The sequence below is a fragment of the Aquirufa sp. genome, assembly GCF_044377215.1.
Lineage (GTDB): Bacteria > Bacteroidota > Bacteroidia > Cytophagales > Spirosomataceae > Aquirufa.
This window is the reverse complement of record NZ_JBILJM010000008.1, coordinates 1-57671: the sequence shown is the minus strand read 5'-3', so window position 1 is coordinate 57671 and position 57671 is coordinate 1. Positions and strand designations below refer to the sequence as shown.

Below are 57671 nucleotides of genomic sequence, written 5' to 3'. Positions count from 1 at the left end.
TATATGCTCCTTCTTTTACACCAGTAAATTCGAAAAAACCTTTTTCATTTGCTATTTGTCCTTTGGCTGCACTGGGTTGATTTTTTGACTCAATTTGAACAGATGCAAATGACAAGGGTTCTCTTGTCAACGAGTCTATTAGTTGGCCATTTATTGACTGATTTTTTTGGGAAAAACTTGTAAAACAAACGAATAATAAAAGGTACCGATACATTTTGATGGGGATAGACCGTGCAAAATAAACAGATATTCCTTAATGCCTACATTTAATTGTCATGCATTATAATTCAATTTGATGAGGTGGCTCGGGGTATATTCTCCAAATGATTCTGATTTTTTTAGTCAATTTTTTCAATTTCGACACTAAATGGTAAAATCATTTTACCCTTAATCAAATAATAGGGAATCAATTCTCCATTTAATTCGGGAAGTGTTATATTTTTCATTTCAATTAAATCCGTATTGGTATCATTCTTCATTTGATTAATTATTGAATTTGTTTCCAAATACATTGCCCCTCCTGCACTAATTGGCTTTATGAATTTAAATTTAAAATTATACTTGCCTTTTAAAATAGTGACGTTCCATTTTCCAAATATTAATTCTTGATCCCATAAGCCGCGAGAACCATCCGCATCATTTCGATTCAAAATCAATGGATTTTCCATTTTTGACCCAATAGTGGTGACAGGGTGCTTTATCAGATTTTCGGATAGAATTAATTCGTGGTATATGATGTCTAATTCATTTTTCAGTTTCCAAGCAATCTCCTTATTGGTTTTTACAATGTTATTGAGTTCATGGACATCGTTTTTCAAATTGTACAATTCAAATTCTTCGATTGAAGCGTTATAATTGGTTTGCCCAACCAGCTTGTACCCTGATTTTTGAATGGCCATACTGTTATAAAGTTCAGGATACTTTCTCGTCCAATAACTAAATAATGCCCGATCTGACCAATCGGTATTTTTACCTTTTATAAGTGGTAAAAGGCTTTTTCCATCAATTTTCCGGTCAGTTGGTAAATCCGCATGGCATAATTCAGACAAAGTAGGCAAAACATCAAAGTGGGCCGCCATGGTTTCAATAACTTTACTCTCTTTTGTCAACGCAGGATATTTCAAGAAAAAAGGTACTCGGGTACCCCCATTATAAACTGACCCCTTTTTATCTCGCAGCCCTGCTGTAAAACGTAATTGCTGCGGGCCATTATCCGTCATAAATAGGACGATGGTCTCCTCTTCAATTCCTAAATCAGTAATTTTTTGAAGTAGCTTGCCAATGTTATCATCAATATTGCTAACCATTCCGTATACCTTTCGAGCGTCCTCTTTGTCTTGCTCGCTCATTTTCAGGTGCATTGGATTATTTTTATCAAATTCAACGGAAGGATCTACATTTTTGTACATCTGATAATATTTATCGGGTACTTGTAAAGGCGTATGCGGAGCATTAAATGAGAGATAACAGAAAAATGGATTGCCCTTGTTTTTTTCAATAAATTTGATGGCGTTCGCTGCAAAAATATCTGAACAATAGCCACTGTAGGATTCCTGCTTACCATTTTTCCACAAGACTGGGTTAAAATAGCTACTGTCTTTTTGGAAATAGGTGCTTACATCACCCACCTGGCCCATGCCTCCAGAAAGGTGCATGAGTGTCTCATCAAATCCCTGATCCATCGGCCGACTAGGAAAATTATCACCTAAATGCCATTTCCCAAATAACCCAGTGGCATACCCTGCATGCTTTAATATTTCAGCAATTGTGATCTCTGAAGATGCCATCGTCGCTCCACCATTGTACGTATCTCGAATTCCTGTTCGCAATGAGTAGCGGCCTGTCATTAAACTAGACCGGGTAGGCGCACATACTGGAGAAACATGAAAATTGCTAAACTGAATACTCTGCTTAGCAAATCGGTCAATGACTGGTGTCTTTACAATTGAATTTCCGGTAATTCCCAAGTCACCATATCCTTGGTCATCGGTTATGATCAAAATAACGTTTGGGTGTTTCTTTTTTTGGGCAACGACTCTGGAAGACACCAAACAGGCTAGCACGATCAACAGAAATTTAAAGTTTTTAAGTAGCATCATTTTCGTCTTTAAATTTTGAACTTATTCTTACTGATTGTTTCAACGAAATTAAATTTCTCTCATCACTAATTTGCAAGATTTATCTCTTTGTAAACACTAAGCAGTGTTGCCAGGGAAGGTTGCTTATGTTTTTTTCAAATTTGAACCCGGCAATTTTTAATTCTTTGATGGCCTGGTTTTCACTCATCTTATGAATTGTTTTTATGGGCACTTCATCATCCTCGGATCGAAACTCGACTAAGACTAGTTTTCCGCCGGGTTTCAACGAACTAAGCATCGATAGCGCCATCTCATAGGGGTAGGAGAATTCGTGGTAAACGTCAACTAGCAAAATTAAATCAATCGTATTTTCTGGTAAGGAAACACTTTTTTCAGTGCATAGCACGGGCACAATTTGGGACAATTTTTCACGCTTGATTCTCGCCTGTAAATAGGCAATCATTTCCTGTTCCACATCGACAGCAAAAACTTTACCAGAGCCCACCATTTTAGAAAGCATGGCACTGTGGTAGCCACTTCCCGCCCCAATATCTGCAATAAGCATTCCCGGTTTTACAGCTAAGTTTTTTAGTAGAAGCGAGGTGTTTTCCTCCATTTCCCTTTCTTTTCTCTCAAGCCAATCGATGCCATAATGACTCATCACCTGCGCAATTTGCCTACCCATATACCATTTATTGATGCCATTGGGGTCCCCTGATTTTAGCTTGTAAACTCCTTGTCCCAGCGAATCTAGGGAAAGAGGCAAAAGGGCAAAAAGTAGAAAAATAGATTTAAGTGAATGCATGGGTGGTTTTTGGGTTGAAGTATGCCAAAAAACCAATTTGGCATACTAAAAAAAGCTTGCTTTTGTGCGAGCTAAAATAACAATTAGTTTTTATCTTTTTCAGCAAGCACTTAACTTTCCTTAAGGCTAGTTTTTATATGAATTAGTTATAAATTGGAAATTAAATGAAGTTCACCGCTAAGCCTCTTTAAGTAAAGCAACCTAATGTTATGAAAAATTTTATCCTGTGTGTTTTTTTGATAAACACCATTTTTCAGTCTAATGGCCAAAAATTCGAAAAGCCTAATATCATAATTATCGTAAGCGATGATCAAGGTTGGGGTGATTTAGGCTATAATGGAAACTTAACGGTAGCGACTCCCTCCATCGACAAAATAGCAAAAAACGGAGTAAGTTTTCAGCATTTCTACGTAAGTCCAGTTTGCTCACCCACACGCGCTGAATTATTGACGGGCCGTTATCACGTTCGTGGCGGTATTTCTGGCACGGCTACTGGAAGAGTGAGATTAGATTTAGACGAGACGACAATTGCCCAAATTTTCAAAAAAGCTGGTTACTCAACAGCAGCTTATGGAAAATGGCATAATGGAGGTCAGGCACCTTACCATCCTAACTCCAGGGGATTTGATGATTTTTATGGTTTTTGTTCGGGTCATTGGGGTAATTATTTTAATCCAATTCTTGAACATAACGGAGAAATTACGAAAGGTAAAGGGTTTATAACCGATGATTTAACAAATCATGCGATTGAATTTATGGGCCAACATACGAAATCTCCCTTCTTTCTTTACTTGCCCTTAAATACACCGCATAGTCCCATGCAAGTGCCTGAGGAGAATTGGACTAAGTATAAAAATATTGAACTAAGCCAAAAAGGAACCATCCCCTCTAAAGAAAACATCTTGCATACCAAAGCTGCGCTTGCGATGACTGAAAATATCGATTGGAATGTAGGTAGACTGATGGAGCGATTAGACCAATTGAAGCTAACCAAAAACACCATTGTGCTTTATTTTTCAGATAATGGGCCCAATGGTCATCGCTGGAATGGGGGAATGAAAGGGATTAAGGGGACAACGGATGAAGGTGGCGTCAGATCACCTTTGCTTATGCAGTGGCCGGCAAAATTTAAGGGCGGAACTCAAATTAAATCCATCACGAGTGTCATGGATTTATTGCCTACGTTGGCAGATTTAGCCGAAATACCGTTTACGTCCCAAAAACCATTGGATGGGACTAGCCTTAAACCTATATTGATGGGAAATCAAACCTCCGTGGATTCCGACCGTTTTATTGTAAGTTATTGGAATAAACAAATCAGTGTTCGGTCACAAAATTTCAGGTTATCCGCGGATGGTGCGTTGTATAATTTAGTCGATGATTATGCGCAAACTACCAATGTCGCCACTACTTTTTCTGCTGACTATCAAAAACTTTTGCAAGTAAAAAATACATGGGAATCAGACGTATTAACCGAACTCCCCAAAGAAGATAATAGACCTTTAATCATCGGCCACCTAGGTTTACCTATAACTCAATTGCCTGTCAGCGAGGGTTTTGGCCATGGAAATATAAAACGATCCAATCAGCATCCCAATGATAGCCACATGACAAATTGGTTATCCAAGGAGGATTTTATTAGTTGGGAAGTAGCACTTGAACAAGAAGGGGATTTTGAAATTAGTCTTTATTATGCGTGCTCAAAAGAGAATGTCGGAACAGCGTTATCGATGTCTTTTGGTGATTCAGTCGTGACTGGTAAAATCACAAAAGAAAATAATGTGCCACTTTTCGGGATGGAATATGATCTTGTTCCTCGAGAGGAATCTTACATGAAAGATTTTAGGCCTTTAAATTTAGGTTCTGTGCATTTAAAGGCAGGAAGTGGAACCTTGAAGGTATTCAGTAATTCATTGCTTAAGGCCAACGATCTTGATGTAAAATTGGTAACGCTCCGTCGTTTAAATTCACCTAAAATGAATTAATAATGATTGCCTCTGATTTTAACTTTCACACATGCGATCCAATTTGATGTTGCATTTGGGTCGTAAAAAACTAGTTTTTGTATGGTAAAAATAGCCTTTAATTTAGGCCAAAAGAATGGCTTAAATGGAACGAAGATGATTCGAATTTTATGGGTTTTTGTTTTTTTGTGCTTGGGAAGTTTGATGGCTGACGCATCAGATAATCCAAAAAAGCCTAACATTATTTTCATCCTAGCAGATGATTTGGGATATATGGATTTGGGTTGCTACGGAAACCCGTATAATGAAACACCTAATCTTAATAAATTAGCGAGCGGTGGGGTTCGTTTCACTCAGGCTTATGCTTCCAGTCCTGTTTGTTCTCCTTCCCGTGCGGCAATTATGACGGGCCTTCATCCTGCTCGCCTAAAACTAACAAACTTTTTAATTGGAAATCGGACAGAGGCGGATTCCCCATTATTACCCGCTCCGTGGACTACCTATTTACGGTCAAAAGAAATCACGTTGGCACAGCGACTAAAGTCCTTGGGTTACCAAACGGGGATGATTGGGAAGTGGCATTTGGGTTCTGGCGACAGCTTAGCTCCTTGGAATCGAGGTTTCGATTATGCCCGGATGATTGGTAAAAATGGGCTAGATTATTATAATTATGGGATCTATGAAAATAGCTTTAAAACTATTTTTGAAGATGATGGCAAAACCTATATGACGGATAAATTGAGTGATTATGCGGTCGAGTTTATAGGAAATCAAAATCAGTCAAATCCATTTTTTATGTACATGTGCTATTCGGCGCCCCATGTTTTTATTGTTCCCAAAGCGACCAAACTAAATAAGTATTTCATGAAGTACGAAAAATTCAAGGGCAAATTTAATCCGTATTATGCGACAATGGTGGAGAGTATGGACGATGGCGTTGGTCGAATTATGGAGTCGTTAAAGCAAAAAGGCTTGTTGGCAAATACCTTAGTCATTTTTGCATCAGATAATGGGGGAGTAGGTTTGCCTGAGTTGGGGCCAACTCCCACACAAAATGATAGCCTGAGGAAATGGAAAGGCCATGTCTATGAAGGCGGAGTTAGAATTCCTACCATCATGTTTTGGGAGGGTAAGATTTTGCCCAATCAGGTGAATGATTCTTATTTTATGAATACGGACTATACGGCCACGATATTAGATTTGTTAGATCAAAGACCGCCTGAATTTACGGATGGCAAAAGTATTTGGCCTTTAATTAATCATCCAAATGTAAAAGATGAAAACCGCGCTTTGTTTTGGCATTATCCGCATTTTTCAAATCAATTAGGCCGTCCAGCCGGATCGGTAAGGTTAGGGGATTGGAAGTTGGTGGATAATTTCGAAACTTCCCATATTGAATTATATAATTTAAAAAATGATGTAGGGGAACGCCATGATTTATCAAATGATTTTCCTTTGAAAAGAGACGAATTACATCGCTTATTAAAAGATTGGCGGCAAAATGTTCAGGCCAATATGCCCATTAAGAAATAATATCTTGGGAATAAATCGTCAGAAAAATTAGAATGAAATTAAAACAAGTTGATTGCAGCTAAAATGGAGGTGAAACAATTAATTGATCAGTTTGGCCCCTTGGAATTTTTTTCTGAGTTACATCCGCTGTTCGTTCATTTTCCCGTAGGTCTTTTCTCTATTGTTGTTGTTTTTGCTTTTTTGCCGAAATCAAAAAATAGGGATTATCAACTAGCAATTCAATATTTACTAGGCATAGGAGCTTTCTTTTCCTTGCTCTCTTGTATCAGCGGGTACTTTTTAGCTGAATCGCAAAATAAGCAGTCGGCAATATTCACCTCACATCAATGGCTAGGAATAGCTACGTTTATACTTTTTTCAGCTGCTTTTTTTTACCCAAAATGGCAAAAAATTAGCATAGGATTAGGAGGGATTGTCTTGCTGTTTACCTTGTATTTTGGGACCATGTTAACGCATGGAAGTTTCTTGAAATGGAAAGAAAAAGTAGTCCAACAGATTAACGAGATCATATCAAAACCGGTTGAAAAGAAGGATAAAGATGCCGTGAAAAAGATTGTTTCGTTACCTGATACGCCATTGAAAGTGGAAGAGCAAGCCTCTTATGCGGCAGTAACGGAGCCGATGATCAAGGAATTGAAAAGTCAAGGAATAATTGCCCAAGTGATGGATCCGACTACCCAGCAATTGTTCATTAATTTTGTCAATGTGAAGCAAGTTGAACCTACCATGTTTGAGGTACTTTATCCAATTAAAGATCAAATTGCAGGCTTTCGAATTACTAATTTGGTCCTGAATCAGGAAGCGATGCGTAGTTTGTTTCAGTTTAAAAATGTAGAAATACTCCAACTCTCCAACGCACATTTGACGGATGAATTAGTAGGTTTGATTTTACAATTACCTAAATTACAGCAACTTAATTTATATGGTAATCCTGTTACGGATCAAACGGCTATGGCTTTACACAATGTGTTTTCTTTAAAAAAGGTATATGTTTGGCAGACAAATATTAGCCCATTAGCTTTGTATGAATTACAAAAAGCACATCCTCAGCTTCAGATTGAAGGAGGAAGTCAGTTACTAACAAAACCGGACTCCTTAAAAAAATGATTAAATATCTTTTGTTACTTTTTCCGAGTTTGATATTTGCTCAAAACAAAACTGAATTGGCGGTAAAATTGCCTGCTGGAATTTCGGCAGAATGGCAACTTTTACCCAAAGAGTTAGATTATAATCGCCATGTAAAGCCCATCCTTTCGGATAAATGTTTTGCTTGTCACGGTCCAGATAAAGCGAAACAAAAAGCAGGCTTACGCCTTGATTTCCCCGAAAATTCGTTTGCTGAGTTACCTGAGAGCCCGGGTAAATTTGCTATTAAACCATACAAATTACTACAAAGCGAAGTGTATCATCGAATCATTTCGAATGATCCTAAATACAAAATGCCTACACCCAAGTCGCATGTATCATTAAATAATAAGGAGAAAGCGACTATCCTAAAATGGATTCAAGATGGTGCTGTCTATCAGCCGCATTGGGCGTTTTTGAAACCAAGTAAGCAACGTATTCCTGCTCTTTTGGCGGCTAAACCACGCAAAGTACTTGATTATTATGTTGAAAATAAACGTCAAGAACAAGGACTGAAAGCTGCTCCCAAGGCGTCTAACGAATTACTGCTTCGGAGATTGTATTTGGATTTAACGGGTTTGCCACCGAGTTTGAATGATATCAATCAATTTTTGAAAGACAATGATCTAAATGCCTATGAAAAACAAGTAGATAAATTACTTGCATCACCACATTTAGGTGAAAAAATGGCTGGAGATTGGCTGGATATTGCTCGATTTGCAGACTCGCATGGATATACGGTTGATCGAATTCGCGATATGTCGCCCTATCGCGATTGGGTTATACGCGCATTTAATGCCAATATGCCATATGATCGATTTATAAATTATCAATTAGCTGGAGATTTAATGCCTAATCCAACAAAGGACATGTTAATCGCCACGGCCTTTAATCGAAATCACCAGCAAAATACTGAGGGAGGGATTATTGAAAAAGAATTCCAAACAGAGTATGTCATGGACCGTGCAAATACTTTCGGTGAGGCGTTTATGGCCTTGTCTGTTGGCTGTGCCCGTTGCCATGATCACAAATACGATCCTTTTTCCCAAAAGAATTACTACGAATTATTTAGTTTTTTTAATAATGTTCGAGAAGCTGGACAGATTTCCTTCAATGACGATATGCCTACGCCTACGTTGATGTTGCCAACAAAGCAAAAAGAGGAAATTTTGGCATTTATTGAGCAAAAGATTCAGGTAAAAAAGGATGAATTAGGCCAACGGAAAAAGAATAATTTGGGTCAGTTTTCGGATTGGGTAGCCCAGGGGAATGCAGCTGCTTTATCCAATCAAATGATGCCACAGAAAGGACTTATTGGTCATTATACCTTTCAAAATAACTTAATAAACTTAATTGATTCGAGCCAAAAAGCTGAAATGAAGCACGAAGCTGGTCAAAAAGGGGATTTGCCAAACTTTGAATCAGGGAATCATTTGGTGTTTGATGGGGACACTTATTTGGACTTAAACACCGTTGGACTCTTTCGAAAATCGAATGCATTTACAATTGGAATTTCAGTTAATATCCCTGCTGATTTAAATGAAGGCGTGATTTTTCACAAGTCAATAGCTGAACGCTTATACAATTTTAAGGGTTTTCACGTGTACATACGGGATGGGAAATTTGAAATTACGATGGCACATACAGCTCCTTCGAATGCCATTACGAAGTTGTCGCTTAAAGAGGTTCCCAAAAACAAATGGATTCAATTAACACTGACTTACGATGGTTCCTCATCTGCCCAAGGCTTTAAACTATTTCTTGATGGTGACGAATTGGCCATGGAAACCGTAATTGATCAGTTGTACAAAGACATAAATTTCAATTCCAAATCTGAACCCGCAATACAAGTTGGCGGATGGTGGAGAGGCCTAGGATTTAAAGGGGGGAAAGTTGATGATTTATACGTCTATCAACGCGAGCTGAGTCCATTTGAGGTGAAGGTATTGGCGAAAAAAGCTTCATGGAAGGACATCGTTTTAAAAGATTTTAGTTCGCTCAAGGAAGGAGAGGTGGCGGTATTGCATGCGTATTATACCCAAAATCATGATATTGACTACGTGACTAAATGGTCCGAATTAACGGCGCTTCGAACTGAGCTTGCTGATTCGACGAAAAACGTGCAGGAGCTTATGGTCATGCAAGAAATGTCTAAACCCAAACAATCCTTTTTACTAGCTAGGGGGCAATACGATGCCCCGACTATTCCTGTTTTTCCTTCCACTCCGGAAAGCGTGCTCCCTTTTTCATCTAATTTGCCAAAAAATAGATGGGGTTTGGCTCAATGGTTAACGGATAAAAATCATCCCTTAACCTCCCGCGTGTTAGTCAACCGGATATGGCAAAATTTCTTTGGAATCGGTTTAGTCAAAACCTCCGAAGATTTTGGAAACCAAGGTGAAATGCCAAGTCATCCGGAGTTATTGGATTGGCTTGCTACTGATTTTATGGAAAATGGGTGGGATATAAAGCGGCTGATGCGTGAGATTGTTCTGTCAGAAACGTACCAACAAGACTCTAAAACTAGTCCGAAATTGTTGGAGCTTGATCCTGAAAATCGATACTTAGCTAGAGGGCCATCGAAGCGGTTGACCGCTGAAATGTTGCGAGATAACGCATTGGCAGCTAGTGGATTACTGAATCCTGCCATTGGAGGAAAAAGTGTAAAGCCGTATCAGCCAGCTGGTTTATGGGAGATAAATAGTTCTACGTACCTCCAAGACACCACGGATGCTGTGTACAGACGAAGTTTATATGTCATTGTCAAACGAACGGTTCCAAACCCCACATTAAGCACATTTGATGCATCAGCGCGCACCTCTTGTTTACCTAGGCGACAAAAAACAAACACGCCATTGCAGGCCTTAGTGGTTATGAATGACCCTACATTTGTAGAAGCGGCCAAAGTTTTGGCCATTGAAATGAGCCGTGAAAAAGATCCCAAAATTGCGATTAATTTAGCCTTTCAGAAATTAACGGGAAGGGAGATTCCCCTAGAGCAAATGAAATTATTGTTGGAATTACAGGCCAATCAGTTTAAGAAGTTTCAGCTGTCACCTCAAAAAGCAACAGGTTGGCTTCAATCTGGATTGGCTAAAATTCCCACCGACTTAGATATTTCGACTGTCGCGGCGAATGCTGTTGTGGCAAGTACCATTATGAATTCAGATGCAACGCTAACGAAAAGATAACATGGCACCATTTAATGACTTGTCGGAATTGCATCGGAAGTTGGATCGTCGGGATTTTCTTCAAAAGACCGGCATGGGTTTTGGTGCTTTGGCGTTGAATAGTATTTTCACCCAGCAAGTGAACGCTGCGAGTTTGGAAAAAGAAATAATGCGCATGTTGCCAGCGATTGCTCCCAAAGCCAAGCGCGTTGTTTATTTGTTTATGGCTGGTGGTCCATCACAATTTGAGACCTTTGATTACAAGCCTACTTTAAAATCTTTTTATGGAAAAGATTTGCCGGATTCTGTTCGGCAAGGTCAGCGACTGACGGGCATGAGTGCGAATCAAGCTATTTTACCAGTCGTACCCTCTAAATTTGAATTTAGTCAGCATGGAAAATCGGGCACGTGGGTGAGCGATTTATTGCCTTATACGGCCCAAGTTGTGGATGATTTGTGCATTATTAATTCCATGTTTACGGAGCAAATAAATCATGATCCGGCGATTACTTTTTTACAAACGGGTCATCAATTAGCCGGTCGGCCTTCTATTGGATCTTGGCTCAGCTATGGTTTGGGATCTGAAAATCAGAATTTACCTGCATTTATTGTGTTGGTTTCGAGTGATGCGGCTAAAGATCAACCCTTATATGCGCGTCTTTGGGGCAATGGTTTTTTGCCTTCGGAGCATCAGGGTGTTCAGTTTCGATCGGGTAAAGATCCTGTTTTGTTTTTAAATAATCCGGAGGGTTATGATGGAGAAGACCGGAAAGAGATGTTGGATTATTTGACAAAATTGAACTCAATTCAAAATAATGCATGGGGTGATCCGGAAGTTGACGCACGCATTTCCCAATACGAAATGGCTTTTCGGATGCAAACATCTGTTCCCGAGGTGATGGATACGCAGGGTGAAAGTGATGCGTCTTTTGCCATGTACGGACCTACGAGTAGGGATAAAGGATCTTTCGCTGCCAATTGTTTACTGGCTAGAAAGTTATTGGAAAAAGATGTTCGTTTTGTGCAATTGTATCACCAAGGTTGGGATCATCATGGTGATTTGCCACGGAATATTGCCAAGCAATGTCAGCAAACGGACCAAGCGACAGCCGCGTTGATTTTGGATTTAAAACGAAGAGGAATGCTGGAAGATACCTTGGTTATCTGGGGAGGGGAATTTGGACGTACGGTTTATTCGCAGGGTAAATTATCTGCGAATGCCTATGGCAGGGATCATCATCCGAGGTGCTTTTCCATGTGGATGGCTGGTGCGGGTGTTAAGCCCGGAATTACGTACGGCCAAACAGATGATTTCTCCTATAATATTTTGAAAGATCCTGTGCATGTACACGATTTCCAAGCCACTTTACTACATCTTATGGGGATAGATCATGAAGAATTGGCTTTTAAATATCAAGGAAGGCGATTCCGATTAACTGATGTACATGGAAATGTAGTTAAGGCGATTCTAAGTTAGTATGAGATAAAAAACCAACATGAACAAAAAAATACGTTTTTGGGTATTTCTAGGCGTTTCATTTTTTTTGATACCCGCATGGGCTTTTGCAGAAATTGCGAAGGCAGATTCAAGTAACTTTCAACAAATTTCGAATTTGGTCTATGGCGATGCGCCCGATCACCGGAATGAATTAGATATTTACCTTCCCAGAAAGCATACTAAAAAAACTCCCATGGTTGTATTTATCCATGGCGGATTTTGGTCAAAAGGCGGAAAGCATCAATTGCCTAGGCCTTTGATTGATTTACTGGTAGGCAAAATGGGATATTCCATGGCCTCTATAAATTATCGATTTGTCAAAAAGGGGGCTAATAAATATCCAACGCAAATGGACGATGTAAGCCAAGCCTTGCAATTTCTTTCCAATAAAGCCGATAGTATTGGATATAAAAAGAAGTCATTTGCTCTGATTGGTGCCAGTGCGGGGGCACATTTGGCACTCATGTATGCGTATGCAAATGACCCGAAAAAAATGACAAAGACTGTGGTAGATATCGTTGGCCCCACTGATTTGTCTGATTCAATTACGCGTGGCCGACAAGGAATTGCGGATGCGGCAATCAGTTATTTTTTGGGTAATCCGGATGCGAAAGCAGAGATAGCTAGGACATCAAGTCCTATATTTCAATTGACCCCAAAAACAGGTGTACCCACAATCATTTTTCATGGGGAAGATGATGAGCTTGTGGATGTTCGACAGGCGAAAAATTTACATGCTAAATTAAGCCAATTGGGAATCAAAACAGAATTGGTTTTATATCCAAAAGAGACACATGAAATGAAAAAAAGTTTATCAGACGTTTTTATAAAAACAGCTGATTGGCTTCAAAAAGTATATCCCATTCGCTAGTTTATGACTAAATCGTCAACAAAAAGTGTGCCGATGGCGCTTATTTATTGGCGTTTGATTCCGAGCAGTTAATGGATTTAGTGAAGAAAAGAGTAAGACCGTCTTATTTATAATTATAAATGAAAATAGTCAAATAAATTTGTAATCTTTAGTTGATTTTAAACCTATTTAAATGAAAAATACACGTAGAACCTTTATCAAAAAGGCCTCAACTGGTGCCTTTGCATTAACTTTGGGTGGTATCCTTCCTTCATTTTCTGCGAAAAGTTATCAACAAATTTTAGGAGCTAACGAAAAAATTCGAGTGGCTTGCATGGGTGTTAATAGCCGTGGTTTGGCTGTTGGTAAAAATTTCGCCCTTCAAAAAAATTGTGAGGTTTTGCATGTATGTGATGTGGACTCACGTGCAGCTGAAATTTGCATTGATGCAATCCATAAAATACAATCGATAAAGCCCAAAGCAACACCTGATTTCAGGAATGCTTTAGAAGATAAAGATTTGGATGCGCTTATTGTAACAGCTCCTGATCACTGGCATGCACCCGCTGCTTTGTTGGCTTGTTCAGCAGGAAAACATGTGTATTTAGAAAAACCATGTAGCCACAACCCGAATGAAGGGGAGATGTTGGTTAAATCTGCCGAAAAACACAAACGAATTTTACAAATGGGAAACCAAAGGCGTTCATGGCCTAATGTAGCTGCCGCCATCGCAGAACTACATGGAGGAGTCATTGGTCGGCCCTATTTTGCGAAAACTTGGTACACAAATAACCGGGCATCCATTGGTATTGGGAAAGAGACTGCTGTTCCAGAATGGTTAAATTATGATTTATGGCAAGGTCCCGCGCCTCGAAAAGCCTTCAAGGATAATTTGATTCACTACAATTGGCATTGGTTTTGGCATTGGGGAACGGGAGAAGCATTGAATAATGGAACGCACATGGTCGATTTAGCTAGGTGGGGCTTGAATGTGGAATACCCAACAAAAGTTAGTTCAACGGGTGGCCGCTTTAGGTATCAAGATGATTGGCAAACGCCTGACACCCAAATGATTAATTTGGAGTTTGACAATAATTCCATGATTTCATGGGAGGGTAGAAGTTGCAATGGAAAGTCCATTGAGGCCAATAGCGTAGGGATTATTTTTTACGCTGAGCAGGGAAGTATGGTTATCGAAAGTGGCAACTCGTATAAAATTTATGATTTAAAAAATAATTTGGTCAAGGAGGTTAAAAACAATTTTCTTGTGGATGCCCGTAATCTTTCTGATCCTTCTCAAAATTTAGATGCCTTGCACATTCTCAATTTCTTTGATGGCATTCGTTTAGGTACGCGTCTGAATTCGGATATTGTCAGTGGCCACCAAAGTACTCTTTTGGTTCAATTAGGGAATATTTCCCAACGAGTAGGTCGGACCTTGGCGATTAATCCTAAAAATGGACATATTTTAAATGATCGAGAAGCGATGAAGTATTGGTCACGCGAGTACCAAGCTGGATGGGAGCCTAAAATTTAAGACATGGGCGAGTCCAGGGATTTACTAAGTAAGCAAGAAAGTTTTTTGAATGAACGTTTATATTCGTTGGATGCGCTAAGAGGATTCGATATGTTTTGGATCATGGGTGCTGAGGAGGTGGTGCATGGACTTTCCGAAACAACACATCTTGCTTTTTTTCAATCTTTTTCTGACCAACTTCGTCATCCTGCATGGAATGGCTTCACATGTTACGACCTTATTTTCCCGTTGTTTATTTTTTTGGCTGGAGTTTCAACGCCATATTCCATCGGTAATGCGTTGGAAAAGGGGATTGCCAAACATGTCCTATTGAAAAAAATCCTTTTGCGTGGTTTTACCTTAGTGATATTGGGAATTATATACAATAATGGCTTAATCTTGAAACCCATTGCGGATGTTCGTTTTTCTTCTGTATTAGGTAGAATAGGTATTGCCTATATGTTGGCTAATTTCATTTACCTCTATAGCAAACAAGCTTGGCTACTCATTTGGTTTTGTGGACTTTTGATTGGGTATTATTTGATTCTTAAATTCGCTTCTGCACCTGGTTATGCCGCAGGAGATTTGACTATGCCTGGAAATTTTGCGTCTTATGTTGACCGACTAATTTTGCCCGGTAAATTGAGTAAAGGAATTCACGATACGGTGGGATTTTTCAATAACATTCCCGCAATTTGCAATGCGCTTGCAGGTATAATGGTCGGGGTATATTTGAGAAAAACGACTAGTAATGGAAGGAGAAAAACCTTGTATTTGTTGGCTGCAGGATGTTTTTCTTTACTACTTGCACAGCTTTGGAACTTAGATTTTCCGATCAACAAAAATCTTTGGTCTAGTTCTTTTGTCATGCAAACCGTGGGATTAAGTCTCTTATTTTTTGCCGTATTTTACTATGTGATCGATGTCTTAGGCTATAAAAAATGGGCTTTCCCTTTTCAGGTTATCGGCGTAAATTCGATTTTGATTTATATTTCCGATAAATTTATTGATTGGGAATTTACAGCCAAAAAATTATTTGAATGGGGCTATCTTTGGTCAGGAGAGTCTGGCATGCTTGTTGGAGCCGCCCTTTCAATTTTATTTCTTAAATGGATTTTCTTACGCTTTTTATATAAAAAAAATATTTTTTTACGTGTTTAATAGTCTAAATTATGAAAATACATCTCAGTAATAATGCCGTGGATTTAGGAAATGTAGCTGGTTTGAGGGCAGCTGAATTGATCAAAAAAGCCATTGAATTAAAAGGTTTTGCTTCTGTTATTTTGGCTACCGGTACGAGCCAATTCGAAGTTATTCAGCAGTTGCTTCGTGATCCAGCGATCGCTTGGGATCGCGTTCAAATGTTTCATTTGGATGAGTACATCGGTCTTCCCATCACGCACAAGGCTAGTTTTCGTCGTTATTTGATTGAGCGGTTTATAAATTTAGTGCCGAATTTGAAAAGTAGCCATTTGATTGATGGGGAACTTGACCCAGAGGCTGAGTGCGATCGTTTAGGGGCATTGATACGTCAAAACCCAATTGATCTGGCTTTTGTTGGTATCGGAGAAAATGGTCATTTGGCCTTCAATGATCCTCCTGCTGATTTTGATACGGAATCGCCTTATATCGTTGTGAATTTGGATGAAGGGTGTCGAGCGCAGCAGTTTGGCGAGGGTTGGTTTGATACGATGGAGGATGTTCCCAAAAAGGCCATTAGCATGTCGATTAAACAAATCATGAAATCAAAACACATCGTTTGTACGGTGCCGGATGAACGAAAATCTCAGGCAGTTGCGGATTGTTTAACGCGCGAAGTTTCTAATCTGTTTCCTGCCAGTATACTGCAAAATCATCCCAATGTTGATATTTATTTAGATTTAAATGCGGCTTCTCGTTTACCCGAAAATTTTCTGAAAGATGCTCGATAGAGTCAAAATATTTAATGGTCCGATTATTCATCAACAGCAGATTCAACATGGAGTTTGTCTTTTGATTGAAAATGGAAAGATTTTGGACGTGGTTCGCGAGGATGTCGATTTTCCGGATGCCAAACTAATCGATGCTCGTGGGAATTTTGTGTCACCCGGTTTTATTGATATCCATATTCATGGCGGTGGCGGTGCTGATTTTATGGATGGCACGGTGGAGGCATATTTACAAATTGCTGAAACACATGCCAAACATGGGACATGCTCCCTTTTGCCTACGACGTTGACTTGCGAAAAAGTTGATTTAATTCAAACTCTTGAAGCATATCAGCAAGCCAAAATTTCCAATACCAAGGGGGCTGATTTTATAGGGATGCATTTGGAGGGCCCCTATTTTGCCCTTGCTCAGCGTGGGGCACAAGACCCTAAATTTATCCGAGATCCTGATCCTGCTGAATATCGTGAAATATTGGAATCTTTTGATTTTATCAAGCGCTGGTCTGCTGCACCTGAACTAAAAGGGGCTGTTGAATTTGGGAAATATGTAAGCTCCAAAGGCGTTTTAGCCGCCATTGCGCATACAGATGCTATTTATGAGGAGGTAATTGAGGCTTTTGAACATGGTGGATTTACCTTGGCTACCCATTTTTATTCAGCAATGTCAGGTGTCACACGCAGAAATGCGTTCCGATACGCGGGTGTCATTGAATCCGCTTATTTATTGGACGACATGGATGTGGAAATAATTGCAGATGGCGTTCATTTACCTGCCCCACTATTAAAATTGATTTATAAAATCAAAGGTCCAGACAGAATTGCCCTAATTACGGATGCTATGCGGGCCGCAGATATGCCGGAAGGGAAGTCCGTTTTGGGATCGTATAAAAATGGCTTACATGTGATCGTTGAGGATGGTGTTGCCAAGGTACCGGATCGAACAACATTTGCTGGAAGTGTAGCTACGGCAGATCGTTTACTAAAAACGATGTTGGATTTGGCCGAGGTACCTTTGGTTGAGGCTGTTCAAATGATGACGACTACTCCCGCACGAATTATGGGGATTAGCGCTCAAAAAGGTTCATTTGCTAAAAATTCAGATGCGGATGTCGTGCTCTTTAATCAACAAATTGAGATTCAACATACCATTGTAAAAGGTCATTCAGTTTACCAAAAAACTACTCAAGCTCCTTAATTTTGATGTTTTTGAACGAGACATTGTGCCCGTGGTCTTGCAATAAAATATATCCTTCTTTTCGTTTATCGTAGCCTGCGATGGATTTGAATTTACTGGCTAAATAGCCATTTTTGAATTCCTCGGAGCTACGATTGATTGATAGAATAAGTCGTTTATCTAAATAATGCTCGATTTGATCTTTTTTCACGACGATGCGCGACGTATGCCATTGACCTATTTTGACATTGGGTTTATTGGGGGCACTGATGTTGTATAGCGCTCCTGTTTTATGGTCTTCGGGTAAGTGTTTTTCGTTGTAAATAAAATCTTGATCATCGATTAATTGGTACTCATAACCTACCAATGAGCTGGAATTTTTGGGTTTTTCGGCAAGTTCTTCGACAAAATATTTCACGCCTGAATTCCCTAACTTCCCTAGTTTCCAGTCAAAACTCAGGTCAAAATTTTGGTATTTTTTTAGCGTAATGATGTCCCCGCCATCACCAGATTCTTTTCCGGCAGATAATTCGCCTAAAAGCTGTTGGTTTTTAATGACCCATCCATGGCTAGGAAATTGACTTAGGTAGGCACCTCGCCAGCCATGCGTAGATGTACCGTCGAAAAGCAATTGATAGCCATTTTTTTCTTCCCAATGACTTAATTTATTTGTTTGGCAGGCAGCAAACAAACAAGCTATACAAATGATTGAAGCTAATTTCCTCATGTGATTATGTTCAAATTTGTGCTAATTCAACACGCGCGCCCTTTGCATTTTTGCTAACATCGGCGGCTTCCATAAAGGCCATAATGGCCAAGGTTTCCCGTTCATCTACGGGTGGAATTCCTGATTTAAAGAATTCGATTATTTTAATTAATAAAGGATCGTAGCCATTATAAGGCCCTAAATGCAGGATACCGCTTTTACCATAGGCAATTCCGCCATAATCTTGTTTTCCAGATTTTATCCCCCTAAATGTGCCAATTCTACCATCGTCCCAAATACCTGTGCAAACTTCTTGTTCCTCTGAAATGGTTCGTTGAACAGATACGCAGCCAGGGCCCATAACCGTAAATAACATTTCAACGCCGTGTATTCCATACCAAAATAGATCAGGATGGGTCTTTTCGAATTTCATTGGGCTGTAGGTGTCTGCTCCTGAAACTGCCCCAATTTTACCCTGTTTAATTTCTTGCATACCCGTTGCGTAGCGAAGTGAGGAGGAAGAAAATACAGGGACTTTGTATTTCTTTGCTTCTTTGAAAATGGATTTGGCATCTTTCAACGAAGCGGCAATAGGTTTATCTATGAAGGTCGTTTTTCCTGCTTTGAAGATTTCAATGGCTTGTTCTAAATGTAATCTTCCATCATTCGTTTCAAGCATAACAAAATCTACTTTATGGAGTAAATCTTGAATTGATCCTACAATTTCAACACCTAATTTTTGTACTTGTTCGGTATAGCCAGGAATTCTTTCGGTGCTTGACACAATGTCTTTACTTCCATGGGGATAGGCTGCGACAATTTTAAATCCATCGTAAACGGGATTGGGCGAATCAGCGTTTAATGATTTGGTGAAAGCGACACTATGGGAGGTATCTAGACCTATGATTCCAATTCGTTTTCCTGCATTTGTCACAGAACCAACTCGGGATTTGGCAAATGGCAAACTAAGTCCCGCCATCACGAGTGGTCCCATAAAATTTCTGCGGGTTATTTTTTGATTCATATTCGTTTTCAAAATGTCCAATTTTTAATTTGATGTCCTTTTACGGCATAAAAGATAAGGTAAACATAGCAAGGTAATAAAACGGCATAGGCAGATTTTAAATCATAAAGATCTGCGAAATAGCCATAAACAAGCGGCATAATAGCGTTTCCACATAATCCCATAATGAGAATGGAAGCGCCGATTTTGGTGAATTTCCCTAAGCCATCAAGTGCCAATGGCCATATTCCTGCCCAAATTAACGAATTGGCCAAGCCCAGTGCGACGACAAACCAGATACTGATGTCCGCTTTTAATCCAGCAATTTCGACCATCCCGTGACTCACTAAAATACCAATTGAAAAAAGTAAACCTAAGACCGTACAAATGCGCAATGCATTCACTTGGCTAATAAACCTTGGAATACAGATGATGCCAATGATATAGCCTAAAATCGTAGCTGCAAGGGTAAACGCTGGAAATACCTTGGCCTCCAGGAGTTGAATCTGCATGGATCCTGCATATCCGATAATGGTATCAATCGCGATGATATGCGTTCCTACGTGTAGAAAAATAGCAAAAGCGCCTAAAATCAAATGTGGGAATTGCAAAATATTTTTTTTGGATGCGTTGCTTTGCGTTGATTCCAGACTTTCTTGGTCCGTATCGATCTCAGGTAAAGGGGAAAAACGAATGGCTAGGCCGAGTAAAAAGAGTATGATACCCACGTAAAAGTAGGGTTCGATGACCCTTGAAATCAGTTCGTTTAACGCAATATTTCTATTTTCACCTGACATAAATGCCAAATTTTTGAACAAATCACTGTCGGTAGCTTTTAATATCACTGCTGCAAATACCAATGGGGCTAAAATTCCGGCTCCTTTGTTGCAAATCCCCATGATGCTGATTCGTTGCAACGCATTTTCTTTGGGTCCGAGCAAGGTAATGTACGGGTTAGCGGCCGTTTGAAGAATGGCTAAACCTGTCCCTAAGGTAAATAAACCAACTAAAAAAATGGAGTAGGTGCGGCCCATCGCCGCAGGAATAAAAATAAAAGCCCCTATTGACATGATCCAAAAACCCAGCATCATACCCTTTTTAAATCCAAGGGATTTTAATAGGTAAGAGGCAGGAACTGACATCACAAAATAGGAAATGTAAAACGCAAATGTGACTAAATAGGCTCTGAAATTACTTAATTCGCAGGCAATTTTAAAGTAAGGAATTAAAATGGCATTGGCCCAGGACACAAAACCAAAAATGAAAAACATAAGTCCAATAAGAAAAATTGAAATTTGAGTATCTCGTTTACTTAAGGAACTTATTGCTACAGGCTTATGCATGGTTTATTATAGGTTTATTTAATGTTTAATTTAATTTGATTTATTTAAAGAAGCAATCTATTTATACTTTTCATTGGATTCTTTCTATTTTGTACGCGCATTTGCATATCACATTGTAGACCGAACATATGAAAAATAGTATTCAAAATCTATTCATTTGCTGTGTATTGATCATGTCTATTCCTTCTGTTTGGGCTCAATCTGCATCAACGAATTTCCCCGCAAAAAACATTGTAATTCTCTACAGCGACGATCAATCTTATCGAACTATTCAGGCATTGGGGAATAAAGAAATCAAAACTCCTAATTTAGATCATTTGGTGAAAAGTGGGTTGACTTTCCAACAAGCCCATGTGATGGGTGGTCACCAAGGAGCGGTTTGTATTCCTTCGCGGGTGATGTTGTTGACGGGCAGGTATGTAAATCGATTGCCTGGTGATGGAAATGTGATTCACGATAGTTTGGTTAGTTTGCCTGAGGTTTTACGCCAAAAAGGATATACTACCTTTCACACGGGGAAGTGGCATAGCGATAAAAAATCCTATGCACGGATGTTTTCAAAGGCTGATCATATCTTTTTTGGGGGCATGCATTTTCCTAAAGAAGGAGGTCAGGAACATCCGCGGGTTAACCACTTTGATCCAACAGGGAGTTATCCTCCTGAGAAAAGTTTCCTAAGTGATACCTATAGTTCGCATTTATATGCACAAACAGCCATTGATTTTTTAGGTAGTCAGGAAGCCAAAGAAAAGCCATTTTTTTGTTATGTAGCTTTTACTTCGCCACATGATCCGCGGACACCTACGGCAAGATTTTCTAAAGCGTATGATCCTTCGAAAATCTCATTACCGCCCAATTTTCTGCCGGAACATCCCTTTAATAATGGGGATTTACATGTACGGGATGAAAATTTATTACCTCATCCTCGGACTGAAGTAGCCATTAAACAAGATATTGCTGCGTATTATGGCATGATTTCGGAGCTCGATGAGCAGATTGGGCGAATCATGTCAACATTGGAAAAAGAAGGCTTGTTGAAAAATACGTTGATTGTTTTTGCGGGAGATAATGGGTTGGCGATGGGCCAACATGGTCTTTTGGGGAAGCAAAATTTATATGAGCATAGCATCCGGGTTCCCATGATATTTTCAGGTCCGGGAATACCTAAAAACGTCCTAAATAACTCCTTTGTTTATTTAAGTGATATTGCTCCTACTATTTATGATTATTTAGAAATTAAAGCTCCTAAAACGGTGGAGGCAAAAAGTCTATTACCGATTTTGCATCATCCAGAAAAAGCTGTAAGGGATCAAATTTACAATGTTTATGGGCATTGGAGTAGGAGTTTGAAAACGAAGGATGGGTACAAATTAATTTTGTATAATGTGAATGGCGTGTTGACAAGCCAACTATTCAATCTCAAAACGGATCCATGGGAAAAGTATAATTTGGCCCAAGATAAAACGCAGCAAAGGAGAATAAAACGGATGCGTAACCTATTGAAAAAGGAAATGCTTGAAAAGCATGACAACCTCCAAATTGATCTTCCAGATTGGGGAAGGAGTGCGAATCAAAAGTCGGCAGGGAGCTAATTTTCAAACTTATTTTTAAAAATCCCTGTGTTTGTAATTAATTAAACAGTTAAACTAATCATATGAAAAAGAAATTTGGCCGCGTAATTAAATACTTATTGGTATTTATTCCTCTTTGTGCCTTGGGTCAAAAACCCAATGTCGTTTTTATATATGTGGATGATTTAGGCTACGGTGATTTAGGTTGCTACGGATCTAAGACGATTAAAACACCCAATATAGACCAGCTAGCAAAAAAAGGACTAATATTCACGCAAGCGCATACGACTTCGGCTACATGTACTCCTTCTCGATACTCTTTGTTGAAGGGTGAATACGCATTTCGCAGGAAAGATACAGGCGTGGCGACAGGAGATGCTGTGGCACTGATTCCTGGGGGCCAACAAACTGTTGCGACTATTTTTTCGAAAGCGGGGTATAATACAGCGGTTATAGGCAAGTGGCATTTAGGTTTGGGGCCTTTGGGTGGGCCTAATTGGAATGGAAAAATCGCCGATGGACCCTTAGATATTGGTTTCAAAGAAGCATTTATTATGCCAGCGACGGGTGATCGAGTTCCTTGTGTTTATGTTGAAAATGACCATGTTCGTAATCTAGCTAGTCAGGATCCTATCCAAGTGAGTTACCTTAAGAAAATCGGTAACCAACCGACGGGTAAAGAAAATCCAGAACTTTTAAAAATGAAGCATTCGCATGGACATGACAATACCATTGTAAATGGCGTGGGTAGAATTGGATTTATGGTGGGTGGGAAACAGGCGCTATGGGATGATGAGGATATGGCTCAAACTTTTGCTGACAAAGCAAAGTCTTTTATGGTTCGTAATCAGAAAAATCCTTTCTTTCTATATTTTGCTACGCATGATATTCATGTTCCAAGAATTCCTCATTCACGCTTTTTAGGAAAAAGCGGATTTGGTACTAGGGGAGACGCACTGTTGCAACTGGATGATTCGGTGGGTCAATTAATGAAAACGCTTGATTCATTGCATTTAACTTCAAACACATTGGTTATTTTAACAAGCGATAATGGGCCAGTTGTGGATGATGGATACATCGATGGCTCTAAGGAAAATATAGGATTACATCAACCTGCTGGTAATTTAAGAGGTGGAAAATATAGTTCATTTGAGGCAGGCACACGTGTTCCTTTTATTGTCCGTTGGCCTAAAAAAGTCCCAGTGGGTAAGTCAAATGCACTAATCTCTCAAATTGATTTTCTAGCTACAATGAGCCAATTGCTAGGGACTTCTTTTAATGAGAACTCTGCAAAAGATTCTAGGGCCAACTTAAGTACATGGGTAGGAAAAAATAAGCTAGGGCGAGAATATATTGTTGAACAAGCGGGTAGCTTAGCCATTAAAAAAGGGGATTGGAAATTTATCAGAAGTGGGAAAGCTGCTAAATTTAATCCCTTGGTTAATATTGAACTTGGGAATGATTTGGAAGATCAACTGTACAATTTAAAAACGGATCCGGAAGAAAAAATTAATTTAGCGCTTCAGCAAAAAGAAAAGCTAAATGAGTTAAAAACGCTACTAGAAATAGAATTGAACAAATAAATAAATGGCCTTTAATAGGCCATTTTTTTTGAGTTTACCTAGTTTTCATTAATCCCTTTTGTTTATCCATTTTTTCAATCTTGGCCACTTTTCTTGGGGAACCAGCTGATAGGTTCTCCGATCATGACAATACGTGATTGAAGCATACGTGTCCCCAAATCATGAACATCTAATCCTACAATGATGCTACGTACCATGGAAAAAATAAGTCCTAGCCTCCCTATAATTTCTGGCATTATCCAATTTCAGCAAGTCTATTGTTGAAATAAAGATTGTTATTGAGCTTTCGGCGACTAATTGAGCAAGTTATACAAGGTATTTGAATGGAGAGGCATTTGCTAACCAAATGACAGCTACAAGTTAAGCTCCATTTTTAGGAAGCTCAATAGGTACCAGATTTGTTTTATTTGAAATGGATTTATTGTTAAATTCGAATCAACATTTAGCCCTTCCCTTGGATGCGTGCTTTTAATTTGAATATGCATGGCTTACAGGATTTTGTTTATCTTTTTCGGGTTACTTTTTTCACAAATATCTTTTTCTCAGTCTAAGCTTTTGGGAGAAAATTGTCAAATGGAAGTTGATTTAAGTCAACTTCCTGAAATGGCTAGTCAATCCATAAATCAAAATTCGAATACAAAGCCCGTTGTTAGATTGGCTTATTTGATCCCTAAAAATCGAGTTGCGAAACCTTATGCAGTCGCAAATATGCAGTATGCGATGAAGCAAATTCAAAAGTTCTATGAAGATCAAATGGAACTAAATGGCTTTGGGGAAAAGACATTTACCTTGGAGCTTGATGCGAAGGGAGCTCCTATTGTTCACACCGTGAAATCACAAACATTTGATGATACCTATTTCTGGTCAGACATGTGGGGTAGGTCATTGACGGAAGCCTCTAAACTTGGTATCGGGATCTGGAAGCGAGGAGAAACGTGGGTGGTTATTACAGAGTGTCATGTGATGGGTCAAGATGGGTCTATCAGTGGTGGGACTGCTTTGGGTGGTGGTTTTGGATCGGGAGATGGGGGTGGCGTTGCGATGATTGGATCAAATGCATTAGCCTTATTTAGTGAATCTAATTTCACTTCTAATCAGGCATATGCAGGTCAATTGAATATTGATTTGGGTCCATTACCATTAGTCAAAGATAAATCCTTTGCATGGTTTGAAGGAACCACGTTTAGTTCGGTTACATCATCTTATTTAGGGGCATTGGCGCATGAATTAGGGCATGCCTTTGGATTGCCTCATGATTTTAGAAATGATGAAAATTTTTATGGAAATATGATGGGGAATGGCTTGAGGGGAATTCGGGGTAATTTTTATCCAAATGCCTATGAGCAAAACTATACTCGTCTTTCATATGCAGATGCGCTGATTATCAATAGAAGTCATTTTTTTAATCAAGCGCTAAATCAGCCAATTTCTCCGGTTGAAATTTCGAGTCTTCAATTACAAGGAGGCATGATGAAAATCGATTATAAAATTTCAAATGCCAATCCGTTAAGTTCAATTCACTTGCAATTAAACGGTGATTTTGTTGAGGAGCGCGTGTTGAATGGGCGAACGGTGGTTGGCTCTTTTTTAACTCCATATTTGTCGGAAAATGCGACGAATAACTATCAAGTTTCGGTATATGATCAACAAGGAAATAGGACTAGCCAGAGTAAACCCGTTACCTTAACGACAGTGCCTAATCGAATGGCAACACCATTTATTAAGGTGAGTCCTTTGCAGCGATTACCTCAAAATCTACAAGTGGAATATGCGGCTTCTAATTCGGCAGAATATCAAAATAAGAACCTCGTCTACACGTGGGAGCAGAGTAATGATCGTATTAGCTACCGGAAATTTGGTCAAAATAAAAAGGAAGTCATAACAGATGATTTTGATAAGAAATTTGTCCGACTAAAAATTAAGTCAGACAAAGATAGCGTGTATTCCACATCGATTTTTGTTGTGTCTTCGCCTCATTTTGATCGAGATGTGGATGGTGTTTTAGATCATTTAGATTTATGTTTGAACACTCCTGTAGGTAGTAAAGTGGACACAAATGGGTGTGCGGATAGTCAAAAAGATACGGATAAAGATGGACTGATGGATCATGTGGATGATTGTCCTACTATTCCTAATCCTAGTACGCCTATTATTGAAATAAAGAATTTTATAGAGCTTTCAGCGACTAACGGAGCTAGTTATGCATGGTATTTGAATGGGAAGACAATAGCTGGCCAAACGACAGCCTTAATTAAAGCTACATCTTCGGGAAGCTATACCGTGATGGCGTTTGACTCAAAAGGATGTAAAAGTAAACTGTCAACTGCCGTGTCTATTTTGATTACTGGAAATCAAGTGGAAGAAGCACATTTGTCCCTAGCTTATCCAAACCCTGTGCATGATAAACTTCACATTAAGATCCCATCTAATTTTCTGCCTAATGCAAAAATTAGACTTTTTGATCTGAATGGCATTCCTTATCTACAAAGGGAAAACTTGGTAGAAGATTGTATACTTGATGTTCAAGCTTTACCTATGGGAACCTATTTACTTCAGATTTTAGATACCAGTGAAACACATACCCAATCCATTAAAGTCAGTAAGCAGTAAGGAATTAAGTTTATTGGGATTTTTTTATGCTATTTTGTTTGTGGTGTTCGGTATATTATTTACCAGTTCGAATACCTTTGACATGATAAACAATATTTTTTCTGAATGAGTAGATTTCAAAATGACTAGAGTTTTACTGTTTGGTAAGTACTTCCTTACTTTAAAAATTTAATAAGCAAATACCTAAATTGATCATTAACCTTTACCTACTACCAAAGAATTCGCCTCATTCTTCACAGGCTAATCTCATGTTTTCTTGGATGAAGCCTATTTGCCATCCTTGGGTCATTTTAGTGCCATTTTTTGTGGCAGTGATGTTGCTGGCTTCGTGCCAACAGCCCGCTGATGAAAAAATCACTGAGCTTTATTCGCCAGATAAAAAGTTGAAGTTTCAACTGTATACGTCCAACCAAGCCCATAAACTAGCTTATACGATAAGTTACAAGGATTCGCTCTTGGTAGATAAATCAGTCATCGGGTTAGATCTGGATGGGGAAGCGTATGATCATTTAAGTGTCAAAGAAATACAGTCATTTGAAGTAGATACCCTATTTTCTCCTACCATTGCCGCTAAACGTAAAATCTTCATTGATCATTATAAGGGAGTTCGAATTCAGTTTGACCAAGCAATAGCCTTAGAAATTCGGATGTACGATGAGGGAATGGCGTTTCGATGGATTAGTCAATCCAATCATGACCTCAAGGTAATGAACGAGACATTTGAAGTGAATCCCGTTCGTGATGCTACCCTTTTTTATGAACCGTATGAGCAGGAGAATCCGGTAGGATCTGGGATTGTGAATTATATTAAACACCAAATTTTACGAGTTGCCAACTTTTTTAAAGTTAAAAAAACACCCGCAGAGACGACTTTTGAAACTCAGTACACTAGTAAAAAGCTCTCCGAAATCAATCATAAATCATTTCTTTTTGTTCCCGCACTTATCCAGACAACTGATAGAAAATATATAGCTATTGGCGAATCAGATGTAACCGATTATCCGGGTATGATCTTGCACAAATCGGCCCAAAATGGATTATCAACTGCCTTTTCAGCTTATCCGCTAAAAGAAGAAATACCCACGGATACGGCGAACTACATGAAAATAGTGTATGTAAGTAAATCTGCGAATTACATTGCATTAACAAAAGGAAAAAGAACTTTTCCATGGCGCATATTGCACATTACAGATAATCCCGCCACCATACCTGCCTCAGACCTCGTTCAAAAATTAGCTACTCCATCTAAAATCAAAGGCGATTTATCTTGGATCAAACCAGGACAAATTACGGACGAATGGCTCGTGAATGTTAATTTATTTAATGTCGACTTTAAGGCAGGGAAAAATACGGCCTCGTATAAATATTACATTGATTTTGCCCAAACATTTGGCCTTGAGTACATCATGATAGACGAAGGCTGGTATCTGAAGGGGAACCCAAAGAATTTAAATAAGGATGTCAATATTGACGCCATTGCTAGCTATGCCAAAGAAAAGGGCGTTGGTCTTGGCTTATGGTTTAATGCCATGGTGCTTAATGAAAACATGGATGAGTACCTGAAGTTATATGCTGCCAAAGGAATCAAAATCATACTTATTGATTTTATTAATAGGAACGATCAGAAGACCATGAATTATTATGAGAAAATTGCCGAGGCATGCGCAAAATATAAGTTGATGGTAAATATTCATTCCGCCCCGGCACCTGCAGGATTTGAAATCACGTATCCCAATGCAATCACGCGCGAAGGGGTCATGGGTTCAGAATGGAATGGATGGAGTCCATTTGTTACGCCAAATCATGACCTGACCATTCCGTTTACTCGGATGTTTTCGGGCTCCTTGGATTATGAACCTGGATTGCTGGAAAATTCAACGGACAATGGTTTTCAAAATATTCCCAATAGACCTATGTCCCAAGGGACACGTGCGCACCAAATGGCCATGTACCTTGTATATGATAGCCCACTCCAGTATTTTGTGGGAAATCCATCGCAGGGATTTAAAGAGCCTGAATTGATGAAATTTGTGGGCAATATTCCCACTACCTGGGATGAAACTATTGTACTCGATGGCAAACCAGCTGCCTATATTGTCACGGCAAGATTAAAAGATGGGATCTGGTACATTGGGGCATTGACCAATTGGAGTGAAAGAGAATTGACTTTAGATCTTTCTAAACTGAAACTTAAAAATTACCATTTTACAGGTATCGTTGACGGTATAAATAGCGATCGCTATGCTGCTGATTATAAAATTGTTTCCGGAAGTGGCCATGGAAATCAGCCATTTAAAATTCGACTCGGAAAAGGCGGGGGTGGATTGTGGCGATTTGATTCGAGTGTAAAATAAAAAAACCACCTCAATTGAGGTGGTTTCTGTGGTCACCAAGGATTACTTAGGTTGGCTGTTTTACGAATCAGCGTCTAAATTCATTGGATGATGTTTTCGTGATGAAGTTTACTGAATAAGCAACAAAATCAAGTCATTTCAAGATTTTAAAAATCGAAAATAGCCTAAACCATATCATTTAATATTATTAAATGTTAATGAAATATTCATAGTTTTTCTGAATTCCGGATATTTTTTTAAATTCACTAAATGGTTTCAGAAAGAGACTTATAAATTCTTTCTGATTTTACCATTTTACATTACCCTCTAACCTATCATATTAAATTAATTACATGAAAATAGTAATCGCTATTTTGCTGATACTTCCATTTGGATTATTTTCTAAAAGCAGCACCGATAAGGATTTAGAAATTGGAAACTTTTTTATTTCGCACTATAAAAGAGATTTCTTGAATTCTTCTTTTGGGAACTTCTTTGTACATCAAGACAAGGATGGGGTCATTTATGTCGGTAATGTTAGAAATGGGTTAATCGAATTTGACGGGCAACGGGTTAGGCGGGTATTGCAGGATGGAAAGCCGATGAATGCGTTTATTCGTGATGCAGAGGCAGATTCGAAAAATACGCTTTTTGTAGGATTTGCCGGTTTAAATTTTGGTTATCTACAAAAAAATAAATTTGGTCAAAATGAATACATCTCTCTCTCAGATAAATTACCCAAGAAGGACGAGATGACAGCTTCTTTATGGGGCGTAGCTATACATCAAGATACCGTATTTTTTCAAACAGAAAATGCGGTTTATTTATTTAAAGACAAAAAGTACTTACGTGCATATAAGTTTAAGGATAATGTTCATATTATTCTTAGTTCACCTGATGGAGTCTATTTGAGAGTTTGGGGCAAGGGCTTGTTTAAATTCTCACAAAAAGCAGGTTTTTCAGTTATAAAAGGGTCAGAAAAGTTGTTTGCTCAAAATCGGATCGAGGCAAACTATCAATTGGATAATGGTGATCACCTGCTCGTCTCTAGAAACATTGGATTGATTCGGATGACGAAGAAAGGTGAATTTTTGCCTGTAAATAATCCATATGCCAATAAATACGTCATTGAAGGGAAGTCCTACATCAATGATAAGGTCATGCGAAATGGTAAGATCGCTATTATTACCACTGACAAAGGAATCTTATTTTTAAATCAAGACTTAAGTACAAATGCAGAAGTTGGCACGAGTTCAGGTTTAGTTGAAAATGGCATGTATTTCGCTACGCAGGACCGCGTGGGGGATATTTGGGGATCAAATTCTGGTGCTACTAAAATTTCTTTTGACCCTTCTTTGACTAATTTTTCATCATTAAACGGAATTGTAGGTGGAGTTTCTGACATCCTAAGGCACAAGGGAAAATTATTCATTCGAACAGGAAAAGATTTGTTCCAGTTTGTTCCTAAAAAGTCAATCACTGAAACTTCGGTATTTAAGTCTTTGGATGTTAAAGAGTTGGGTGGGGCTTTAAGTGTATTTGATGATCAAGTTGTTACTACAAACAATTTTTCGATAAGCGCTATTTTAAACGGGAAAAAGATTAAAATTTCAGATACGTATCGAAGCTCTGAATCCATACAATCGAAGCTGAATCCTACCCTTTTATTTAGTAGTAATACCGCCTATGGTCTTTTATTACATCAATTTAACGGCCGAGTTTGGAAAGAAATTAAAGTCATTGGCGGAGAAAAGTATAGTGGTAGAGACATTCAAGAGCCTGAGCCAGGTAAAATATTGATATCTACACGAAAAGGGGTTGTGCTGTTTACTTATGATTCAACGGGCCAAGGTACATTTACTCCTTTAAGTCAAGATAAATCGTTTGCTAAAACCAAGCAGTTAAAAAAACTTTTTTATTTAAAGGAAGGTCTTTTGGCTGCTTCTGATTCGTCAAATAAAATCTTTATTGTTGACGCTAAAGCCCAAAAACTTAAGTTTTCAGGTTTTAGCTTAGACTCTATGGTTACTACCGAGCTAGCGAATTATACCTATAATAAGGAGGCTGGTTATGGTTGGCTCATCTGTAAAAAAGGATTATTTAAAACGTATTTTGATATTAAAAAGGGTTTTACATTCCAAAAGTACCCTTTTTATAAAGTGGATTTGGATGAATTGAGTTACCAAATTTTACCTGAAGGAAGTGGGGATAATGAAGTGATTTGGTTGGGTTCGCAGGATAGTAAATTGTATCGGTATATACCATCTTTGGCCTTAAAAGAACCCGTTCAAAAATTTAAAGCTTTAATTCGTTCTATTTCTTCCAATGGGGAACTTGTTCCGATCGAACCCGGTACACTTTCTTTTAATCAAAACAATCTTGTTTTTGAGGTAGCTTATCCATTATTTGGAACTGAGAGTAAAACCACCTTTAGTTATTGGCTTGAAAATCAAGACGATACGTGGTCGGCTTACACGAGAGATTTTAAAAAGGAGTATACCAATTTAAAAGAAGGTTCTTACATATTTCATGTGCGCGCGATGGATGCTTCAGGTCATGTTAGTGACGAGACCAGTGTCAAATTCAAAATTTCTCCTCCTTGGTATCGGACGTTATTCGCCTATTTTATTTACATAGGAATTTTGGCATATCTCTTTATTTTATTTGGAAAATACCAAGCGAAAAAGTCAAGAGGTAAGGCAGAAGATGAGCGAAGAATGGCAGAATTAGAGGCGGCCAAAGATTTGCAAAATAGAATGTTGCCTAAAACGTTGCCTAAAATAGATGGTTTAGAAATAGCAAGTTTTTTACAAACTTCATCCGAAGTGGGTGGTGATTATTATGATTTTCATCCTCAGCCTGATGGAAGTTTGGTCGCTGTCTGTGGCGATGCCACCGGGCATGGAACAGCAGCAGGTATGCTCGTATCCATTACCAAAGCTGGTTTGATAGGTCTTCCGTTGGATGAGCCGAATAAAATGCTATTTGATTTAAACCGACTTGTTAAAAAAGTTGATTTGGGCATTTTGAGGATGAGTTTAAATATCGTTCATTTTAAGAAAAACAAATTGAAACTTAGCTCGGCGGCCATGCCACCTTGTTATTTGTATGCAGCAAAAACGAACAAAATCGAAGAAATTCAAATTAGTGGTTTGCCTTTGGGTGGCTTATTTGGGGCTACTTTTGACATGGAAGAGCGCTCATTTTCAAAGGGTGATATTTTTGTCATTGCTTCAGATGGTTTACCTGAAGCGCCCAATTTAAATGGAGTTCAACTTGGCTATCAGGCTGTTGAAGATTGTATTTTAATGAATGCCAACAAATCTGCTGAAGAAATTAAGGATGCTTTGGTGGTATTGGGAAGTGACTGGTTGGCAGGCCAAACAACCCCTGACGACATTACAATTGTGGTTATTAAACATGTGTAAGGCAATAATATGCTTGCATAACCAAGCCGATTTGACATAATGGATTACCAAAAAAAATAGATTAACGAATTTATAATAATGGAAAAATGGACAAACCGAAAATTGAATTAAAACTACCTATTATAGCCAACATGGAATTGGTGGCTATAAATACAGCTGAGGTGGTAGCCAAACACATGGATTTAAGCGAAGATAAAGCTGCTGAAATCAGTATGGCGCTTATTGAGGCTTGTATTAATGCATTTGAGCATTCTCAAGCACAAAATAATGTATTTATCCATTTTATTTTAGAGGATGATACCTTAGTCATTAAAGTGATTGATCAAGGAATTGGTTTTGACAAATCAAAAGTTCAAATACCTAAAATTGAAAACAAGGTGGGCACCGAAGAGCGCAAAAGAGGCTGGGGCTTACAACTAATTAAAGAATTAATGGATACCGTAGAGTTTGAATCTACAAATGAAGGTACAACTGTAACAATGACAAAAAAGAAAGAATCATGAGCCAATTTAACGTAAATACAGAAGTAGAAAACGATTTAGTAATATTAATTACAGAGGGTTATTTAAATAATGAAGGGGGAGAAATGATTTCTAATATTTGTTATGAACATATTTCCAATGGCAATACGAAATTCTTACTCGATATGGCCCAAACGAAGGTCGTGAATAGTATTGGAGTTTCGATTTTAATTGAAATTATTGAAAAACTCCAGGAGGTTGATGGAAAACTAGGATATTATAATTTGGCCCCCATTGTGGATAAGACATTTAAGATTATGGGCTTAACGAAATACTCCTCTGTTTATTCAACGAAAGAAGAGGCTTTGGCTGATTTTTGATTTTAATAATTTCAACGCGCGTTATTTAGTTTTTGCCTTATCAATTACTGCCTTTTGAGTGCGTAAGAACTGTAAAATCGGTAGCGATTAAATAAGAATATGAACAATATTGCCTTCAAGCAGCTTGAATTAGAAACCTTACTTGAAATCACCAATACCCTGATTGAACATGAGGATTTAGATGGTTTATTACAGGATATTTTAATTCGAACCTGCGGGATTTTAGATGCGTCTTGTGGGTTTATTTTGATTGAAGAAAAAAATTCTGACTTATTTATTCCGAAGGCAGTTTTTAATGTGGATGAAAAAGTCTTGTCCAGGATCATTTTCAATAAAAGGAGAGGGTTTTTACATGAATTAGCCAATCAAAAGGATAAGCACGCTTGTCAAAATATTGAAAATAGTCTCCTCGAGAGATTAGAAAAATCATTTGCACTTGCTGCACCCATTACCGGAAAAAATCAATTGTTGGGTTCCATCATCATTTTTGATAAGGAACTTAGAAATGGTACGTCTGATTTTTCAAAAGAGGACGCGGCCATGCTATCAGCCATTTCGGTTCAGGCGAGTGTAGCCTATAACAATACTTATTTATTGGACACCCTGATTGAGTCGAAACGATTTAATGATAACATCATGGAATCGATTCATACAGGAGTGATAACCACGAATTTGTTTGGTGAAATTGATTATATCAATAAGACTGCTATGAAAATAGCGCATATTTCAGCTGAAGAATGCCTGGGTAATCATTACCAAATTGTATTTGAAAAAGATCCTGATTTAATTGAACTATTGGAGAAAGTTGAACAGGAAATCAGCGTTTATTCTGAGCAGAATTTTCTGATTAAAGTTGGGGTTGAATCTGTAAATGTCAACTTAACCATCTCTCCGCTTATTGATGATCAAGGAGAGCAGATTGGAACGGTCATAGCCTTGGAGGACATTTCTTACCTCGATAAAATAAAGAGCACCTTTAAGAAATATGTTTCGAAGCAGATTGTTGATAAGATATTAGAAAATGAAGATTTGTTGAATCTGGGTGGACAAGAGTTAACCTTGACAACAATCTTTACGGACATCCGTGGTTTCACGAATATGAGTGAAAAAATGGATCCCATCGATGTGGTGAAGACGCTCAATGAATATTTTGATTTAATGATTGATGTCGTGTTCAAGTACAATGGAACGCTTGATAAGATTATTGGTGATGCCTTAATGATCATTTATGGGGCACCTATTTATGGGCATGATGATACGAAAAGAGCTTTGTTGACAGCCATCGAAATGCAACATTTGTTACTTGATTTCAATGCTGCAAGGAAGTTAAACGGTATAGATCCCATTGAGATTGGTATTGGTATTAATCGAGGTAAAGCCATTGCAGGGAATATTGGATCAAAAGATCAAATGAATTATACCGTAATAGGTGATGCGGTAAATCTAGCTGCCCGGCTATGTTCTAACGCAGATGCAGGTCAAATTCTTGTTTCGGAATCTGTTGTTTCTGAAGTCGAAAATTTAGGGCTTTTTGATTTTCAAAAGTTAGAGGCCATAAAAGTAAAAGGGAAAGAACAAGAGGTCCAGATTTTTGCACTTGTAAAATGCTTCTGTACGTCTAAAGTGCTGGAGGTGTATGATTTAGTGCTTTCTGATTTACTAATCAACTTATCTCCTGATTTGCACTACCATTCTATTTCGCATACGCTAGATGTATTTATAAGCGCTCGTAAAATTGCTATTTTAGAAGGTATAGGTGAAGATGATTTAGAGCTATTGTTAGTTGCTGCTCTTTTTCATGATACCGGTTTTTTAGTAAAAGCGGATGGACATGAGGAAATCTCATGCCAAATTGCCCAAGATCATTTGTTTAGGATTGGCTTTAATAAAAATCAAATTGATCTTATTTGTGGCATGATTATGGCCACTAAGATTCCGCAAAAACCACTGAATAAATTAGAAGAAATTATCGCTGATGCTGATTTAGATTATTTAGGAAGGAATGATTTTTTTGCCATTGGAGATCAATTATTTAATGAATTACAAGCAAGAAAGGTTGTTGACAATGTATTTGATTGGGATCAAATTCAAATCAAATTCTTAGAAAACCATCAATACTTTACGAAGACTTCCCAAAAATCAAGAGCAATGCAAAAAGAGAAACATTTACAATTAATAAAATCAAAATATTCATGAGTACTCATTCAACCAAAGAAAATATTCAAGATTTTTTCTATTCAGTTTCAGGCATTTTGTTTGCTGGATTTGCTTTAAAGAGTTTTTTAGTTCCTAATCATTTTTTAGACGGGGGCGTGACAGGAGGGGCTCTTTTAATTCATGAAACGTATCATATCCCAATCACCATGCTGGTGATCTTGTGTAATGTCCCATTTATCATCATGGGTGGATATTTAATTGGTAGAAGTTTTGCGATACGCACTTTATTAGCGGTTATCGGTTTGGCATTGGTACTTACATTTGTCCCATATCCTGTCATCACATCAGATAAATTATTGGTTTCTATTTTTGGAGGGGTCTTTTTAGGCTTAGGTATTGGCTTGGGGATGCGCGGAGGTTGTGCCATTGATGGGATTGAGGTATTAGCATTGTATACGCTAAAGCGTTCCGGCTTTACGATCTCAGAAATTATTTTAGGTATTAATGTGATCTTATTTTTAATCGCTGCGATTGGCTTGGGAATGGTTACAGCACTATATGCTATGTTGACCTATTTTATTGCTACTCGAAGCATCGATTATGTGGTGGAAGGCTTGGAAGAATATATTGGTGTTACGATTATTTCCAAAAACCATGAGGATATTAAAAAGGCTGTCGTTATGCAAATGGGAAAGGGTATTACGGTTTATAAAGGGGAGCGGGGTTTCATGAAAGATAGTTTTGAAATCAGTCATCCTACCGATATTATTTACACCATTATGACGCGTTTTGAGGTTAGGCACTTACGTAATTTAGTACTTGAATATGACCCTAATGCTTTCATTTTTACCAATATCATCAAAGAAGCAGCTGGAGGGGTTTTATTGAAAAGAAAAGGGGATCATTAATTTAAAATAATACATAAAGCTATTTTTTGGTCTTGATTTAACCCTTGAAGCTGAGATTTAGTTTTATTTCTGGTGGTCCCAAAGGAATTCATAGATTGTCTTTGGTGAAGATCAGTAAAAAAAGGAGGTGGTGATTCAAGCCAAGATTATCAATACTTTAGAAAAAATTTAAACTCAAAAACAATCAATTATTACACAAAGTTTTAACAAATGAGTCCAAGTAATATGGGGTTTGACTAGTAATTTGCTCTTCTGAATTGTTTTAATTTTAAAATAGTTAATTTAACGAGTAGAATGACCTATTTAATTGAAAATCTCAATCATAAAAAATAACTTATGATGACTCCTTTAATGAACAGAAATATCCTTTTATTACTTGCATTCATTTGTGCAATGACTGAGAGTTTGGCTCAGAAATATGCCCCACCTCTTAGTCCCGAAGAATCCATGAAAAAGTTGCAGGTGGCCGAGGGGTTCTCCGTTGACTTATTTGCATCTGAACCCCATGTCTTTGATCCAGTAGCTTTAGAATTTGATGCCCAAGGAAATGCCTATGTCTTAGAAATGCCCGATTACCCCTATGAAGTTGAGCCCGGAAAAGGCCATGGCCGAATTCGCTTGTTGAAGGATACAGATGGAGATGGTAAAATTGACAAATCAATCATTTTCGCTGAAAATATAACGGAAGGGACAAGCATACTATTTTGGAAAGGGGGGGTACTTGTTACCGCGGCACCTCATATTCTATATTTAAAAGATACCAACGGGGATGGCAAATCAGATACCTCGGAAATTTTATTTTCAGGTTTTTTTCAAAACAATTCAGAAGCTCAAATTACCAGCCTAAAATTAGGTGTTGACAATTGGATTTACGCAAATAACCATGGCCAAAATGGAAAAGTTAGCTTTACCCAATTAGCTGGAATGCCCCCATTAGATGTTAAAGGTGCCGATTTTCGATTTAGATTGGATCGAAATGTTTTTGAGCTTGAAACTGGTTCAGGACAATTTGGTCAAACCATTGATGACTGGGGCCATCGCTTCTTTACTGAGAATTCAATTCATGTCCAACAATCAATTATTCCTTGGCGCTATACGCACAGGCATGCCTATCTTCCCATATCGAAATTTAGTACAAGTATCACAGATCACGAAGAACATACTTTTCAAGAAACTCAACCTCCCTACTGGCGGGCGGAAAGAAGTGCCCGGAGAAACAAATCATTCAAAGAAGCGAATTTGAATCGGATCGAATATGCGGAAGACCGATTTAGTGGGTCGACCGGAAGTACCATCTACCATGGTGATGCAATGCCAAAAGAATTTTATGGTAATATTTTCACGGGTGATGTATCAGGAAATTTGGTCCATCGGGATATCCTAAGTCCAAGTGAAACAAGTCCTATCATGGTGGCTAAACGAGCTGAATCTGAAAAAACCAAGGAATTCATCTCTTCCACCGATCCCTGGTTTCGTCCCATTACATTCTCGGTTGGCCCTGACGGATACCTGTATATGCTTGATTATTATCGTCAACATATTGAAACACCGGTTTCGATTCCTGATGATTTAAAAGCCGACATGGATTTTATGGCAGGTAGTGATATGGGGCGAATTTATCGAGTTAAACCGGCTAACATCCCTTATAGAAACGTTAACATCAATCTAAATGCTGTATCAAGTATCAAATTACTTACTTATTTAGCTTATGAAAATGGATGGTACCGGACGCATGCGCATCGTTTGCTTATCGAACGTCAAGATAAGTCAGTCGTAAAATCAGCTAAACTTCTATTCAATAAAAGTAAGGATCCAAGAACGAGATTGCACCTTTTATACGTGCTGGAGGGTTTAAACGCATTGGACTTTGCAGTCATTAAAAAAGGGTTACAAGATTCTTCCCCAGGTGTTCGTGAAAATGCGTTAATGCTAGCTGAGCGCTATTCAGAAACCCTTCCAATCATATTAAACATGCTAAATGATTCGTCCCCAAGGGTAAAATTACAGGCTGCCTTAAGTCTCGGGCAGTTTAAAAGTCAAGAAATTATCGCTGCATTTTCAAAACTTATTCAAAGTCAAGGAGAAAATGAATGGATGCGGGTTGCGGTTTTAAGTTCAGAGGTTGGCTCCTCTCCAGAACTTTTGGAATCTTTGGTAGGCCAAAATGTATTTTCTCCAAATTCTGAAACTTGGAAATTACGTTTTTTACAAGACCTCTCTTATACTATCGCAGCTAGAAACAATAAATCCCAAATGGTATCCTATTTAAATTTGTTTTCTCTTCCTACCATGAGTGATTTAAATTTACAAACGGCTGCACTAAAAGGACTTAAATTAGGATTCACTAAAAATGGCGCCTCAAAGGAAATAGCAAGCCAACTAAACACAGGGTTAGCGTCTGAAGTAAAGGCTTCTTTTCAGACCTTGCGTCAACTTTACTTACCACACTAATTTCAATTCTTTTGGATCTAAAATTGAAAATGAGCAAATTCTATTGACATGAAAGAGACTAAATATGTACGAAGAACCTTTCTCCAAAAGTATTTGAAGTTGGTTTATCTGCTTGCAGGATCTGGAACTTTACTGAGCCTTAAATCCAATGCGGCAAAAAAGCAGCCAGCCAATAAAACAGTGCCCCAAGATGATCCTAAAAATCCATGCGATGATCTTTCTAAAGTCAGTGCTGATGAAATTGCGAAGAGAAAAAAATTGGCCTATGTAAATCAATCGCCTGTTGAAGATAACCAATGTGGAAATTGCAACCTTTTCATACCCGCTCCTGATAAACCATGTGGCGCATGTTTATTATTTAAAGGCCCAGTTAGTCCTGCGGGCCATTGTGCTTATTGGGCTCCTATAAACGAATAATTATATATGATTCCTTTAAGATGATAGCTTAGAACAATTCAGGCATATTGATTTTTCTAAAAAATAACAGGTAAAATCTTGACCCTTGATATCATTCGGATTATGCGCGAAATACATAAAAGCTTAAATTTCAAAAATTAATGTAAGAGCTTGCGAATTGCTTTCATTAATATGGCCTCTGCCTCTGCAGTAACGGCTGAAGCCTGTCCAGTTTCGTAACCACCTTCTGCATAAGCAATCGAATTTCCAATGTACCCCATCCCATAATCTCCATAGCCAGCTACGGCAACAAATAAATCCTTTCGTTCGGCTTTGGCTGCCAGTTGATATTCAACAAAAGGCTCACCAGGGAGATGAAGGATCTTCACATGACCCATGGTTAAACAAGAAATGTCAATCTTTTTACCAGATTGAAGACGCCTTAACCAAACTAATTTTGATAAATTATTGGCTAAAAATACAGCTGTCTCCGTTTTCATTTTTGCCTCCAGTGATTCAATATGAGTTGCAGGAATCAAAGCGACCGGTTCGATGTTCCATTGAATGGAGTTTGGTTCTATACGCTCAAGTTGGGTTTGATCCCATGCTCTTTTCATTCCATCAGCCAAACGTTCGGCCAAAATCAATCTATTTTTTTTATCTCCATCATTGTATTTTCCTGCTGTTAAATTTCCGCCTGCTCCGTTGAAATGAATATGAAGTGCATCAGGAACGGCCAATTGGCGTAAAAAACGAGCAATCCCAGGGAAATCAGGATTAGCCACCCCAGTTCTGTAATAACTTTGTGGATGTGAGGCATAATAACTTAAAACCGCAATGGGTTTATCATTATTCCAAAAACTAATCAAAGAGACCATGGGGTCAATTAATCCTTCGGGTTCAGCACGGATAGCTGGATCAAGGGTGGCTGAGGTTCGCGAAGCTTTGGCTTTCCCATCAGACCCTATTATCCGTCGATTGGAGGCAACTTGATATACAGGGGCTTGTCCTTTCCCGATGTGTGTAAAGGGTACTGCAACAGAAATAGATTTCTGGATGGCAAGACCGAGACGTTTAATCAGATCTCTTGTATAAGTCCCTTCAAAAGCGCTTGGATTTAAGCCTGCCTCTTGCATTAATTTCTCTGCCCCTAAATCGGATGTGGGGGCATCATGCTGATGAATGGCATGCACAACAACACGCTCAGGAATTGTAGCCGCCGCCTCAGCCATAACGCGTTTAAATTCATCTTGACTATCATTACTGATCCCAATCCAATCTACTGAGCACATGACAATCGGAAGCCCCGCACCTAAAATAACGACCCCTTTCGCGCGTAAGCCTAAATCCCAGTCATTAACCATGGGATTATACGTTAATTCAGACCCTACCGGTGGTGTTGCGTCTACATCGAATAGCGCTAGCTTTAGGGTTGGCTGTACGGCTTGCGCATGAATTAAAACAGCATGAAGCGCAAACACACAAATAAAAACGAAACGAAAAAGCAAAGCATTTAAATTGTAAGACATTCTCTGAATTTTAGACCTGAGTTAATAGCAAGAGGTTGAAACTATCCATTTATTCCAAATTAAATGTTTTCTACTAGTGCTTATTTTAAAACAATGTTAAAAAAAATATCCATCATTTAAAATACAAGTCAAATCTCTTGTCTACTTGCAAGTAGGTCAATTAAGTAGTCGCATCACAATTTTTGTACTTACCCCCTAATAGATTAGACCTGCAAAGGTTATTTCTAGACTTCGTTTAAATTTAAACAATTTAAATATCGGCCGAAAACCCCACTCGTGCTACCCGTTTTGCTTTCACTCCCGTAAAATAAAAGAATCCACCCTTTTGAGGTGGATTCTGGTGGTCCCACTAGCCGAGTCGATATGGCTACAATTAAATTTTAATCGGATCAGGGTCTCAACAAGTTTAATCTATTCCAATTTCTCTGACCTATTCAATAGGATTTGAGTGGTTTAAAATCAGTTCCTTGTGCTCTCTTGTTTGCTGCATGCTACCGTTAAATCAGTTTGTTTTATTTAAAATGAAATAATGCTGAATTTTAAGTTGTAAGAAATCTCTCATCAACTTAAATCCAATTTTATAGTTCAATATTTTCTAATAAAAATACCTTTTCTTATAAAAATAATGTTAAGGTTTAAATTGACTCGAGGTATCGCGTCTCTACAAAATCTTTATTCAACCACTATTTTCCGTACGGCGGTGCCCATTTGAATAAAATAGACACCGGCATTTAACAATTCTGTTATAGAAAATTCAAACTCATTCAAACGATTTGGGATTTGAGGAATCTTCTTTGATAAAATCTCACGACCCATATTATCTATAATCTTAAAATCAACCTCGCTTTGTGCACCGGCATTCCAAGAAATATGAATGACATCCTGGCTAGGATTTGGATAAATATGTAAAGACAAGGCACTTTCTTTAGCCGTTCCCAAGACTTGAAAGTTGGGCACAGACCAAGGAACCAAATTCAAATTTTTATTATTCCATGCTTCATTAACTAACAAATGAAACTCGCCACTCACTAGATTGATCGGCAAGACTTTATTCGTTACGTCAAAAGATTGACCACTAAAATAATCATACCATTTCCCAGTTACAGGAAAGGTCAGCGTGGATGATTTTGTCTCAGGACCAGAATTAGCAATCAGTAAAACTTGAGAATTCCCCTCAATTAAATTTACTTGCTTGAATTCATTGGCCACATCCATTCTATAGTCAGTCGTTTGAAAAATAGTTTTGCTTAACCTCAAATTGGCCATTTGTTGGTATACCCCCAATAACTTAACCCGTTCTTTATCTTGCAAATAATTCCATAACAGTGGTTTTGTACCTGTCCGACCATTCGAATTAATCGACACATCGTAGCCTAACTCTCCAAATTGCCAAATCATTTTAGGACCAGGAATCGTATAAAATAAAGCTGCGGCCATTTTCATTCGGTCCAACTTCTCACTCGCACTAAACACTTTTCTGGCAGCTGAACTAGCTATTTCCACCATTAAGCGCTCTTCATCATGACTTTCGATATAATTAACTAAATGCGGTTTCGTAAAACCTCTCATTTTATATGAGATCCAATCATAGGTATTGGGATATGCCTGAATGATTTTTGTCATGTCAAATTTGGCATTTGCCCATAACATCATCCCATATTCTGCTAATTCTTTCTCCTCTAAATTATCCGCAAAATGCTCTAAAATCACGTAGGCATTAGCATCATAGGTTCGAATCTTATTATAAATCCTTTTCCAGATCTTGATTCGACTTGCATCATATTTACCCCACAAATCCACGTTGGTCCCAGAATTTATCTGCGTAAATCCTTTGGATAAATCAAACCGAAATCCATCCATTTTATACTCCGTGAGCCAATATTGACATACCGCGTCGACCAACCATTGCGTGTGTGGACTTTCGTGATTAAAATCAAAGAAAACACTGTAAGGATGAGTCGCCGTTACATTAAAAAAGGGACTAGTGGCCGTGGGCTTTGTTCCATCCCAATACATCTTAACATAGGGATTTTCAAGGTCTGCTTGATTCAAAACCATATCTAAAATAACTGCAATGCCATTTTCATGGCATTTGTCGATCAAATATTTTAAGTCATTTTTAGTGCCATAGGCCTTGTCGGGCGCAAAATAAAAGATGGGATTATATCCCCAGGAATCATTTCCCGTAAATTCCATCACCGGCATTAATTCCAAGGCATTTATGCCTAATTTCTTTAAATAGGGCAAGGAATCAGCAACCGTCACATAACGTTTATCCGCTACAAAATCACGGACCAACAACTCATAAATGTTTAAATTACTCTGGCTAGGTCGAATAAAATTCTTAATGGTCCAAGGGTAATCTTTTTGACCTGTTGAAAATACTGATACTATCCCTGAGGGACCGGAAGGATATTTTTTTAAATTAGGATAGGTCTTACTCGTGATATACACATCATTATTGGGATCTAATACCTGATCGGCTAATGGGTCTGCAACGGTTAAATTCCCATCCACATAATACTGATAAGCCACCTCTTGGCCCGAAGAAAAACTTCCTAAATCAATCCAATATCGATTTTCATCGGAAGTCCGATTCATTAAATAAGCTGGATTAACCTTCCAATTGGAAAACTCACCGATCGCATAAACAAAACTTTTTTGCGGAGCATATAAGGATAAGAAAACATGATCCCCTACATACGTTATTCCATCTTTAACCCCTGAAGGACGATCTTTAATCGCGACAAGAGGTTTAGTTAATACTTGTACCGAATCTTTGTATTTAACACTTCCAGTCTCAATACTAAGCACAAATTGATACGATTTACCCTGTTCAGCACCTAAGGTATAAGAAACATTGACTGAGTCCGCGGCGGTCTGACTCCAAATGAGCGTTGAACCTAATCTTAATTCAGCATTTGATTTAGCTGAGAAAGTAGCACGGATTTTTACCGTTTTATTAGCCTCGCTTAAAGTGAATTTTTCGGTAGGTGCTAGCCATTTAATGCCTAAAGAACCCGTATAAAGATTTAATAAAAAATCTTCCGTTTGGCTTTTGCCATCTCCACTTTTTAACAATAGCCCAAGTTTGACAATAGGCGTTCCTGTTGGTACAGAAAAATAGCTTCTAGGATTTAATTTAATTGACCATACATCATTGCCTAAGGAAGTCATTTTCCCCTTTTCAAAGGGAGCGGAGAAATTGGTTTGTCCACTGGGTTGATATTGGAAAGCGCTACCTGTTTCAGTAGCACCTGCACCAGACCATAGGTATACGTCGGACGATTTACCTAATAAACCTGTAGCTCTAGAGTCCTTCGCTTTTTTCAGGTCAACAATAATAGTTATTTCGTTTTCGGCATTAGGAAAAAGCTCTTGCGTCGTTACCTGACCAAGAGCTTTAAAATTTACTAAAAGAAATAAAAAGAATAATTGCTTTTTGAATTGCATTGTTAGTTAACTTCCACGATCAGCGCAGATTTAGGGCCAACCTTAATGTATTCCCCTAAATTAGAAATTTGTCCACTAATTATATTCTTTAATGTCGCATTTGACGGTAAAATTTCTTTGTATAATCGAGGATTTACTTGGCTTTCCTTAGCATTCTTATTCACAATAACCATCACTTTCGATTTATCCGTATACCGGAAGTAGGTATATATTCCATCAACAGGAGCAAAATGCATCAATTTACCCTGAGTCACCGCTTCATTTCCCTTTCTCCAATTCAATAAACTGGCTAAAAAATCTTGCGTATTTTTTTCATTCACACTTAACTGACTCCCGGTTACCGCATCCTTTACATCATTAGGCCAACCGCCTAAAAAGTCTCTCCGAATTTCACCATGCTCATTGCTCTTAGGATTAGCAAAATTAATTTCCGTACCATAATAAATTTGTGGAATACCACGCATCGTACAAATGAGCGAAAGTCCAATTTTGAATAAGTCCTTATCTTCCTTTACCTGGGTGAAAAAACGATTCATATCGTGGTTATCTAAGAAAATAACTAGGTTATTGGGATTGGGGTAAACCAGATCATTCGCCAAAACCGAGTATATTTTTAATAAGCCTTGGTTCCATGATTCCGGCTCAGTTAAGCCCTCGTAGATAGCATTCTGAAGAGGAAAATCCATTAAACTAGGTAAGCCAGACTGAAAACCATCTGGGTTAACCTTTCCTTTTTGCCAATACGAAGGTATGATTGGATTTAATGACCATTCTTCACCCACCATATTAAATCGGGGATACTCGTTTGAAATAGCTAAAGTCCAAGCATTGGAAAAGCTCTTCTCAGAGTAAGGGTAGGTATCAATTCGTAAACCACCTAGACCCGCATATTCAATCCACCAAATGGTATTTTGAATCATGTATTTAGCTAAAAATGGATTATTTTGATTGATGTCAGGCATGGAAGGGACAAACCAACCATCCACTAAACCTTTTTTATCTGCTAAAGATCGATGTGGGTCTTGATGTGTTTCCCGACGATGGTTTGTAGATACAAATTCAGTTCCATGATTAATCCAGTCTTTAAACGGCATATCCTTCATCCAATAATGGCCACTCCCAATATGATTTAAAACGATATCCGAAATGATTTTAATTCCTCTTTTATGAGCCTCAACACATAATTCCTTGAATTTTTCATTGGTTCCAAAACGTGGATCCATTTTATAATGATTGGTGATGGAATAGCCATGGTAACTTTGAACTTTCTGATCATTCTCAAGCAAAGGCATGCTCCAAATAGCCGTATAACCCATCTTTTTGATATAATCCAAACGATCAATAATCCCTTGAATATCTCCCCCATGGCGCGCAAATAATTTAGAACGATCCACATCATTTTCCAACATAGCCGAGAATGCGTCATTATTTTTATCGCCATTGGCGAAACGATCCGGAGTGATTAAATAAATAACATCTTTCGAGGTAAAGCTTTCGCGATTTTGACTGCCAGAAACTCGGGCCTCCAGTGAATAATTGATGATTGCCAACGATTTACCATCCTTCATAATTTGAAGTGGGTATTCGCCAGATTTAGCCGCCTTGTCAATATACACATCCACAAATAGGTAATTGGGACTTTCGGCATTATGTATTTTTAATATCTTCAGTCCAGCTTTTGCCGATTTTACCTGAGCACCTTTTATGTTTTCACCTCGTAAAACCAATTGGAGATTAGGGTTTTTCATTCCCACCCACCAATTCATGGGTTCAATTTGGATGGATTTTTCTTGGGAAAAAGCAGTAAAGCTTAGTAACAAGAATAATAAATAAATGATTTTTTTCATTTGATAATTCGTTTTCAAATAGGATGAAAAAACTTCCGTGGCGATTATTTTATTCAATAAAATATCGGTCAATTAAAATTTAATTGAATCAAAGTCCATAAAGTGCTTTCTTAAAATCAGGAGTATGCAATAAACACTTAGGCCTGTGAAAATACACAGACCCAAATGTTCATTGGCATATACCTTTTAGATTAGAACTTAATTTTTAATTAACGTGTAGGTTGGCGCATTAGGATTTCTGAAGTCCAACTTAACATTATAAACTCCTGCGGCGCCTACTGCAATATTTGCACCACCAGCTTCTAATGATCCGTTCGCTCCATCGTCACCATAATTAACACCCCAGTCATCATTCAGTCTGAACTTAACTTCACCTGCACTTAATGAAATGTTATTGATGTACCAAACCCCTTCGTTACCGAAATCAGGTCTGAATTTGGTATCAGGTCCACCCCAACCGCTAGCCGTGGCACTTCCGACGATCCCATAAACTTTAAACGTTTCAATTTTAACCTTCAGATCTTTTTGGTCAAATGTGACTAAATAAAATCCATCCGCAGCTATGGCAATATTAGCACCACCTGCTTCAAGGGATCCATTAGCCCCATCATCTCCATAGTTAACTCCCCAATCATTGTTGAAACGAATCTTAATTTCACCCTTAACTAATTTGGCAATGGCTCTCCACTGATCTGTCGCTGGATCATACCAGAAAGGCACGTCCGGACCACCCCAACCATTTGGAGCTCCTGAACCTACAACACCCCACGTGTAAGGAACTACCGTAAAGGTATTTTTAGTTAAATCAATGGTTACTTTATAGGTACCAGCAGCATTCACTTTGATATTATCTCCATTAACTTTTAAAGCACCTGCACCCCCATCGCCTATGTTATAATCCCATTTATTGTCCGTTCTGAATTTAATTTCACCTACGGCTAAGTCAACATAAGCAACCAATACATTAGCCGCATCCGTTTTGTAGAAAGGTAAATCTGGTCCATTCCAGCCACCTGGCGTTGCACTACCTACCACACCCCAGTTGGTCGACAAGTCTAACTTATCTAAGAATGGAGTAGCAGTAATACTTGCCACAGGAGACATATAAGAAGTAGTGGGTCCAATAACCGATTGAAGTTTAAAATCAACCCCAGCTGCTACTCCGGCTTTTAAGCCTAGTTGCAACAAAATTGGATTTAACTCTCCCACTTTAAACGTTTTCTTTAAGTCGCCACCGACAGTAAATGCGGCTGCCTTAGAAAAATCACCCCCTTTTTTGTCAATTAAAAGGGTATAAGTTGCCGCAGCATTGAAGCCATAATCAGGCTTAGGCCAAGTAACCGTAACCGCTTCTGTAGCGATTTGCTCTTTGACTAAAACGATAGCAGCTTTAGACAAAGTGATATTTGGACCGGTCGTCGCGGTCAAAATAGGTTTCAGAAATTCTTTTTCACACGATATTAAGCCTAAGCTGAATACAAAAAGTGAAAATATTTTAAACATTGATTTTTTCATAATCGTATATTTTATCTTTTAAGACCTAATTAATATCCTGGGTTTTGAACTAAATTAGGATTAGCTACAATATCGGAAGAAGGTATAGGGAATAATTTCATATTATCTGAAACGCCTGCACCTGCCTTAGTTCCACCTTTCCAAGCCCAAACATAACTAGTTCCGGTGAACTGTTTGAAACGGATTAAATCGGTTCTTCTATGGCATTCCCAATACAACTCTCTTCCTCTTTCCTTAATGATCAAATCTAAGTTCAATAGGGTAACATTTCCTTGAGTTCCATTATAAGCTCTTGCGCGCAATGCATTTACATATTGCAATGCTGTCGTCAAATCACCTCCAGAACCACCACGTAATACCGCTTCCGCATACATTAAATATACATCTGCCAAACGGAACATGGGGAAATCCGTATCAGGAAAATTACCTTCTGAATCTGAACCTTTCACGCCTGTTGACGTTACGTTTTTATATTTCGTAATCGCATATCCATCGGTGAAAGCAGAAATATCTGCAACTTCCTTGTTCTGTCCATCCGTAAAAAACATAGCTCTAGAATCTGTCTTTCCAGACTTGTCATCAAAATGATCCACAAATTGTTGAGTCGTTCTTAAACCACCCCAACCGCCATTAATTCCAAATTCGGCTGGATTCATTTTACCTCCTACAGGCGCATGAACCATGAAGGTCATCCCACCCCAAGTTTTAGTTTTGGTTCCGTCAAAGGCAATTGGGAAAATGATTTCGGCAGATTTATTGTTATCAGCTAAAAACAAATTCTGGTATTTAGACTCGATAACATATCCAGCTCCGATCACCTTTTTAGCAGAAGTAATCGCCTCCGTATATTTACCTGCACCTATATAAACTTCAGCATTTAAATAAAGCTTAGTCAATAAAGTCCAAGCTGCACCTTTATCCGCTCTAGCATATTCATTCTTTCTTGGCTCAGCCATATCTACTTCGATCGCTTTCAATTCTGATTCGATGTAAGCAAATAAATCGGCCTTAGAAATTTGTTTTGGTAAGAAGGAACCTACCGCATCTTTTTCAGTAACGAAAGGAACTGAACCAAACATATCTAGTGCATGGTAATAACTTAAAGCTCTTAAAAAACGAGCTTCTGCACGATACATTTTAATCTCAGGAGACGTGATACCTCTTGAAGCTAATTTTTCATCCGATGTTTCACGAATATATTCATTACAAATTCCAATTTGGTAATAAATACGGTTGTACATCGCGGTGATAAACTCATTACCTGAAGTCCATGTCATGGTATGGTAACTTGGTAAACTACCGTCATTCCAACCAATCACCGCCTCATCTGTAGGTAATTCTTGCGCTTTGAAATACTGACGTAAATAGGTTGAAAAACCCTCGTCAATGCCTGAAATATCAGGTTTCCCAGCGGGACCTTGTTGGCCCGAAACGGCTAAACCCGCATATAATTTAGCCAACAAAGGCTTATAGTTAGCTGGATCTTTAAAAACCGTGGCCGACGTAACTTCGATGAACGGGACTCTATCCAGATCTCCCATACATGAGGACAATATACTTAAGGCGATACTCAAGCTTATTCCCTTTACAATTGTTATATATTTTGCTTTCATTTCTGTACGATTTAACGATTAAAAATTCACATTTAAGCCCAATGAAACAGTACGCGGTCTTGGATACATGTTGTTGTCAATTCCACCGCCAACTTCCGGATCTAAGCCTTGATATTTAGTTACAATAAATGCATTTTGAACATTCAATGATAATTGAGCATTGAATTTCTTCGCATTTAATAATCTGTTTAAATTATAACCAAAGCTGATGTTATCTACACGTAAAAATGAAGCATTTTGAATGTAGTAATCAGAGAAATATTGCGTGTTATTGAAGTTGGTTTCATTCACATTAGGAACCAAATTAGATAAGAAATTATTTCCTCCCGTTGCCGCACGATAAACCGCACTATTTGCATTGGTATTATTATACATGTAATTCCCAACATTAGCTCTCAACACAAATCCGAATGAGAAATCCTTAATTTGTAGATTAGAAGAAGCTCCAAAGAAATACTTTGAATTAGGTGACTCAAAACGGTAACGGTCGTCAGAAGAGATCTTGCCATCACCATTGCGGTCTACATAAAGTCCTTCAACTGGCTTGCCATTCGTGTTATATACCTGCTGATACACATAGAAAGTATAAGGAGAATATTCCAAAGAGTGAATCTGAATGGTATTACCCACACCACCTGAGATACCACCCACTAAAATCCCTTGGTAGGTCGGGTCTTTTACCTTGGTCAAATTCGTAATGTTGCTTTGATTGAATGTAGCATTTACACCAAAATCCCAGTTAACATTAGCCGTATGAATCGGATTGAAATTCAACGTTACCTCAACCCCTTTATTTTCTAGATTACCCACATTCGTTAAAATCTGGTTAGTTAAATTAGAACCTGCAGGCACTGGAATAACGGAAAGTAAATCTTTCGTTTCCTTTTGATATACATCGATCGAACCTGTAATCCCTACTTTTTTAAATCCAAAATCTAAACCAATGTTCTTAGTTGTTGTTTGCTCCCATTTGATGTTGGCATCATATCCTTCTGGTCTCAAGGTATTTAAAAATGTATTTCCAAACTGATACTGAGCATTAGGTTCAGAATTTGTATAGCGTGCCAAATATGGATAATCACTAAATACATCTTGCTGACCTGTCACACCCCAACCTAACCTCAATTTCAAGTCTGAGATAACTTCGGAATCCTTAAATTCTTCAGAAATTTTCCAAGCAGCCGCAGCACTTGGGAAAACACCCCAACGATTTTCAGGAGAGAATCTAGAAGAACCGTCATTACGTAAGGTAAATGTAAATAAATACTTATCGTTTAATGAATAGTTGGCTCGACCATAAAATGATACCAAGGTATTTTGCGTCTTATAATACGTATTATTAAATACCGTACCTGCAACATTCTTGTCCAAATCAGTATTATCTCTCAAGAAATCTTGATAGGAATAACCACCCATGACATCAATTCTATGCATGCCAATACTTTTAACATAATTCAAATAAAACTCAAAAGTCTTATTATCCTTTGATTGAGAATAGGTACCTGCTTTACCCCCACGGTCATATGAATTAGCTATTCCTGCTGGAATGTTGATCGTTCCTTCAGAAGAAGACTTGTCAATAGCTACATTTGCATTTGCTCTTAATTCAGGTAAAAAAGGCATTGTATAATCAAATACTGCATTTGCGATTGTTCTATTTACCTTAGATTGATCCTTTTGTAGATTCAATAAAGCCACTGGATTTTTCGGTCCCAAAGAATTTGGTTTCTTAGTCGCTGGATCTAACCATTCAAAATACCCACCAAAATCACTTCCAGTAACTGATTGCGTTGGATCAAATCCTACTGCAGTACCGATAGCGCCTTGATTAGCAAAATTATTATTGATCACGGAAGACTTTAAATTTAAATCCACCTTTAAGGAGTTATTTAAAAAGCTAGGGCTAACACCAATTGAAGTTGAAATACGATCCATATTAGACGTTTTCAAAATACCATTTTGATTTAAATAACCCACCGATGCACGAACCGGTATATTTTTAATGGATCCTGTAATACTAACGTTATTATCTATTGAAATGGCATCACGATATATTTCTTTTTGCCAATCAGTAGAAGATTTACCTAACATAGCCTTTTGAGCAGCAGTACCTTTTGAATTGATCACTGAAGTAAAATCAGCAGCTGATAAAACATCTACATAAGCGCGAGCTTGAGCTGATGAAGCCACTGAGCTAACGGATACTTTAATATCATCGCCTTTCTTACCTTTCTTAGTAGTAATCAAAATAACACCATTAGAAGCCCTTGAACCATAAATAGCCGTGGCAGATGCATCCTTCAACACGTTAAACGATTCGATATCATTTGGGTTTATAAAAGACAATGCGTTAGCAGCACCAGAAATACCATTATTATCTAATGGCACACCGTCAATCACGATTAATGGATCATTGTTCGCGTTTAACGAAGAGCCCCCACGAATACGTATCGTAGAACCCGCGCCAGGTGCACCACCATTAGAAGTAATTTGAACCCCTGCTACTTTACCAGCAACCAACTGATCTGGCGTTACGATATTACCCTTTTGAAAATCAACGGACGAGATCGAAACCACAGAACCTGTTAAGTCCTTCTTTCTCTGAGAACCGTAACCGATTACTACCACTTCGTTCAACGATTGAGAATCAGTTTCTAAGGTGATTGTAAGTTGGTTTTGATTGCCAACGCTAACCTCCTTACTTATAAAACCAATAGAAGAAACCACCAAAACACTGTTTGAAGAAACATTTGAAATGGTGAATTGTCCCCTTGAATCAGCAGAGGTTCCTTTGTTTGTTCCCTTAACGGTAACAGAGGCTCCTGCAATAGGTCCTTCCTTTGAAGTAACAGTACCAGTAACGGTCTGCTGCGCAATGACCGAAAAAACTGAAAACGTGATCAAAGCAAGTGTTAAGAATAAATTCTTTCCTTTACTTTGACTTAGTCCTTCGATCCAGCTAGTAATTTTAGCTTTCATAAATATGATTTAAAAATGATTGAAAAAATATTTTTTTTAAAAACTCAAAATTAAAGGAGTAATCCATTAGATTCGCCCCACTTTAATAAATGACAATAATCAATGAATTAGTACAATTAGCTGTAAATGAGTAAATTACAATTAATTATGCGATTCATTTTATAAAGTGGAACAATGAAAAATATGGTACTAGATTATATGTTGGCAATTACAAGCTTAAAATTAAAACGCAAAATGATAAGGGTCAACTTCTTACCTATTTTATTATTCATAAGTTTCATCAGCCTGGGCCAACAAAAATTAGAGCTAATTGCCCCTACCCAAAAGTTGCTCCCCCGAGGTGATTTTTTTCTAGCAGCAGATTTTAACAATTGGGATCCGGGAGATCCTAGGTTTCAATTTAAGAAAAAATCAAATGGGAATTATGAAGTAACTATTCCCGATAGCGTTCATGTTTTTGAATATAAAATAACCCAAGGAACTTGGCATTTAGTTGAGGGCACAAGAGACGGGGGCGTAAATGCCAATCGAAGATATGATGACAAAAGCCAAGACTTAACAAAAAACCAGATCATCCAACTATTAGGATGGGAGAAAAAAGCAACCTATCGAATAGTAGTCAATAAAATACCTTCAGCTACTCCATTCGATGCTAAATTGTATATCGCCGGAAATTTCAACAACTGGAATCCGCGCGATGATAATTATTTATTAATCAAACATTCGGATGGTTCTTACAGAACAACCATTCAATCTGAATTATCAGAAATCCAATACAAAATCACTCGTGGCAATTGGGCCTCAGTAGAATGCTATGGAAATGGGAAAGCTAGGCCAAACCGTAAAATCGGAAGATCGGATAAGTTGGTCTGGAATCCTCGAGACATCGAACATAAGACCAATATAGATGTTGAAAACTGGGAAGACCTAACCGGAATATTTAACTTTTTCGACTTATATAGTCTCTTCTTACTGTTTGCCAGCTTTAGTGGAATTTTATTAATGATTGCAATCCCTACCATTCAAAATTCCAACTGGGCAGCAAACCGTTGGCTTATCCTATTAATAGGGGTGATTTCGGCCACGCTATTAATGAAAATAATCGCTGGTGATAGAAATATCGCACAGGATTTTCCAAAATTATTATTGATCCCCGATTTTATCATTTTTGCCTTTGCTCCTTTATATAATTTATACATCGAAAAGCTATTATTTAGATCGAGCGACTTTAAAATTAAGTGGCGCTGGATCTATCTACCCAGTATTCTCCAATTACTAATCTATTTGCCTTTCTTTAATTTAGATTATGATACGTTTCGTTATTCTCAATTAAATCATGAGCCATCGTTTCAAATTTTATTCATTCTTATAGGGTCTACGGGAATTATTTGGAATCTACTTCAATGGAATAGATTCAGAAAGATTTTGAATATTTACTTCGAAAAAAGTAAAATAAGCTCTTCGTTTGAGGAGAATTTAAGTTACTTAAGCATCACACAAATCATCTATTTAGCTTGTATTATTTTAGGCCTTATGGCCATGCTGATCTACCTGATAGGTTTTTTCATGGACGAAGACCTAACTTTATTAAGCAGCCAAATCGTTGATTTAATTTGGTTCGTCTTCGCTACTTCTCCTTTCTTTTTAGGTTATTATGCGATACACCAACCTGAGATTTTTAAAATTTCAGAGAAGCACAATATTTTGGGTACCGAAAATGAAATCGACTTAAATACCCCTATTCAAAGGGAAAAAAATTACATCCAAGAGAATAAGGAAGTAATCAAAGATGAACTGGCCGAAAAAATAATCGAAATTATGGTGCAATCTAAACCTTATTTAAATCCAAAATTGACATTAAATGAGCTAGCCCAACAACTGAATGTCTCACCCCATGTTATGTCCAAAACGCTCAATGATTCCTTTCAGAAAAACTTTTTTGATTTCATAAACACATATAGAACAGAGGCTTTTAAAGAGAAATTAGACGATCCTAAATTCCAAAACTACACCTTTTTAGCTGTGGCTTTTGAAGCAGGATTTAATTCTAAAACAGCGTTCAATAGGTCCTTTAAACGCGTAACGGGTCAATCCCCTAGCGAATATTTACATAGCATCAATCAAATAGAAAATATTCTTTAGTAGAAGCACAGATGAAAAGATATCTCGTATTATTATTTAGTCTGTTGATATTTTTACAATCATGTGCACAAGTAGAAACCCCAATTTCCAGCAAAACTGTCGTTTTAGATACCATTCTGCATCCATATACCCCACCTACCGAATTAATCAAAGGCGCGGATATTAGTTGGGTTACCGAAATGGAAAAAGCTGGCATATCCTTCTACAACGCTCAAGGGGTTAAAAAAGATTGCTTTATATTAATGAAAGAATTAGGATTTAATACCATTAGACTTCGTGTCTGGGTAAATCCAAAAGATGGATATTGTAATCTATCCGATTTATTAGTCAAAGCAAAAAGGGCAAAAGCCATCGGGTTAAAATTATTAATCGACTTTCATTACAGTGACTCTTGGGCTGATCCAGGCAAACAATTTATGCCAGAAGAATGGAAAGGCAAGACTATCACAGAACTAGAAGCTAAAATTTACGATCATACATTTGAAGTTTTAAATACATTAAAATCAAATAATATTGTACCTGAATTTGTACAGATAGGGAATGAAACCAATGATGGGATGATGTGGGAAGTGGGTCGAGCGTCAACCAACATGGACACATTTGCAAAATTCATTGAAGCTGGTTACCGTGCCACAAAAAAGATTGATGTATCCATTGGCGTCATCGTTCATATTTCAAATGGTTATGACAAGAAACTTTTCAATTGGATTTTTGATGGATTAAAAAAGTATAAAACAAGGTATGATATCATCGGAATGTCCTTGTATCCAGATGCTAAAAATTGGCTAAGCTTAAACCAGCTCTGCATAGAAAATATCGTTGAATTGAACGTAAAATTCAATAAACCTACCCTGCTTTGTGAAATAGGTTTTAATTACAATGATCCTGAAAATGGAAAAATGTTTGTGGAAGATTTAAAAAACAGAATCTTAAAACTATCCAAAAAACAGGCATTTGGATTAATGTATTGGGAACCTCAGGCGTACAATTGGAAAAATTATTCCTTAGGTGCTTTTGACAACACCGGAAAACCGACCAAGATTTTAGATCCGTTTTTAAATTAAGCAGGTAACCACCAAGTCGGAACAGCCGGCACTGCTTCCCCTATTTTTTTAACACAATCATCTGAAAGCGAAGGGATTTCAAGCGCTTTGAATTGTATATTTAATTGGCTCAGATCCTTTACGCCTGGTATTACCACATCGATGCAATCACTTTGTAAACAAAAGGCTAAGGCATTACTTGTTAAACCCCCAGGCATATCGCCTAAGAAAGCTAGTTTATTGGCCGATGCCATAAACCACTGAACATCTCGATCTGGAAACTTAGCGCGATAACCGCCGCCAAACAAAGAAGGATCATTTAAAAATACCTTATCGGTTAAAAAACCAGAGGCTAGTGGTACTCGGCCTATCACATGATATTTTTTGCGATTTATGTGATTTACTAAAACCGTTTATCATGGGACAGACTGAAAAAGGATGTAAATCGTCAGCATTAATTGGACCGATAAAGGTTATTTCTTGACTTCGTTTAAATTTAAACGAAGTTTTACTTCACCTGAAAACCCCTCTCGTGCTACCTGTTTTGCTACGACTCCCGTAAAATAAAAGAATCCACCCTTTTGAGGTGGATTCTGGTGGTCCCACTAGTATCTAATCTTTATTGTCTGATTTATTTTAAATGATTGATAATCAATTATTTAATCAATTTTATTTAATTTAAAAATTGGTAATTTGGGGAGAAAATCCGCAAATTTTGGGGAAATTTTCCTCAGAATATATTATGTTTGTGTTTTAACTAATACAAATGAACTTATACTACAAACTAAAAAGTGATAAAGGTTATGGGTATGTGATTCTAATTTATACTCACCTTTCTCAAAGATTGGAATTGTCTCCGTCTGTGAAGTGTGAAAAGAAGGATTTCGGTGATGGGAAAAAAGAAAATCCAATTAAAAAGAGTGATATTGAATTTGAAGGTAAAAATCAAATTTTACATTCGTTCAAAGAGAGTGTCTATTTAGTTATTAGTAAGTTAAAAAGTGAAGGAGTTCAACCAACTACGGAATTAGTTAAGTTGGGAATGAAACAATTTAAGAGGGAGTTATTGGTAGTTAAACACATAGAAACTACGATTGATAAGTTCCCTTTACTCTATGTATTAAGAGAGAAGTACATAAAATCATTAGATGAGACAACCACATATTATCGGTCAATTTGTTACAGATTAAGGGTTATTGAAGAGTTTATTAAACAAAGAGGTGATGATGAAATTGATTTTAGAGAAGTTAATAATTCCTTCTATATAGATTTAGAAACCTATTTGGTTAGTAAAGAATATAGTAATTCAACATCAGCAAAAATTATATCTCAATTTCGTCAGTTTTTGCTTTTTTCTCAACGAGAGAATTATGCAAGCAAAGTTGTTGTGGATTATAGGACAAAATTACCGGTAGGTTCAAAGAAGGTCGTTTCGTTAAGTCCTTACCAAATTGAGGAATTAAATAACTTTTTAGAGTTTGATTACTCATCACAGAGTTTAGATAAAAATGGTAATCCACTCTATTTGAAATATTATGATGGTTGGCTTGAAAAGTCCTTTATAGTTAAAGATGAATTATTTGAAACTATTAAAGACCCAATTACTAAAAGAGCAAAAAGAGACCTAAAGGGGAATTTAGTAGGAATGAAGTCTAAGAATAAATTTAACTGTTTTACCACGTATGAAGTAGTTAAAGATATGTTTTTGTTTAGTGTTGCAACTGGTTTAAGGTGGAGTGATTGTGTTAAGGTTAAAGTAGGTGATTTTGATATAGAAAATAGGGAGTACAGTATAATTCAACAAAAAACAAAGGAAGAAGTCCCGATAATTGAAAATGAATTATCTAAACAACTGTACAAAAAATATTCAAAAGGGAAATCCGTATTTCAGTATTTATTCCCATTGAATTGTTTGAATAGTGATTTTACTCGTCAAAATTATTTGACTAAGGTGAATTTACACCTTAAAGAAATTGGTAAAATACTTAAGTTTAATAGTTCCGTAAGTACAATTAAAAGAGTTGGTAAAAACCCTACAAAAAACCCTTCAGTTCCATTCTATACTTTGATGTCATTTCATATGGGTAGGCGGACTCATGCAACCATTGGAAATAAATTGGGTGTCGATATGAAATCCATTTCTCAGCAAATGGGTCATAGTTCCATGACAATGACTTCTAAATACATTGGGAAGGATGATTCCAAACTTAAATCTATGTTTGATTTTATTGATGGTGGAGACAAGAAAGAGGAAGAAATTGTCAATAAGGTAATTGCTAGGAAACCCGATGAAAGTTCGTTAGAATCGAAACTAGAGTACCTTAAATCAATGAATAATAAGGGGATGATAACAGATGAAATTTATTCAATTCGGGTTAGTAAATTACTGGAGGAGAATGGTTTATAAATACCATTAAAGGTGGAAATTAAAGGACGGACCTCAATAGTAAAAATATGAATTATTTGAATCAAGGTCAAGATAAAAGTAGGAATTATTAGGTCAAATTACCTCAATAATATAAAAATGGTAAATAGACTTGCTGGTTTATTATCATTTTTATAAATTGTAATATTAAAAT

At 37.7% G+C, this 57671-nt stretch carries 38 protein-coding genes (1 of these 38 running past the window's edge); 24 read left to right on the top strand and 14 right to left on the bottom strand.

The window, feature by feature from the left end; genetic code table 11:
* From ACIQ6T_RS04400 to ACIQ6T_RS04390, 3 genes are all read right to left on the bottom strand, one after another.
* A protein-coding gene (locus ACIQ6T_RS04400; RefSeq protein ID WP_395784634.1) for a TonB-dependent receptor domain-containing protein crosses the window boundary here: on the bottom strand, positions 1 to 214 show its beginning. 2234 nt of this gene lie to the left of the window's left edge; 214 of the gene's 2448 nt are visible here — the first part of the coding sequence; its start codon is at positions 212 to 214; its stop codon lies off the left edge, out of view.
* A 124-nt stretch (positions 215 to 338) separates the two neighbouring features.
* Complete coding sequence (locus ACIQ6T_RS04395) at positions 339 to 2099, bottom strand: arylsulfatase (protein ID WP_395784632.1); 1761 nt, start codon at positions 2097 to 2099, stop codon at positions 339 to 341.
* Between the two features lie 79 nt (positions 2100 to 2178).
* Complete coding sequence (locus tag ACIQ6T_RS04390; RefSeq protein WP_395784630.1) at positions 2179 to 2883, bottom strand: class I SAM-dependent methyltransferase; 705 nt, start codon at positions 2881 to 2883, stop codon at positions 2179 to 2181.
* A gap of 209 nt (positions 2884 to 3092) precedes the next feature.
* On the opposite strand from ACIQ6T_RS04390, the gene ACIQ6T_RS04385 reads away from it, so the two are divergent.
* The 10 genes from ACIQ6T_RS04385 (at position 3093) to nagA (ending at position 17662) form a co-directional block, all read left to right on the top strand.
* Positions 3093 to 4868, top strand: coding sequence for an arylsulfatase (locus ACIQ6T_RS04385; protein WP_395784628.1), 1776 nt, complete (start codon positions 3093 to 3095; stop codon positions 4866 to 4868).
* A gap of 81 nt (positions 4869 to 4949) precedes the next feature.
* On the top strand, positions 4950 to 6380 hold the full coding sequence (locus tag ACIQ6T_RS04380) for a sulfatase (RefSeq protein WP_395784626.1): 1431 nt from the start codon (positions 4950 to 4952) through the stop codon (positions 6378 to 6380).
* A gap of 48 nt (positions 6381 to 6428) precedes the next feature.
* Positions 6429 to 7487, top strand: a complete 1059-nt coding sequence (locus ACIQ6T_RS04375) for a DUF2231 domain-containing protein (protein ID WP_395784624.1) — start codon at positions 6429 to 6431, stop codon at positions 7485 to 7487.
* Positions 7484 to 10696, top strand: coding sequence for a DUF1553 domain-containing protein (locus tag ACIQ6T_RS04370; RefSeq protein ID WP_395784622.1), 3213 nt, complete (start codon positions 7484 to 7486; stop codon positions 10694 to 10696). The genes ACIQ6T_RS04375 and ACIQ6T_RS04370 overlap by 4 nt, the downstream gene beginning before the upstream one ends.
* A 1-nt stretch (position 10697) precedes the next feature.
* Positions 10698 to 12152: a DUF1501 domain-containing protein gene (locus ACIQ6T_RS04365; protein WP_395784620.1), complete on the top strand. Its 1455-nt coding sequence runs from the start codon at positions 10698 to 10700 to the stop codon at positions 12150 to 12152.
* A gap of 19 nt (positions 12153 to 12171) precedes the next feature.
* Positions 12172 to 13044 carry an alpha/beta hydrolase fold domain-containing protein gene (locus tag ACIQ6T_RS04360; protein ID WP_395784618.1) on the top strand — a complete coding sequence of 291 codons (873 nt, stop codon included), beginning with the start codon at positions 12172 to 12174 and terminating at the stop codon, positions 13042 to 13044.
* 172 nt (positions 13045 to 13216) lie between these two features.
* Positions 13217 to 14560, top strand: coding sequence for a Gfo/Idh/MocA family protein (locus ACIQ6T_RS04355; RefSeq protein ID WP_395784616.1), 1344 nt, complete (start codon positions 13217 to 13219; stop codon positions 14558 to 14560).
* A 3-nt stretch (positions 14561 to 14563) separates the two neighbouring features.
* Positions 14564 to 15700 (top strand): acyltransferase family protein, encoded by a 1137-nt coding sequence (locus ACIQ6T_RS04350; RefSeq protein WP_395784614.1) that lies wholly within the window; start codon positions 14564 to 14566, stop codon positions 15698 to 15700.
* Between the two features lie 11 nt (positions 15701 to 15711).
* The gene (locus ACIQ6T_RS04345; RefSeq protein WP_395784612.1) at positions 15712 to 16470 is read left to right on the top strand and encodes a glucosamine-6-phosphate deaminase; all 759 of its coding nucleotides are present in this window, start codon (positions 15712 to 15714) and stop codon (positions 16468 to 16470) included.
* Positions 16460 to 17662 (top strand): N-acetylglucosamine-6-phosphate deacetylase, encoded by a 1203-nt coding sequence (nagA, locus tag ACIQ6T_RS04340; RefSeq protein WP_395784610.1) that lies wholly within the window; start codon positions 16460 to 16462, stop codon positions 17660 to 17662. The genes ACIQ6T_RS04345 and nagA overlap by 11 nt, the downstream gene beginning before the upstream one ends.
* Here the strand turns inward: nagA and ACIQ6T_RS04335 are convergent.
* The 3 genes from ACIQ6T_RS04335 to ACIQ6T_RS04325 are packed head-to-tail and all read right to left on the bottom strand — an operon-like array spanning position 17646 to position 20693.
* Complete coding sequence (locus ACIQ6T_RS04335) at positions 17646 to 18368, bottom strand: DUF1080 domain-containing protein (RefSeq protein WP_395784608.1); 723 nt, start codon at positions 18366 to 18368, stop codon at positions 17646 to 17648. The two genes, nagA and ACIQ6T_RS04335, sit on opposite strands and share 17 nt — an antisense overlap.
* Before the next feature lie 10 nt (positions 18369 to 18378).
* Positions 18379 to 19371 (bottom strand): Gfo/Idh/MocA family protein, encoded by a 993-nt coding sequence (locus ACIQ6T_RS04330; RefSeq protein ID WP_395784606.1) that lies wholly within the window; start codon positions 19369 to 19371, stop codon positions 18379 to 18381.
* Positions 19372 to 19379: 8 nt separating this feature from the next.
* Positions 19380 to 20693, bottom strand: coding sequence for a sugar MFS transporter (locus ACIQ6T_RS04325; protein ID WP_395784604.1), 1314 nt, complete (start codon positions 20691 to 20693; stop codon positions 19380 to 19382).
* Between the two features lie 128 nt (positions 20694 to 20821).
* On the opposite strand from ACIQ6T_RS04325, the gene ACIQ6T_RS04320 reads away from it, so the two are divergent.
* Together ACIQ6T_RS04320 and ACIQ6T_RS04315 are read left to right on the top strand one after the other, a co-directional pair.
* Positions 20822 to 22285, top strand: a complete 1464-nt coding sequence (locus tag ACIQ6T_RS04320; protein WP_395784602.1) for a sulfatase-like hydrolase/transferase — start codon at positions 20822 to 20824, stop codon at positions 22283 to 22285.
* A gap of 62 nt (positions 22286 to 22347) precedes the next feature.
* The gene (locus ACIQ6T_RS04315; RefSeq protein WP_395784600.1) at positions 22348 to 23847 is read left to right on the top strand and encodes an arylsulfatase; all 1500 of its coding nucleotides are present in this window, start codon (positions 22348 to 22350) and stop codon (positions 23845 to 23847) included.
* Between the two features lie 74 nt (positions 23848 to 23921).
* On the opposite strand, the gene ACIQ6T_RS04310 is transcribed toward ACIQ6T_RS04315, so the two are convergent.
* Complete coding sequence (locus ACIQ6T_RS04310) at positions 23922 to 24044, bottom strand: hypothetical protein (protein ID WP_395784598.1); 123 nt, start codon at positions 24042 to 24044, stop codon at positions 23922 to 23924.
* 376 nt (positions 24045 to 24420) lie between these two features.
* On the opposite strand from ACIQ6T_RS04310, the gene ACIQ6T_RS04305 reads away from it, so the two are divergent.
* The 9 genes from ACIQ6T_RS04305 (at position 24421) to ACIQ6T_RS04265 (ending at position 38992) form a co-directional block, all read left to right on the top strand.
* Entirely contained in the window at positions 24421 to 26457 is a 2037-nt protein-coding gene (locus tag ACIQ6T_RS04305; RefSeq protein ID WP_395784596.1) for a T9SS type A sorting domain-containing protein, read from the top strand.
* Positions 26458 to 26705: 248 nt separating this feature from the next.
* On the top strand, positions 26706 to 28811 hold the full coding sequence (locus tag ACIQ6T_RS04300) for a glycoside hydrolase family 97 protein (RefSeq protein WP_395784594.1): 2106 nt from the start codon (positions 26706 to 26708) through the stop codon (positions 28809 to 28811).
* A gap of 332 nt (positions 28812 to 29143) precedes the next feature.
* Positions 29144 to 32218 carry a SpoIIE family protein phosphatase gene (locus ACIQ6T_RS04295; protein ID WP_395784592.1) on the top strand — a complete coding sequence of 1025 codons (3075 nt, stop codon included), beginning with the start codon at positions 29144 to 29146 and terminating at the stop codon, positions 32216 to 32218.
* An 86-nt stretch (positions 32219 to 32304) separates the two neighbouring features.
* Complete coding sequence (locus ACIQ6T_RS04290) at positions 32305 to 32721, top strand: ATP-binding protein (RefSeq protein WP_395784590.1); 417 nt, start codon at positions 32305 to 32307, stop codon at positions 32719 to 32721.
* The gene (locus tag ACIQ6T_RS04285) at positions 32718 to 33059 is read left to right on the top strand and encodes an STAS domain-containing protein (RefSeq protein WP_395784588.1); all 342 of its coding nucleotides are present in this window, start codon (positions 32718 to 32720) and stop codon (positions 33057 to 33059) included. Before ACIQ6T_RS04290 ends, ACIQ6T_RS04285 begins: the two co-directional genes overlap by 4 nt.
* A gap of 99 nt (positions 33060 to 33158) precedes the next feature.
* Complete coding sequence (locus ACIQ6T_RS04280) at positions 33159 to 35255, top strand: adenylate/guanylate cyclase domain-containing protein (protein ID WP_395784586.1); 2097 nt, start codon at positions 33159 to 33161, stop codon at positions 35253 to 35255.
* Positions 35252 to 36124 (top strand): YitT family protein, encoded by an 873-nt coding sequence (locus ACIQ6T_RS04275; protein WP_395784584.1) that lies wholly within the window; start codon positions 35252 to 35254, stop codon positions 36122 to 36124. The genes ACIQ6T_RS04280 and ACIQ6T_RS04275 overlap by 4 nt, the downstream gene beginning before the upstream one ends.
* Positions 36125 to 36460: 336 nt before the next feature.
* The gene (locus tag ACIQ6T_RS04270; protein ID WP_395784582.1) at positions 36461 to 38575 is read left to right on the top strand and encodes a PVC-type heme-binding CxxCH protein; all 2115 of its coding nucleotides are present in this window, start codon (positions 36461 to 36463) and stop codon (positions 38573 to 38575) included.
* Positions 38576 to 38623: 48 nt separating this feature from the next.
* Positions 38624 to 38992, top strand: coding sequence for a high-potential iron-sulfur protein (locus ACIQ6T_RS04265; protein WP_395784580.1), 369 nt, complete (start codon positions 38624 to 38626; stop codon positions 38990 to 38992).
* 137 nt (positions 38993 to 39129) lie between these two features.
* On the opposite strand, the gene ACIQ6T_RS04260 is transcribed toward ACIQ6T_RS04265, so the two are convergent.
* The 6 genes from ACIQ6T_RS04260 to ACIQ6T_RS04235 all read right to left on the bottom strand — a co-directional run bounded on the left by ACIQ6T_RS04260 (position 39130) and on the right by ACIQ6T_RS04235 (position 51907).
* Positions 39130 to 40500: a hypothetical protein gene (locus tag ACIQ6T_RS04260; RefSeq protein ID WP_395784578.1), complete on the bottom strand. Its 1371-nt coding sequence runs from the start codon at positions 40498 to 40500 to the stop codon at positions 39130 to 39132.
* A gap of 672 nt (positions 40501 to 41172) precedes the next feature.
* Positions 41173 to 43953 (bottom strand): alpha-amylase family glycosyl hydrolase, encoded by a 2781-nt coding sequence (locus ACIQ6T_RS04255; protein ID WP_395784576.1) that lies wholly within the window; start codon positions 43951 to 43953, stop codon positions 41173 to 41175.
* A gap of 2 nt (positions 43954 to 43955) precedes the next feature.
* Positions 43956 to 45800, bottom strand: coding sequence for a glycoside hydrolase family 13 protein (locus ACIQ6T_RS04250; RefSeq protein WP_395784574.1), 1845 nt, complete (start codon positions 45798 to 45800; stop codon positions 43956 to 43958).
* Between the two features lie 198 nt (positions 45801 to 45998).
* Positions 45999 to 47315 carry a SusE domain-containing protein gene (locus tag ACIQ6T_RS04245; RefSeq protein WP_395784572.1) on the bottom strand — a complete coding sequence of 439 codons (1317 nt, stop codon included), beginning with the start codon at positions 47313 to 47315 and terminating at the stop codon, positions 45999 to 46001.
* Between the two features lie 29 nt (positions 47316 to 47344).
* Positions 47345 to 48928 carry a RagB/SusD family nutrient uptake outer membrane protein gene (locus ACIQ6T_RS04240; protein ID WP_395784570.1) on the bottom strand — a complete coding sequence of 528 codons (1584 nt, stop codon included), beginning with the start codon at positions 48926 to 48928 and terminating at the stop codon, positions 47345 to 47347.
* An 18-nt stretch (positions 48929 to 48946) separates the two neighbouring features.
* Positions 48947 to 51907 carry a SusC/RagA family TonB-linked outer membrane protein gene (locus tag ACIQ6T_RS04235; protein ID WP_395784568.1) on the bottom strand — a complete coding sequence of 987 codons (2961 nt, stop codon included), beginning with the start codon at positions 51905 to 51907 and terminating at the stop codon, positions 48947 to 48949.
* A gap of 174 nt (positions 51908 to 52081) precedes the next feature.
* Between ACIQ6T_RS04235 and ACIQ6T_RS04230 the strand changes: the two genes are divergently transcribed.
* The gene (locus tag ACIQ6T_RS04230) at positions 52082 to 54049 is read left to right on the top strand and encodes a helix-turn-helix domain-containing protein (protein WP_395784566.1); all 1968 of its coding nucleotides are present in this window, start codon (positions 52082 to 52084) and stop codon (positions 54047 to 54049) included.
* Positions 54050 to 54060: 11 nt separating this feature from the next.
* A complete protein-coding gene (locus ACIQ6T_RS04225) occupies positions 54061 to 55113 on the top strand; it encodes an arabinogalactan endo-beta-1,4-galactanase (RefSeq protein ID WP_395784564.1) in 1053 nt (350 codons plus the stop codon).
* On the opposite strand, the gene ACIQ6T_RS04220 is transcribed toward ACIQ6T_RS04225, so the two are convergent.
* The gene (locus tag ACIQ6T_RS04220; RefSeq protein WP_395784680.1) at positions 55110 to 55487 is read right to left on the bottom strand and encodes an aldo/keto reductase; all 378 of its coding nucleotides are present in this window, start codon (positions 55485 to 55487) and stop codon (positions 55110 to 55112) included. The two genes, ACIQ6T_RS04225 and ACIQ6T_RS04220, sit on opposite strands and share 4 nt — an antisense overlap.
* Positions 55488 to 55858: 371 nt before the next feature.
* Here ACIQ6T_RS04220 and ACIQ6T_RS04215 point away from each other — a divergent pair, with 371 nt between their 5' ends.
* Positions 55859 to 57499, top strand: a complete 1641-nt coding sequence (locus ACIQ6T_RS04215; RefSeq protein ID WP_395784562.1) for a tyrosine-type recombinase/integrase — start codon at positions 55859 to 55861, stop codon at positions 57497 to 57499.
* The last annotated feature ends 172 nt before the right edge of the window (positions 57500 to 57671 follow it).

Bases quoted from the DNA above. Each gene is read 5' to 3' on its own strand.
- ACIQ6T_RS04390 (WP_395784630.1), bottom strand. From the start codon at position 2,883: ATGCATTCACTTAAATCTATTTTTCTACTTTTTGCCCTTTTGCCTCTT.
- ACIQ6T_RS04215 (WP_395784562.1), top strand. From the start codon at position 55,859: ATGAACTTATACTACAAACTAAAAAGTGATAAAGGTTATGGGTATGTG.
- ACIQ6T_RS04265 (WP_395784580.1), top strand. From the start codon at position 38,624: ATGAAAGAGACTAAATATGTACGAAGAACCTTTCTCCAAAAGTATTTG.
- ACIQ6T_RS04330 (WP_395784606.1), bottom strand. From the start codon at position 19,371: ATGAATCAAAAAATAACCCGCAGAAATTTTATGGGACCACTCGTGATG.
- ACIQ6T_RS04365 (WP_395784620.1), top strand. From the start codon at position 10,698: ATGGCACCATTTAATGACTTGTCGGAATTGCATCGGAAGTTGGATCGT.
- ACIQ6T_RS04350 (WP_395784614.1), top strand. From the start codon at position 14,564: ATGGGCGAGTCCAGGGATTTACTAAGTAAGCAAGAAAGTTTTTTGAAT.
- ACIQ6T_RS04370 (WP_395784622.1), top strand. From the start codon at position 7,484: ATGATTAAATATCTTTTGTTACTTTTTCCGAGTTTGATATTTGCTCAA.
- ACIQ6T_RS04310 (WP_395784598.1), bottom strand. From the start codon at position 24,044: ATGGTACGTAGCATCATTGTAGGATTAGATGTTCATGATTTGGGGACA.
- ACIQ6T_RS04255 (WP_395784576.1), bottom strand. From the start codon at position 43,953: ATGCAATTCAAAAAGCAATTATTCTTTTTATTTCTTTTAGTAAATTTT.
- ACIQ6T_RS04285 (WP_395784588.1), top strand. From the start codon at position 32,718: ATGAGCCAATTTAACGTAAATACAGAAGTAGAAAACGATTTAGTAATA.
- nagA (WP_395784610.1), top strand. From the start codon at position 16,460: ATGCTCGATAGAGTCAAAATATTTAATGGTCCGATTATTCATCAACAG.
- ACIQ6T_RS04290 (WP_395784590.1), top strand. From the start codon at position 32,305: ATGGACAAACCGAAAATTGAATTAAAACTACCTATTATAGCCAACATG.
- ACIQ6T_RS04275 (WP_395784584.1), top strand. From the start codon at position 35,252: ATGAGTACTCATTCAACCAAAGAAAATATTCAAGATTTTTTCTATTCA.
- ACIQ6T_RS04230 (WP_395784566.1), top strand. From the start codon at position 52,082: ATGAAAAATATGGTACTAGATTATATGTTGGCAATTACAAGCTTAAAA.
- ACIQ6T_RS04385 (WP_395784628.1), top strand. From the start codon at position 3,093: ATGAAAAATTTTATCCTGTGTGTTTTTTTGATAAACACCATTTTTCAG.
- ACIQ6T_RS04380 (WP_395784626.1), top strand. From the start codon at position 4,950: ATGGTAAAAATAGCCTTTAATTTAGGCCAAAAGAATGGCTTAAATGGA.
- ACIQ6T_RS04260 (WP_395784578.1), bottom strand. From the start codon at position 40,500: ATGTCTTACAATTTAAATGCTTTGCTTTTTCGTTTCGTTTTTATTTGT.
- ACIQ6T_RS04395 (WP_395784632.1), bottom strand. From the start codon at position 2,099: ATGATGCTACTTAAAAACTTTAAATTTCTGTTGATCGTGCTAGCCTGT.
- ACIQ6T_RS04280 (WP_395784586.1), top strand. From the start codon at position 33,159: ATGAACAATATTGCCTTCAAGCAGCTTGAATTAGAAACCTTACTTGAA.
- ACIQ6T_RS04360 (WP_395784618.1), top strand. From the start codon at position 12,172: ATGAACAAAAAAATACGTTTTTGGGTATTTCTAGGCGTTTCATTTTTT.
- ACIQ6T_RS04300 (WP_395784594.1), top strand. From the start codon at position 26,706: ATGTTTTCTTGGATGAAGCCTATTTGCCATCCTTGGGTCATTTTAGTG.
- ACIQ6T_RS04355 (WP_395784616.1), top strand. From the start codon at position 13,217: ATGAAAAATACACGTAGAACCTTTATCAAAAAGGCCTCAACTGGTGCC.
- ACIQ6T_RS04240 (WP_395784570.1), bottom strand. From the start codon at position 48,928: ATGAAAGCAAAATATATAACAATTGTAAAGGGAATAAGCTTGAGTATC.
- ACIQ6T_RS04245 (WP_395784572.1), bottom strand. From the start codon at position 47,315: ATGAAAAAATCAATGTTTAAAATATTTTCACTTTTTGTATTCAGCTTA.
- ACIQ6T_RS04235 (WP_395784568.1), bottom strand. From the start codon at position 51,907: ATGAAAGCTAAAATTACTAGCTGGATCGAAGGACTAAGTCAAAGTAAA.
- ACIQ6T_RS04250 (WP_395784574.1), bottom strand. From the start codon at position 45,800: ATGAAAAAAATCATTTATTTATTATTCTTGTTACTAAGCTTTACTGCT.
- ACIQ6T_RS04305 (WP_395784596.1), top strand. From the start codon at position 24,421: ATGGAAGTTGATTTAAGTCAACTTCCTGAAATGGCTAGTCAATCCATA.
- ACIQ6T_RS04335 (WP_395784608.1), bottom strand. From the start codon at position 18,368: ATGAGGAAATTAGCTTCAATCATTTGTATAGCTTGTTTGTTTGCTGCC.
- ACIQ6T_RS04345 (WP_395784612.1), top strand. From the start codon at position 15,712: ATGAAAATACATCTCAGTAATAATGCCGTGGATTTAGGAAATGTAGCT.
- ACIQ6T_RS04270 (WP_395784582.1), top strand. From the start codon at position 36,461: ATGATGACTCCTTTAATGAACAGAAATATCCTTTTATTACTTGCATTC.
- ACIQ6T_RS04320 (WP_395784602.1), top strand. From the start codon at position 20,822: ATGAAAAATAGTATTCAAAATCTATTCATTTGCTGTGTATTGATCATG.
- ACIQ6T_RS04295 (WP_395784592.1), top strand. From the start codon at position 29,144: ATGAAAATAGTAATCGCTATTTTGCTGATACTTCCATTTGGATTATTT.
- ACIQ6T_RS04225 (WP_395784564.1), top strand. From the start codon at position 54,061: ATGAAAAGATATCTCGTATTATTATTTAGTCTGTTGATATTTTTACAA.
- ACIQ6T_RS04315 (WP_395784600.1), top strand. From the start codon at position 22,348: ATGAAAAAGAAATTTGGCCGCGTAATTAAATACTTATTGGTATTTATT.
- ACIQ6T_RS04325 (WP_395784604.1), bottom strand. From the start codon at position 20,693: ATGCATAAGCCTGTAGCAATAAGTTCCTTAAGTAAACGAGATACTCAA.